Source organism: Cohnella soli (assembly GCF_042655525.1).
Taxonomy (GTDB): domain Bacteria; phylum Bacillota; class Bacilli; order Paenibacillales; family Paenibacillaceae; genus Cohnella; species Cohnella soli.
In genome coordinates, this window is record NZ_JBHSMI010000028.1 from 785,893 (window position 1) to 843,563 (window position 57,671).

The 57,671-nt window shown below is 54.1% G+C and carries 42 protein-coding genes, 1 pseudogene and 1 riboswitch (1 of these 44 running past the window's edge); of the genes and pseudogenes, 24 read left to right on the forward strand and 19 right to left on the reverse strand.

Annotation, left to right across the window (positions count from 1 at the left end; translation table 11 throughout):
• Together ACFPOF_RS19320 and ACFPOF_RS19325 are read left to right on the forward strand one after the other, a co-directional pair.
• On the forward strand, nucleotides 1-1,743 hold the 3' portion of the coding sequence (locus ACFPOF_RS19320; RefSeq protein ID WP_378135599.1) for a sensor domain-containing phosphodiesterase. It extends 1,062 nt beyond the left edge of the window; 1,743 of the gene's 2,805 nt are visible here — the last part of the coding sequence; its start codon lies off the left edge, out of view; its stop codon occupies nucleotides 1,741-1,743.
• An 18-nt stretch (nucleotides 1,744-1,761) separates the two neighbouring features.
• Nucleotides 1,762-3,444 (forward strand): thiamine pyrophosphate-binding protein, encoded by a 1,683-nt coding sequence (locus tag ACFPOF_RS19325; RefSeq protein ID WP_378135601.1) that lies wholly within the window; start codon nucleotides 1,762-1,764, stop codon nucleotides 3,442-3,444.
• A 335-nt stretch (nucleotides 3,445-3,779) separates the two neighbouring features.
• On the opposite strand, the gene ACFPOF_RS19330 is transcribed toward ACFPOF_RS19325, so the two are convergent.
• Nucleotides 3,780-4,367 carry a hypothetical protein gene (locus ACFPOF_RS19330; RefSeq protein ID WP_378135603.1) on the reverse strand — a complete coding sequence of 196 codons (588 nt, stop codon included), beginning with the start codon at nucleotides 4,365-4,367 and terminating at the stop codon, nucleotides 3,780-3,782.
• Between the two features lie 315 nt (nucleotides 4,368-4,682).
• Here ACFPOF_RS19330 and ACFPOF_RS19335 point away from each other — a divergent pair, with 315 nt between their 5' ends.
• Complete coding sequence (locus tag ACFPOF_RS19335; protein ID WP_378135604.1) at nucleotides 4,683-5,600, forward strand: Rpn family recombination-promoting nuclease/putative transposase; 918 nt, start codon at nucleotides 4,683-4,685, stop codon at nucleotides 5,598-5,600.
• 132 nt (nucleotides 5,601-5,732) lie between these two features.
• Here ACFPOF_RS19335 and ACFPOF_RS19340 read toward each other — a convergent pair whose 3' ends face one another.
• Nucleotides 5,733-6,668, reverse strand: a complete 936-nt coding sequence (locus tag ACFPOF_RS19340; RefSeq protein ID WP_378135606.1) for an AraC family transcriptional regulator — start codon at nucleotides 6,666-6,668, stop codon at nucleotides 5,733-5,735.
• Nucleotides 6,669-6,846: 178 nt separating this feature from the next.
• On the opposite strand from ACFPOF_RS19340, the gene ACFPOF_RS19345 reads away from it, so the two are divergent.
• From ACFPOF_RS19345 to ACFPOF_RS19355, 3 genes are all read left to right on the forward strand, one after another.
• On the forward strand, nucleotides 6,847-7,581 hold the full coding sequence (locus tag ACFPOF_RS19345; protein ID WP_378135608.1) for a ThuA domain-containing protein: 735 nt from the start codon (nucleotides 6,847-6,849) through the stop codon (nucleotides 7,579-7,581).
• Nucleotides 7,578-8,615, forward strand: coding sequence for a Gfo/Idh/MocA family protein (locus tag ACFPOF_RS19350; RefSeq protein ID WP_378135610.1), 1,038 nt, complete (start codon nucleotides 7,578-7,580; stop codon nucleotides 8,613-8,615). Before ACFPOF_RS19345 ends, ACFPOF_RS19350 begins: the two co-directional genes overlap by 4 nt.
• Before the next feature lie 263 nt (nucleotides 8,616-8,878).
• Complete coding sequence (locus ACFPOF_RS19355; RefSeq protein ID WP_378135612.1) at nucleotides 8,879-11,182, forward strand: invasin domain 3-containing protein; 2,304 nt, start codon at nucleotides 8,879-8,881, stop codon at nucleotides 11,180-11,182.
• 92 nt (nucleotides 11,183-11,274) lie between these two features.
• Here the strand turns inward: ACFPOF_RS19355 and ACFPOF_RS19360 are convergent, their stop codons facing one another.
• Nucleotides 11,275-15,624: an AAA family ATPase gene (locus ACFPOF_RS19360; protein ID WP_378135614.1), complete on the reverse strand. Its 4,350-nt coding sequence runs from the start codon at nucleotides 15,622-15,624 to the stop codon at nucleotides 11,275-11,277.
• Nucleotides 15,625-15,723: 99 nt separating this feature from the next.
• Here ACFPOF_RS19360 and ACFPOF_RS19365 point away from each other — a divergent pair, with 99 nt between their 5' ends.
• The 8 genes and pseudogenes from ACFPOF_RS19365 to ACFPOF_RS19400 all read left to right on the forward strand — a co-directional run bounded on the left by ACFPOF_RS19365 (nucleotide 15,724) and on the right by ACFPOF_RS19400 (nucleotide 24,199).
• Nucleotides 15,724-15,891, forward strand: a complete 168-nt coding sequence (locus ACFPOF_RS19365) for a hypothetical protein (RefSeq protein ID WP_378135616.1) — start codon at nucleotides 15,724-15,726, stop codon at nucleotides 15,889-15,891.
• Between the two features lie 87 nt (nucleotides 15,892-15,978).
• On the forward strand, nucleotides 15,979-21,054 hold the full coding sequence (locus ACFPOF_RS19370; protein ID WP_378135618.1) for an invasin domain 3-containing protein: 5,076 nt from the start codon (nucleotides 15,979-15,981) through the stop codon (nucleotides 21,052-21,054).
• Between the two features lie 133 nt (nucleotides 21,055-21,187).
• Nucleotides 21,188-21,556, forward strand: a complete 369-nt coding sequence (locus ACFPOF_RS19375; protein WP_378135620.1) for a hypothetical protein — start codon at nucleotides 21,188-21,190, stop codon at nucleotides 21,554-21,556.
• A gap of 68 nt (nucleotides 21,557-21,624) precedes the next feature.
• A complete protein-coding gene (locus tag ACFPOF_RS19380) occupies nucleotides 21,625-22,191 on the forward strand; it encodes an NUDIX domain-containing protein (protein ID WP_378135622.1) in 567 nt (188 codons plus the stop codon).
• Nucleotides 22,192-22,342: 151 nt separating this feature from the next.
• A pseudogene (locus tag ACFPOF_RS19385) lies at nucleotides 22,343-22,450 on the forward strand (winged helix-turn-helix domain-containing protein); the annotation flags it as partial.
• Between the two features lie 41 nt (nucleotides 22,451-22,491).
• A complete protein-coding gene (locus ACFPOF_RS19390) occupies nucleotides 22,492-22,698 on the forward strand; it encodes a DUF2306 domain-containing protein (protein ID WP_378136058.1) in 207 nt (68 codons plus the stop codon).
• 29 nt (nucleotides 22,699-22,727) lie between these two features.
• Entirely contained in the window at nucleotides 22,728-23,582 is an 855-nt protein-coding gene (locus ACFPOF_RS19395; protein ID WP_378135624.1) for a hypothetical protein, read from the forward strand.
• The gene (locus ACFPOF_RS19400; RefSeq protein ID WP_378135626.1) at nucleotides 23,579-24,199 is read left to right on the forward strand and encodes a hypothetical protein; all 621 of its coding nucleotides are present in this window, start codon (nucleotides 23,579-23,581) and stop codon (nucleotides 24,197-24,199) included. Before ACFPOF_RS19395 ends, ACFPOF_RS19400 begins: the two co-directional genes overlap by 4 nt.
• 61 nt (nucleotides 24,200-24,260) lie before the next feature.
• Here the strand turns inward: ACFPOF_RS19400 and ACFPOF_RS19405 are convergent, their stop codons facing one another.
• Nucleotides 24,261-25,067 (reverse strand): helix-turn-helix domain-containing protein, encoded by an 807-nt coding sequence (locus tag ACFPOF_RS19405; RefSeq protein WP_378135628.1) that lies wholly within the window; start codon nucleotides 25,065-25,067, stop codon nucleotides 24,261-24,263.
• A 140-nt stretch (nucleotides 25,068-25,207) separates the two neighbouring features.
• Between ACFPOF_RS19405 and ACFPOF_RS19410 the strand changes: the two genes are divergently transcribed.
• Nucleotides 25,208-26,017, forward strand: coding sequence for a phytanoyl-CoA dioxygenase family protein (locus ACFPOF_RS19410; protein WP_378135630.1), 810 nt, complete (start codon nucleotides 25,208-25,210; stop codon nucleotides 26,015-26,017).
• A gap of 131 nt (nucleotides 26,018-26,148) precedes the next feature.
• On the opposite strand, the gene ACFPOF_RS19415 is transcribed toward ACFPOF_RS19410, so the two are convergent.
• Entirely contained in the window at nucleotides 26,149-26,877 is a 729-nt protein-coding gene (locus ACFPOF_RS19415; protein ID WP_378135632.1) for an RNA polymerase sigma factor, read from the reverse strand.
• Nucleotides 26,878-27,114: 237 nt separating this feature from the next.
• On the opposite strand from ACFPOF_RS19415, the gene clpP reads away from it, so the two are divergent.
• Nucleotides 27,115-27,705, forward strand: a complete 591-nt coding sequence (clpP, locus tag ACFPOF_RS19420; RefSeq protein WP_378135634.1) for an ATP-dependent Clp endopeptidase proteolytic subunit ClpP — start codon at nucleotides 27,115-27,117, stop codon at nucleotides 27,703-27,705.
• A gap of 421 nt (nucleotides 27,706-28,126) precedes the next feature.
• Here clpP and ACFPOF_RS19425 read toward each other — a convergent pair whose 3' ends face one another.
• Nucleotides 28,127-31,228 carry a hybrid sensor histidine kinase/response regulator gene (locus tag ACFPOF_RS19425; protein ID WP_378135636.1) on the reverse strand — a complete coding sequence of 1,034 codons (3,102 nt, stop codon included), beginning with the start codon at nucleotides 31,226-31,228 and terminating at the stop codon, nucleotides 28,127-28,129.
• A 148-nt stretch (nucleotides 31,229-31,376) separates the two neighbouring features.
• On the opposite strand from ACFPOF_RS19425, the gene ACFPOF_RS19430 reads away from it, so the two are divergent.
• Together ACFPOF_RS19430 and ACFPOF_RS19435 are read left to right on the forward strand one after the other, a co-directional pair.
• Entirely contained in the window at nucleotides 31,377-32,441 is a 1,065-nt protein-coding gene (locus ACFPOF_RS19430) for a LacI family DNA-binding transcriptional regulator (protein WP_378135638.1), read from the forward strand.
• On the forward strand, nucleotides 32,438-33,352 hold the full coding sequence (locus ACFPOF_RS19435; protein ID WP_378135640.1) for a DMT family transporter: 915 nt from the start codon (nucleotides 32,438-32,440) through the stop codon (nucleotides 33,350-33,352). Before ACFPOF_RS19430 ends, ACFPOF_RS19435 begins: the two co-directional genes overlap by 4 nt.
• A 15-nt stretch (nucleotides 33,353-33,367) precedes the next feature.
• On the opposite strand, the gene ACFPOF_RS19440 is transcribed toward ACFPOF_RS19435, so the two are convergent.
• Nucleotides 33,368-34,294, reverse strand: coding sequence for a helix-turn-helix transcriptional regulator (locus ACFPOF_RS19440; protein WP_378135642.1), 927 nt, complete (start codon nucleotides 34,292-34,294; stop codon nucleotides 33,368-33,370).
• Between the two features lie 169 nt (nucleotides 34,295-34,463).
• Between ACFPOF_RS19440 and melA the strand changes: the two genes are divergently transcribed.
• A complete protein-coding gene (gene melA, locus ACFPOF_RS19445; protein WP_378135644.1) occupies nucleotides 34,464-35,765 on the forward strand; it encodes an alpha-glucosidase/alpha-galactosidase in 1,302 nt (433 codons plus the stop codon).
• Between the two features lie 162 nt (nucleotides 35,766-35,927).
• Nucleotides 35,928-35,971, forward strand: a riboswitch (PreQ1 riboswitch).
• A 153-nt stretch (nucleotides 35,972-36,124) separates the two neighbouring features.
• Nucleotides 36,125-36,616: a preQ(1) synthase gene (gene queF, locus ACFPOF_RS19450; RefSeq protein ID WP_378135646.1), complete on the forward strand. Its 492-nt coding sequence runs from the start codon at nucleotides 36,125-36,127 to the stop codon at nucleotides 36,614-36,616.
• Here the strand turns inward: queF and ACFPOF_RS19455 are convergent.
• The 5 genes from ACFPOF_RS19455 to ACFPOF_RS19475 all read right to left on the reverse strand — a co-directional run bounded on the left by ACFPOF_RS19455 (nucleotide 36,543) and on the right by ACFPOF_RS19475 (nucleotide 42,275).
• A complete protein-coding gene (locus tag ACFPOF_RS19455) occupies nucleotides 36,543-38,606 on the reverse strand; it encodes a sensor histidine kinase (RefSeq protein WP_378135648.1) in 2,064 nt (687 codons plus the stop codon). The two genes, queF and ACFPOF_RS19455, sit on opposite strands and share 74 nt — an antisense overlap.
• Nucleotides 38,603-39,112, reverse strand: coding sequence for a response regulator (locus ACFPOF_RS19460; RefSeq protein ID WP_378135650.1), 510 nt, complete (start codon nucleotides 39,110-39,112; stop codon nucleotides 38,603-38,605). Before ACFPOF_RS19460 ends, ACFPOF_RS19455 begins: the two co-directional genes overlap by 4 nt.
• A gap of 185 nt (nucleotides 39,113-39,297) precedes the next feature.
• Nucleotides 39,298-40,545, reverse strand: coding sequence for a WD40/YVTN/BNR-like repeat-containing protein (locus tag ACFPOF_RS19465; protein ID WP_378135652.1), 1,248 nt, complete (start codon nucleotides 40,543-40,545; stop codon nucleotides 39,298-39,300).
• A gap of 94 nt (nucleotides 40,546-40,639) precedes the next feature.
• Complete coding sequence (locus ACFPOF_RS19470; RefSeq protein WP_378135654.1) at nucleotides 40,640-41,659, reverse strand: YpdA family putative bacillithiol disulfide reductase; 1,020 nt, start codon at nucleotides 41,657-41,659, stop codon at nucleotides 40,640-40,642.
• A 46-nt stretch (nucleotides 41,660-41,705) separates the two neighbouring features.
• A complete protein-coding gene (locus tag ACFPOF_RS19475) occupies nucleotides 41,706-42,275 on the reverse strand; it encodes a PadR family transcriptional regulator (RefSeq protein WP_378135656.1) in 570 nt (189 codons plus the stop codon).
• 123 nt (nucleotides 42,276-42,398) lie between these two features.
• On the opposite strand from ACFPOF_RS19475, the gene ACFPOF_RS19480 reads away from it, so the two are divergent.
• Nucleotides 42,399-43,889 (forward strand): DHA2 family efflux MFS transporter permease subunit, encoded by a 1,491-nt coding sequence (locus ACFPOF_RS19480; protein ID WP_378135658.1) that lies wholly within the window; start codon nucleotides 42,399-42,401, stop codon nucleotides 43,887-43,889.
• A gap of 31 nt (nucleotides 43,890-43,920) precedes the next feature.
• On the opposite strand, the gene ACFPOF_RS19485 is transcribed toward ACFPOF_RS19480, so the two are convergent.
• From ACFPOF_RS19485 to ACFPOF_RS19505, 5 genes are all read right to left on the reverse strand, one after another.
• Nucleotides 43,921-44,178 carry a hypothetical protein gene (locus ACFPOF_RS19485; protein WP_378135660.1) on the reverse strand — a complete coding sequence of 86 codons (258 nt, stop codon included), beginning with the start codon at nucleotides 44,176-44,178 and terminating at the stop codon, nucleotides 43,921-43,923.
• A 227-nt stretch (nucleotides 44,179-44,405) separates the two neighbouring features.
• The gene (locus tag ACFPOF_RS19490) at nucleotides 44,406-47,669 is read right to left on the reverse strand and encodes a CBM35 domain-containing protein (RefSeq protein ID WP_378135662.1); all 3,264 of its coding nucleotides are present in this window, start codon (nucleotides 47,667-47,669) and stop codon (nucleotides 44,406-44,408) included.
• A 107-nt stretch (nucleotides 47,670-47,776) separates the two neighbouring features.
• Nucleotides 47,777-48,580 carry a carbohydrate ABC transporter permease gene (locus ACFPOF_RS19495; protein ID WP_378135664.1) on the reverse strand — a complete coding sequence of 268 codons (804 nt, stop codon included), beginning with the start codon at nucleotides 48,578-48,580 and terminating at the stop codon, nucleotides 47,777-47,779.
• A complete protein-coding gene (locus tag ACFPOF_RS19500; protein ID WP_378135667.1) occupies nucleotides 48,577-49,455 on the reverse strand; it encodes a carbohydrate ABC transporter permease in 879 nt (292 codons plus the stop codon). The genes ACFPOF_RS19495 and ACFPOF_RS19500 overlap by 4 nt, the downstream gene beginning before the upstream one ends.
• Nucleotides 49,455-50,798, reverse strand: a complete 1,344-nt coding sequence (locus ACFPOF_RS19505) for an ABC transporter substrate-binding protein (RefSeq protein ID WP_378135669.1) — start codon at nucleotides 50,796-50,798, stop codon at nucleotides 49,455-49,457. The genes ACFPOF_RS19500 and ACFPOF_RS19505 overlap by 1 nt, the downstream gene beginning before the upstream one ends.
• A gap of 182 nt (nucleotides 50,799-50,980) precedes the next feature.
• Between ACFPOF_RS19505 and ACFPOF_RS19510 the strand changes: the two genes are divergently transcribed.
• Both ACFPOF_RS19510 and ACFPOF_RS19515 read left to right on the forward strand, forming a co-directional pair.
• Nucleotides 50,981-52,900: a cache domain-containing sensor histidine kinase gene (locus ACFPOF_RS19510; protein ID WP_378135671.1), complete on the forward strand. Its 1,920-nt coding sequence runs from the start codon at nucleotides 50,981-50,983 to the stop codon at nucleotides 52,898-52,900.
• On the forward strand, nucleotides 52,897-54,543 hold the full coding sequence (locus ACFPOF_RS19515; protein WP_378135673.1) for a response regulator: 1,647 nt from the start codon (nucleotides 52,897-52,899) through the stop codon (nucleotides 54,541-54,543). Before ACFPOF_RS19510 ends, ACFPOF_RS19515 begins: the two co-directional genes overlap by 4 nt.
• 408 nt (nucleotides 54,544-54,951) lie before the next feature.
• Here the strand turns inward: ACFPOF_RS19515 and ACFPOF_RS19520 are convergent, their stop codons facing one another.
• Nucleotides 54,952-55,692, reverse strand: a complete 741-nt coding sequence (locus ACFPOF_RS19520) for a ThuA domain-containing protein (RefSeq protein ID WP_378135675.1) — start codon at nucleotides 55,690-55,692, stop codon at nucleotides 54,952-54,954.
• A gap of 15 nt (nucleotides 55,693-55,707) precedes the next feature.
• Nucleotides 55,708-56,739 carry a Gfo/Idh/MocA family protein gene (locus ACFPOF_RS19525; RefSeq protein WP_378135677.1) on the reverse strand — a complete coding sequence of 344 codons (1,032 nt, stop codon included), beginning with the start codon at nucleotides 56,737-56,739 and terminating at the stop codon, nucleotides 55,708-55,710.
• A gap of 228 nt (nucleotides 56,740-56,967) precedes the next feature.
• On the opposite strand from ACFPOF_RS19525, the gene ACFPOF_RS19530 reads away from it, so the two are divergent.
• Nucleotides 56,968-57,648 (forward strand): queuosine precursor transporter, encoded by a 681-nt coding sequence (locus ACFPOF_RS19530; RefSeq protein ID WP_378135679.1) that lies wholly within the window; start codon nucleotides 56,968-56,970, stop codon nucleotides 57,646-57,648.
• Nucleotides 57,649-57,671: the final 23 nt, after the last annotated feature.

The following is a 57,671-nucleotide window of genomic DNA, read 5'->3' on the forward strand; positions in this document are numbered from 1 at the left end:
GAGGAGAGAACCTCGGAGATTACCGAGAAGAATCAGGAGCTTGAGCGAGTTGTAGCCGAGCTGCAGCAGCTTAGCCGGGAGAAGGAGCTCATTCTGAATTCCGCCGGAGAAGGGATATTCGGTCTGGATCTGGAGCGGAAAATTACGTTCTGCAATCCGGCCGGCACTTCCATGTTGGGGTACGAAAGGAGAGGCGAACTGATCGGACAGCCGTCCAGTATTATTTTCAATGGACGAAATGGTGACGGAACGGCGCATATCCCGCAAGCTGCGGATTGGAGCAGGGACGAGTACGATCAGGATAACCGGTTCTACAGACGCGACAATTCCAGCTTCCCGGTGGAATTCGTCATCTCTGCGATTCGGGAAGGGGACGAGATCGTAGGGGAAGTCGTAACGTTCAAAGATATTACGCAAAGAAAGCAGATGGAAGAAGAAATCAAGTACCACGCGTATTTCGACAGCGTGACCGATCTGCCCAACCGCGTGCTTCTGAAGGACAGGCTGAATCAAGGGATCGCTTTCGCGCAGAGAAACGGGGAGAAACTCGCCGTTCTCTACTTGGACTTGGATCGATTCAAGTTTATTAACGACTCCCTCGGACACAGCTTCGGCGACGATCTGCTGCGCGAGGTCGCGAAGCGACTCAGCCAATGCGTTCCGAAGGGGGCGACCGTATCGCGGCAAGGAGGGGACGAATTCACCATTTTCCTGCCGAATATCAAGGATAAGAATGAAGTACTACAAGTTGTTCAGCTTGTCGTGAATTCGTTTACGGAATCTTTTCAGCTGATGGATAATGAGATTTTTATTAAAGCGAGCGTCGGCATCAGCTTGTACCCCGACAACGGCGACACGACGGAGAAGCTGATCAAGAACGCGGATACTGCGATGTACAAATCGAAAGAAATTTCCGGCAACAGCTATCATTTCTTCAGCGAAGGCATGGATACGCGGACATTCGAGAGCGTGAAGCTGGAGAATGAGCTTTACAAGTCGCTTGCTTTGGAAGAGCTTACGCTCTTCTATCAGCCTCAAATCAACTATACGACTAAACGAATTGTAGGCGTCGAAGCGTTGCTCAGGTGGAATCATCAAAAACGGGGAATGATCGCGCCGGATCAGTTCATTCCGATCGCCGAGGAGACTGCGCTTATCGTTCCTATAGGCGAGTGGGTTCTGAGAGAGGCATGTAAACAACTCAAGAAGTGGCAAGATCAGGGATACCCTCCGTTCAGCATGTCGGTTAATCTGTCCGCTCGGCAGTTCGAGCAGAATAACTTGTTCGAGATGGTCAAAAATGTGTTGGCCGAAGTGGGGCTATCCCCTGAATATTTGCATCTGGAACTCACTGAAAATCTGATCATTAAGAACAGAGAATTGACGCTGAAGACGATGAAGGAGTTGAAAGGGCTAGGCATTAAAATCGCCATCGACGATTTTGGAACCGGTTACTCCTCACTAGGCTACTTGAAGAGCTTACCGATCGACACGTTGAAAATCGACAAGTCTTTCCTGCAGGATATTACGAAAGAGGACAACGGCGAGGCGATTACGAACACGATTATTACGCTCGCCCACAACCTGAATCTCAATGTCATTGCCGAAGGCGTGGAAACGAGACAGCATGTCGAGTTTCTAAACGCGCGCAATTGTTATCTGATGCAAGGCTATTACTTTAGCCGGCCAATGAAAGCGGAAGATGTAACGGAGAAATTTCTTATTAACGGCGGATGGATATAGAAAAAAGGGGGGCGTCACATGAGGGCGGCACGTGCGGTACTGGAATTTCTGAAAGGCAGCGGCGTCAAGCGTATTTTCGGCATTCCTGCAGGGTCGGTAAACGCCTTTTTCGACGAACTGTACGATTTGCCGGAGATTGATGCGGTCGTAACGAAACACGAAGGAGCAGCCTCTTACATGGCGGCTGCTTATGCGAAATATTCCGGGCGAATGAGCGTGAGTATCGGCTGCAGCGGACCGGGGGGGACGAACCTGGTGACGGGGGCGGCCAACGCGATGCGCGAGCATCTGCCGATTTTGTTCTTAACCGGCGCCGTTCCCGTGAACACGATGGGCTTAAACGCATCTCAGGAGCTGGACCTCGCTCCGGTGTTTCGTCCCGTTACGAAATACAGCGTTATCGTCAAGGATGCGAAGGAACTGCTCCATGAAGTCGTCAAGGCATGCCAAATTGCCATATCCGGAGTGCCGGGTCCCGTACATGTGGCTATTCCGATCGATGTGCAGCATGCTGACGTCGGCCATCCGGACATTCCGTTGTTGCCGGACAGAAAGCCGCTGATTCCTGACCTGGAGACGATTCAATCTGCGGCCAAGGCGTTGGCGGATAAGAAGAACGGCTGCATTCTCGTCGGACAGGGGGTTAGAGGCGCGGTTGATTCCTTGCTCGAGCTTGCGGAACTTCTGAATTGGCCGATCGTGACGACACCGCAGGCCAAAGGGTATATTCCGGAAAGCCACCCGCTCTTGGCCGGTGTATTCGGATTCGCCGGACACGAGACCGCATCGGCGCTTATCTCCGATGGTGATGGACAAGCGTTGTTGATCGTTGGATCAAGCCTCGGCGAAACGGCCACGAACAATTACAATCCGGGATTAACGAAAGGTCGGTTCACGATCCAGCTTGATTTCGACCAGACCGTATTCAACCGGAAGTATGAGATCGACTTTCCCGTTCTGGGCGATATTCAATTAAGCCTTCTGATGCTGATTGAGGAATTGAGAGTGTTGGGAGTGACGAGGGACGCCACGGCATTTGCAGGCTGGAAGAGGGAACTCGCAGCTACCTCCTCCGCTTCCTCCTCCGCTGCCTCCGCAGCCGGCTCTGGCGATGGAGAGTACAATACGCAGAACGTTTTGTTGAGCCTTCAACGGCAACTGCCAGCCGATACCCGATATACGGTCGATATCGGGGAGTTTATGTCTTACGTGATTCATTACATGAATGTTCTCGATTATGATTCCTATAGCATTAACGTCCACTTCGGGGCGATGGGCAGCGGGATCGGAGCCGCGATTGGCTCCAAGCTGGCGGAACCCGAACGCCCCGTCGTATGCATAACGGGGGACGGCTGCTTCTTCATGCACGGCATGGAAATTTTGACGGCGAAGGAAAAAGGGCTGCCGATTCTGTTTGTCATTATCAACAATGCCCGGCTGGGAATGGTGTATCACGGGCATTCCCTGCAATTCAAGAGGACGCATCCGACCTTCGAGCAGGAGGCCGTCGACATCTCCGGGATGGCCGCGGCCATGGGCATTCCGAGCTTCAAAGTCAGCGGATTGGATGATATTAACCGTGATACGATCCGCCGGCTGACAAGCGCACCCGGACCGGCGATTCTCGAAGTCATGCTGAAGGACAACAATGCGCCTCCGATGGGAGATCGCGTGAAATTCCTTTCCTCATTCGGGAAATAACATCCGGGTGGCACCGGTGATTCCTGATGCCCGGGTGACGCTGGTGGTTCCCGGAATTTCTCGTTTTCCTGCAAATCTGCAGTTTTTTTCATCCCTATCCGGCCCCTCGCGCCCAAAGCCTGCAAAAGTGCAGGTTTACTCGTACAAAGGGCCATTTCTTTACGTTTCTCCGTTGTATTCCTGCACATTCGCAGATATTTTCACCGTTGCAGCCGAATCGAGTCGCAAAGCCTGCACATTTGCAGGAATGCTATCTTTGGGCCTGACGAACCAGCATCCGTGTGACACTACTACCCGATTCGTTACAACTGCAAATTTCTGATTTTGCAAGCGATTTACAGGTGAGAGCAGGAAGTCCGGGTGACTTTCAATACAGCCGCTATCGTTTGTCCTTTGAAGGCATCCGGCACGGCTTCGCCGGCAGGATGGGCGAAATAACATTCCCCCGAGTCAGCTTCGTAACGATATCCTAATGCAACCAATGCCTCCACCAGTTCCGGCGGAACTTTGCCGGAACCGGTCTGCTCGGCATAATAGCCGGTCGGCGCAATTCGCACGTCGATGTCGCCTGATCCGGTATGAATTTCAAATAAGTCCCGTTCACCCCGGATCATCCATCTCCCCTTGGAGTGAATCGACAGACGCGCCCCGTCCAATGCGGATAAGGCATCCAGGTTAACGCCCAGCAGCGCATTGATCGCCCGGCGAGCTTCTGCCCCGGAAGATCTGCCGCCGCTCGTCTTCAGAAACGCATCAAGTGCGGGTCGCGGCGTTGTCGGTAGGTCGGAAATCGACTCCAGATCGACACCGTATGCTTCTCGAATAATTTGTATCAACGTAGCGCCGCTTAGTTCCTCTTCGCAAGTCTCCATCAGCCTGTCCATCATTCCCGCCTTGGTCAGGACAATATTTTCACTTCCCATTCGCGTAAGCCCCCAGTTCTGGTAAAGTGCTCCTAATCATTATACGACTTCGCATATTTTCCGACTACCCGGGATTGTGTCACCATGACGCTAAGCTTATCCCGTGCTTATCGTAGGTGATCGCCCTGGTGATCATGGTTGCGAGGGTTTACAAACACATCCATTTTAAGGTATTATCGTGACATCAAAGATAACATGTCGCGAAGCACGCGCACACTTCATTTTCCCTGTGCAGGGGGACGAAGCGGCGCGTGCTTTTTTGCGTTTCTGGCGACTGTAGAGCAGGGGCGCTATGTTATAATGGGAGGCAAAGGAATGGAACTTAACAGGTGGGCAACTGAACGTATGCCTGTAGAGAGGCTGAATCCGAAAAACGACTTCTTGTTCGGGCGACTGTTCGGGGAGGAAGCAGGCAAGCAGTTGCTTATTAGCTTGCTGAACGCTGTGCTGCGGCGCGGGGGAAAGCAGGCGATTACGGACGTAACCGTTGTCGATGATACGCGACTGGGACGAGAATTGATCGAAGACAAGGAAGTTGTGCTCGATATTTTATGCAAAGTCGACGGAGAGGAACAGGTCAATGTCGAAATGCAGGTGCGCCGATTCGCGCGGATGGACTATCGCAGTCTGTATTACTTGGCGAGCATGATGACCGGACAGATTAACCGCGGGCAGCCGTATGCTTTTCTGAAGCGGACGATTGGGATTAACATCCTGGATCATGAATATTTGCCGCTGAGTAAATACCACAACACGTTCCATTTGTACGAAGATGAAGAGCGGGACTATTTATTGACAGACATTCTGGAGCTCCATTTTATTGAATGCCCGAAATTCCAGCAGGTTGTGTTTGACATACATGATCCGTTGCATCGTTGGCTAAGGTTTCTAGATCATCGCACGACATCCGAACAAATGGAGGAGTTAATGAAGATGGATGAGACGATCAGAGAAGCGGAGGCGCGGCTAAGCTACTTGGCAAGCGACGAGGAAACGCGAAGATTGTATGCGATTCGGGAGAGAGCGCTGCACGATCGGGCGAGTTGGCTGGAGGATGCGAAAGCGGAAGGCAGGGAAGAAGGCAAAGCGGAAGGCAGAGAAGAAGGCAAGATAGAAGCCCTAAAATCGACAGCGCTGAGAATGCTTCAGAAGGGCGTTGCTGTTACCATCATTTGCGAAGTTACCGGGCTTGATGAGAAGCAGATTGAATCATTGGACTGCAACTCCAGATAAACTTGATAAACTCCAGATAGTATTGCAGATCACCGAGCGAGAAAATGTGAACAACATGGGATATCACTTCGCCGAGCGCGAGGTTTCTCATCTTGCGGCACTTCAGTCGAGGGGCCGAACGGCCCCAGCAAATCACTCCCTCCTGACCGGCTCCCTGAGCCGGTCTTTGTATTGCTTCGGGGAGCAGCCGTTCTGGCGCCGGAACAAATCGTAGAAGTGGCCGAGATTAGAGACGCCGACCGATTCGGCCACTTCGGCGATGCTGGAGTCGCTTGTCAGCAGCAACTGCTCGGCTTTTTTGATTCGTTTGTAGACGACGAAGTCAGTGAACGTCATGCCGAACGCTTTTTTGAACGTTTTGATGAAATGCGTGTAGCTCATATTCACTTTCGGGCAGATGTCGGATATGGCCAGCTTCTCGCTTAAATTCGCTTCGACGTAGTCGACCGCCGGCATCAGACGAGCGATCAGCAAGTTGTCGTTGTAGTTGAGCAGCTTCCTTGAATCATTTCTGAGCAGCAGCAGCAAAATATTTTTGATCCGCGACGAGACGGCGAGCTCGTAACCGATTTGCGAATCATTCATTTCCTCGAAAATTTCGCGGATAAGCTCGGCGGTCCTGCGATTGGCTTCTTCATTTTCGCGGTAGATATAGTTCAGAGAACTTAGCGGGCGGACGACTTCCGAGAAGTGCTGCATACTGCCGAGCGTGCTGACATCCCAGTATTTGTCCAGGTTGATCTGGAACACGATGTAGCTTAACGCACCATTTCTCGTCTGTGCCGTCAGATGTGGTTCGGAAGAGCCGAAGACGGCGACATCTCCGTCGCGGAGGGCAAATTGTTCCTCTCGAAGGAAACACGTTAGTTCCCCCTCGATAATGTATAGAAACTCGACTTCTTCGTGGTAGTGCCAGCCGAAGTCGGTATATTTTTGCAAACGCCATTCCTGTTCCTTTTTTCGGCGAACTTCGTCTGCGGCCCATTCTTTAGACTCGAGTTGCCATATCCGCATCGCGAGAAAAGGATTCTGGTAGACAACTTGCTCGTGGCGCATATCAGGGAACATCGCATGCCTCCGGGATAACGTCATTCGCGACAGGATCGCGTAACGATATCTTAACATAACTGTTCGTCAGGATGTATACGATGACAGAATACCGTAAGTTTTCGATCGAATCGGCTATCGATTGGAAACGTTGTCTCGCATACAATGGGGAGGAAACCAACTTAAAGGAGCGTTATCGATGGAACGTACGATCAACGTAACGATTTGGAACGAACACAGACACGAGAAAACGAATGCGAAAGTCGCTTCCGTATATCCGGAAGGAATGCATAAAGCAATCGCCGACGGGCTGAACGTGACGGGCACAGTACGGACGGCAACTCTCGATGAGCCGGAGCACGGATTGACCGAAGAGGTATTGAACGGCACCGACGTTCTCATCTGGTGGGGTCATATGGCACATGGCGAAGTGAGTGACGACATTGTGGAGCGGGTTCAACAGCGCGTGCTGAGAGGCATGGGGTTGATCGTGTTGCATTCGGGCCACTTCTCGAAAATATTCAAAAAACTGATGGGAACCTCTTGCGATCTGAAATGGCGCGAAGCGGACGAGAAAGAGCGCATTTGGATCGTGAACCCGGGTCACCCGATCGCGGACGGCCTTGGCGAGTATATCGAACTGCCGCAAGAGGAAATGTACGGCGAGCATTTCGATATTCCGCAACCGGACGAGCTCGTCATGGTGAGCTGGTTTGAAGGCGGCGAAGTATTCCGGAGCGGCTGCTGCTATACGCGCGGCATGGGCAAAATTTTCTACTTCCGTCCAGGCCACGAGACTTATCCGACGTACTTCAATCCTGAAGTGCGCAAAGTCATCGACAATGCGGTAAAATGGGCGGCTCCGGTCGATCGCGAATATCCGCGTTACGGCAACGCGCAACCACTTGAGACGATAAAGGGGAACCAAGCATGACGCTTAAAGTAGGGGTTATCGGAACCGGCGGCATCTTCAAACACGCGCATTTGCCGGGATGGCTGTCGAGCAGCGAAGTGGAGATCGTTGCGTTCTGTGACGCATTTAAGGTTTCTGCCGAAGCGGCGGCGAAAGATTTTCCGGATGCGAAAGTGTACGACGATTATAAGGATCTTCTTGACGATCCGTCGATCGATATTGTCGGCATCAGCACACCGAACTTGTACCATTCCGAGATTGCAATTGCGGCGCTACGCAAAGGCAAGCACGTTTTCTGCGAGAAGCCGGACGCGGTAAATCCGGTCGAGGCGCAGAAGATGGCGGACGCGGCGGCCGAATCCGGCAAGCTGCTCATGACGATGCGCAACAACCGGTTTACGCCGGAGGCGCAGTACATCAAACGTGCGATCGGCGAAGGCCGCATGGGCGATCTGTATATGGGGCGCTGCGGATGGATTCGTCGCCGGGGCATTCCGGGACGCGGCGGATGGTTCACGACGAAGGAATTGTCCGGCGGCGGACCGTTGATCGATCTTGGCGTTCATATGATCGACATGGCAATGTGGCTGGCCGGCAATCCGAAACCGGTCACGGTCAGCGGCTCGACGTATCGCAAGTTCGCGGATCGTCCGGATACATCCGGAGCGGTGCCGGCCGGCACGTTTGACGTCGAAGATTTGGCTGCGGGTTTCATTCGCTTCGATAACGGCGCATCGCTTCAAATCGAATTCAGTTGGGCGTCCAACGTCGAGGAAGAGAAGAAATTCCTCGAGTGGAGAGGCACGGAAGGCGGCTTCAGCCTCGTGAACGACAAGCTGAGCATTTTCGGCGAAGACAAAGGCGTGTTGTTCGATCAGCAGCCCCAGTTCTCTGCCGCTGCTCTCCCGCAGCATACGGCGAACATTCAGCATTTCATCGCATGCGTACTCGGCCGCGAGACGTCGACGATTACGCCGGAGCATGGCGTCGACATGATCAAAATTTTGTGCGCGATCTATGAATCCGCCGAGCTTGGCCGGGAAATCCAGCTGTAGGCCGGCAGGTGCGCCGATACTGGCAATCCAAGGCTCAATAAGCAGACAAGGAATGCAAAAAGCCCGCAAACCGCGAGAGATCGCGGTTTGCGGGCTTTTTTGCCGATTCCAGCACAGATATCGCCATGCAAGATACTCCTTTGGAGGTATGGAGAAACCGATAGGTTTACTCTATTTTAGTAACAGCGATAACCATTGCTATTAATGACATTATCGGCTTCGGGAGTAAGAGGAAATATGTGCGACAAGTCGGAGGGAACGGAATGAGAGGTTTGAAGAAAAGCAGGACGGGATTGGCAATTGTTCTCGCTCTGGCGATGTTTCTTGGTACGTTGCAGACAGGGAATACGTCATCTGCTGCGGGGGCCGCTTCCGCATTGGATAGTACGATGGTAGCCGCGACACTGTCGCTGACGGCGGATGGTACGAGCCAAACGGAGATCACAGTAAGTGTCAACGACGAGCAAGGTGATCCGTTGACGAGCGGCGGGGATTCGGTGACCATTTCGAAGACGGGGGGAGGAACACTCGGTGCGGTGACGGATAATAACGACGGTACGTATACGGCGATGTTAACTTCGCCGACTACAGTAGGAAGCGCGACGTTAACAGCGACCGTAAACGGCGAGGATATTCCTTCTATGGTAGAGGTTTGGTTTGTGCCGGGAGCTGCTTCGGCGGTGAAAAGCACGATCACAGCAGGTTCAACGTCCTTGAAGGCGAATGGAACGAGTCGTACGACGATTACGGTCCGGCTGAAGGATGCTCAGGGCAACTCATTGACCGTAGGCGGAGACACGGTAGAGATATTGCAGTCGACGCCGGAGGGAACGTTAAGCTCGGTGACGGACAACGGAAACGGAACCTATAAGGCGGAGTTGACCGCGCCTACGACGGTAGGCAGCACAACGCTGAGCGCCAAAGTCAACGGAATGCTTCTTGCAGTACCGGTTACTGTGGCGTTCACGCCGGGTAATCCGGACGCTGACTTGTCCACCGTGACCGCAGACAAGACGATTGTTGATGCGGACGGCAACGATAAAGCGACGATTTCCGTTGCGTTGGTCGACAGCTTCGGTCGCGTCTTGTCCGGGAAGCGGGTGCGCATCGGCGCCGAATCCGGCGATTCCGTCATCGTTGCGGTTAACGACATCACAGATTCGGATGGCATCGCAAGGTTCAAAGTAAGTAACACAACGGCCGAGACGGTGACCTATTACGCGATGGAACAATCGAGTGAATCAACAATGGAAGAGACAGTCGATGTGACGTTCAGAAGCGTCCCAACGTCGCCGCCTGTTACGCCGCCGGCCTCGTCAGACGAGGGAGAGAAGCTCCTTACCTCAATCAACGGCAAAGAGTTTCAAGGCTTGGCGAAACGGAAAAATGGAGCTGACGGAACGAAGATAATCGAGATTGTTTTGGATGCCGATTCAACGAGTGTCGCGCTTGGCGCGTTGCCGGCGACCGGACGCTCCGACTACTCGGTAGGGATGGCAAGCGACGCCGAACGAGTCGTGCTTCGTGTCCCGCTTGCGATACTGAGGCGAATCAAGGAAAAAACGGACTCAATTACATTGTTGACCGCGCTTGGTCAATACCGGTTGCCTCTATCTGCACTAGAGAGCGAACATCCGAACGATGGACATACAGGCGAGGTTGATATCGAGATTGGCACGGCGGACAAGAAGCAGTTACGAGAGTTGCACGATGCCTGGCTTACCGGCGATGTGGTGCTGGCAGGAGATCCGGTTTACTTTGGTGTGAGCGTAAAGGATAGCAGTGGCCGAGATGTCGAAAGAAACGGACTTGGCGACGATGCGGAACGGATTATGTATTTGCCTGCGGATTCTGCGAAGTCTGCGACAACTGTCGTCCTCTGGGATTCGAAGCTTGGGCCGCGTCCGCTCCCAACATTGTTCAAGAAGGTAGACGGGCGCAGCGCAGCTGTCATTCAAGGCCGTTGGGACGGCTTGTACGCACCGGTCCAGGCAACGGTTCATTTCTCGGACATCGAGCACCACTGGGCCGCTCGCGAGATTACCGATCTGGCAAGCCGATTGATCGTATACGGCGTTCCGACGGACCGGTTCGCTCCAGACGTTAACGTGACCAGAGGAGAGCTCGCCGCACTGATCGCGCGGGCATTGGCGTTGCCGACAGGCAAACCTGCGCCAACGTTCTCCGACGTCGGGGAATCCAGTTGGTACAAAGACGCTGTCGCAGCGGTTCAAGCGGCCGGCATCATGAATGGCTTTGCCGACGGTACCTTTGCGCCGAATCGCATCGTGACGCGTCAGGAAGCGGTCGTGACGATCGTTCGGGCATTCAGGTACGTGAAAGGGGAAGCTCTTCGAAGCGGCACGAGTTCGCCTACCGAGCTGTCGGCTTATAAAGATGGCAGCCAAGTAGCCGCTTGGGCGATCGAAGCAGCAAATACGGCGATTCGCGAAGGGGTGCTGATCGGCAACAAGAAACAATTGCTGCTGAGTAAACCGCTCACCCGAGCAGAGACGGTCATGCTCCTACGAAGAATGCTGATTAAAGCGGGATTGATAAACGAATAATACAACGAAAAAGGGACAGCCGATGGCTTGTCCCTTCTTCGTTGCGCGCATGTGCTCGGCAGTGCACCGACGAAGGAGTCGGAGGTTCTGCGCTATTCGATCAGTTGCAGTTCCTTGGCTTGAGCGATCGCTTTCGTGCGGCGGTTAACCTTTAATTTTGCGAAAATATTTTTGACATGCACTTTCACGGTTCCGATGGCGATGATGAGACGATCCGCGATTTCCTTATTGGACAGTCCCGCGGCAAGCAAAGCTAGCACTTCCAGCTCCCTGTCCGTCAGCGGCTCGTCCATCTCGGCGAGGGCCGTCGCAGCTTCTTCTAAGTAGGCCGAGTCAGACGAAGCCGGGGAAGGCTCGGAAGCATTTTGCAGGACGCGTAGAAGAAGTCCTTGCGAAGCGAGTTCTAGCAGTACCGCGACTCTCTCGGAGGAGAATATGCCTCTTGCTGACTTATTTTCCAAGTAAAGCACGCCGAGCATCGTGCCGTGTACGGCAACGGGGATACACAGAGCAGATTGGGGGCGATTGGCCGCCACATACGGATTGTGAATAAGCCAGCTATCTTCCTCTCCGGAGTAAAGAATCTCTTCGCCTGTCCGGAAAACATAGCGGATGAGTCCTTCCGGCAGCAATACTCCATCGGTCGACCCGGCCGCGGGAACAGCGCCGCGATTCTCGGTATCCGCATAAGCCTGAACGTGCAGCACTTCGCCGTTTCCCGTCAGTATCGCGCCTTTGCTCGCCCCGGCATACTTCATCATCGTGCCCATGATTTCCGCTAGCACTGTATCCATGTTCATCCGATTCGTCATCGCCCGCATCGAGCGTAATATCTCGGCGAGATCCATGCTGTCCGATGAAATCGGCGCATTTCCATGCACTGGTTCGGAATCCATGCCACTTGCTTTGTCATTCGAAGGTGCATTCTCCGACATTCCCCCGTCTTGTTCTGTCGATTGTCGCAGTTGAGCTTTCAATCGCTTTACTTTAATGGGGATTTCCCAACTCGCGTAAGCTACGATGGCCGACTGCAAATAATGGGCGGCTGTGTTCCTCTGGCCGCAAGCCAAATAGTGTTTAGCCGCAAGTTCGTTGGCTAGGGCGAGAGTCCGCGTGTCGTCGTGCTCCCGCGCTTCCCGAATCGCTTTATCGTACTTCTCTTCCGCTACTCCTTGTTCTCCTTTCGAGAGAGCGAGCTCCGCTTCGATCAGACATAGCCGGGCCTGGAAATTCGCGGGGCTCCATGCCGCCCACCGCCGGTAACGGCGCAAGTTCCGAGAGAGCCTCTTCCGTTCATGCGGGCCTCCCTTTCCGCGCGCGGCGATAGCAGCCAGAGCGAGCGATTCGTAAAATGAACATTCGGGCCAATGCGGAAGATGAGTCGAGTACGTCTCGTAATCCGAAGCTTGATGCGCCCAACGAGCCGCCTCTTCGTCGTTGCCGAGCAAGTAATGCAGCTGCGTTTTGTAAGTGCAAAATTGGAATAACGTCGTATCGGACGTTTCTTCGTTCCGAACGTGCGTCAGGAACGCCTCTTCGTCGAAGCCTTCGCCGCTGAACGATTCCTGCGTTTTCGTTCGTCCTCTTAGGGCGGCAATCACCTGCAAGTACAAGAAAAAGTTCAATTTCACGAACTCGTCGTTCGTCGTCTCCAGCACGGACATGTAATCGGCGATTGTTCTCTCCAGCTCGCTCAGCTTCGCTCTCGTATACAAGGAGTTGACGTGCGCGCCCATGGCGTAGCTGGCAAAGACGTAATCTCCGGCCTCCAAGCCGGAACGAAGCGCTTTTTGCAAATAGACGTCCCCGTCTCGGGCATCGCCTGCGAATTGGCACAGCACTCCCCCGAACATGGTGTGGGTTTTGCTGACGACGGCGTTCACATGATCGCGCTCGGACATTTCCAAGCCGACTTTGCCCAGAGCGTAGCCTTTTTCGAATTTGCCCATAGCCAAGCCTAGAAGCATGCCGTATGACGTATAGAAAGCCGCGGATACCTGCGAATTTCCATGCTTCAACGAAAGTTGTATCGCCCTGCAGACAAGCAGGAAAAACACGTTCTTATCCGTGAAAAAGGTAGAGGGAACGATTGCGAAAATCAAGTTCATCGCAGCGATGCGCTCTTCGTCCGACATAGGGGGCAGATGCTCGAGCCGGTCATAACGGCTTCTCAGCAGTCGCTCGGCGCGAATGCCTTCCAGGAATAGCGTCACATTTCCCGGGTTGGGCTCGATGTGAACGCGGAGCTCTTTCAGGCTTTCCAGTCCAAGAGCGGTTCCTTCCAAATATTTGCCTTGATTGATGTGCTGCATGATGCGAATAAGTTGTACCCGGCCGCGTTCCAAAGGATTGCGGGCAAGGGAAAGCAAGGTGGATATTTCCTTAAGGGATTGGGCGATATTGCCGCACAAATATTCGCATTCCGCTTTGTTCGCGAGCAACTCGAAGCGCAAAGAAAACTCCCGTTGCCCTCGTTCCTCTCCGAGCAGTTCCAGCCCTTTAGCGAAGAAGCCTAAAGCAATGTCGGCGGCGGAGGCGGCTTTGGCCTGATTTCCCGCTTCGAGGTTCATGTGAACGAGACGCAGCGAGTAGCGTTCGTCCGTAATACGTGCAGCGCCTTGATTCAGATGGCTGACGATATCGTAGACGGAGTATTCACGACCGTCCGCGGCTTCCTCCATGCGTAGACCGATACGATGGTGCAAGGAGATTCTATTCTCTGGCTCGATTCGTCCATAGATCATTTTCTGTATATGGTCGTGGGCGAACCGGTACTGATTTGTCTCATCGGGAACGATCAGACCTTCCGCCTCCATGGCGGCCCAAGCGGCTTCCGCTCGTTCCGCTTTCGATACCTTTTCAATCAGGAGGGGAGAAAACACGCTCCCGACGCTGGAAGCCGCCTCCAGCAATTCACGAGCGTTGTCGGAGAGACGGGTTAACCGGCGCTCGATTAATTCCTGCACGGCATAGTTCTCGTCAAGTTTCAGCCATTGACCGAAATTCCATTGCCAGCCGCGTTTGTCCGGATCGTAATCGAGCACGCGATCGTCCCGCAGACGAAGCAGAATTTGTTTGTAATGAAAAGGATTTCCGCCGGCCTGATGACGCAGCGATTCCGTCAACGACCATGCCGTGTCGGCATCCGTGCCGAGCGTCGCCATGGCGATTCGATGAAGAGGTTCGGAGTCCAGCGGCAGCAGATGAAGATGGCGGACAATCGCCTGATCCGTCACGCTGCCGTCCCCTTCGTAACCCGGCAAGATGGAGTTGTTCATCTCGGACGCCCGATAGGCGCAGATGATCATCAAATATTGGCATTCGGGGTCGCGCAGAAGCGCATCGATGAGTTGGATAGTAGACGGATTCGCCCAATGCAGATCATCTATGAACAGCACGAGCGGCCGGTCTTTGGACGCCAGCGCCTGCACGAATTTGCGGAATACGTAAGTAAATCGTTTCTGCGATTCGTTCGCGGGAAGTTCTTGCGCCGGGGGCAAGTCGCCAAGCAACATGCCGGCTTCGGGAATGATCGAAGCAATAACGTCCGCGTTCGCGCCCAGCGCTTCCCGCAGCTTCGTTCTTACCTGTGCGGTTCGTTCAGCCCGTTCTCCGAGCAGATGGCGTAGAAGTCCGCGGAACGCCTGAATGATCGGCAAGTACGGGCTATCCTTCGACAACTGTTCGAACTTACCGGAAATATAGTAGCAGCTTCCTGCATGACGGCCGTCACGGAACAACGCTTCGACTAGGCTTGTTTTGCCGATACCGGCTTCTCCGGAGACATAGGCCATTTCTGTCGCGCCAAAGCGAACGGAATAGAAAATTTGCGTCAGCGTCTCCATTTCGGTTTCGCGGCCGTGGAAAACCGGTTCAGGCACAAACGTATCGCGAGTCCGGCCGATTTTATCCAGGTCGGCGATCAGAGAGCCCGCGTTCTGGTAGCGATTGTCCGGATTTTTCTCCAGCAGCTTCATGACAATGGATGCCATACCGTCCGGCAACCGGGCCGTTCCATCTGCAAGCGGGAGCGGATTTTGCGCCAAGTGTGCATATACCCATTCGAGGGGTGTTTCGGCTTGAAAAGGAAGGCGTCCGCTTAGCATTTCGTAGAACACGACGCCTAGCGAATACAGATCGCTGCGCTTGTCCGCCTGTCGCTGCATTCTTCCCGTGTTCTCGGGTGCGCAATAAGGAAGGCTCAGCTCCGGTGAGGAAGCTGTTGCGGCGTCGCGTACAAGGAAAAGCTCCTGACCGTCCGAACGTACGCCAATCCCCTCCGGTCGCAGGTCGAGGAGTGCCGAACTTTGTCGATGCGCGTGCTCGACGGATGCAGCGAGGGACCGGGCAAGCGGAATAAAGTTTTCCGGGTTCATGCCTCCGCGCTGTGTCATCATTGTTCGCAAAGTGATTACATTATCGGCGGAAGTTGTTGCATTCATAGAAGATACTCCTTTGGAGGTATGGAGAAAAAGATAGATTTACCTTATTTTATTTACGGTAGTAGCGGCATTGGACTTCGAAAGAATAGGAGAATCTTCATGGATAACGCTATAGGAGGTTTTTTTGCGATATTGATTCTTGGTGCCATCATATACGGAAAAATTTGGTGGGACGGGCCGGGATTGAACTGGCGGTTCACCAAATGGTATTTTGCTATTTTTTTGGTGGCGGCGATCGCTGTCGGAGTTGGAACGTACTTCGTGTAGGAAGCACACCGTCATTCTATCAATGCCACGTTCTGTCGCGGCAGTCAAGAGGCGAGAAGATCAATTAGCATGAATGGGGGCTCAATGATGATAAGTTTGAAAAAAATTAGAAGCGGGTTGACGGTGTTGTTGGCGCTGATGGTCATTATGGCGGCAATGCCGTTAGGCGGGGGAGTCGCGCAGGCGTCGGGAGCGTCGGTTAAGGATCAGGAGCAGGCAAATGGTTCGGGAAACGTCTTTGCCAACCAGACGTATCCCAGAAATCAAACGTTCACTCCATCGTATGCGGGAACGTTAGATCGGATTGAACTGAATTTGGCCGGTGCATATGGAGCGATCGGCGCTTTGCATGTAGAGTTGTACGCATTAAGCAATCCTTCCGTGATAGTTGCTTCCGCACAGATGAACGGGGCTGATACTGGATGGGTCGCGATCGATTTTTCGTCGTCTGCGCCTTATTTGAAAAGAAACAACACCTATCGGATGAAAGTATACACCGATGGAGCTTCGCCTAACGGGGTCGGATGGTATACCCTGGGCGGAGATCCATATCCGAGAGGGAGTTCTGACGCGGCCGGGTATGACCAATCATTCCGAACGTATATGATTCCGGACTATTCGTTGTCGCCATTGGAGAGCGCGATTACGGCGGCAGCCCCATCAATCGTAGCCGACGGATCGAGCCAGACGACGATAACGGTTACAGCGAAGGACGCCCAAGGAACGGCGCTGACGACAGGCGGAGAGACAGTTGTGATTACTTCGACGGCCGGCACGGTCGGTGCCGTGACGGATAACGGGAACGGTACGTATTCGGCGACGTTGACTTCGCCAACAACAGCCGGAACTGCGACGGTGGGCGCTAGCATCGGCGGCGTTGCGATGTCGGCGACGACTTCGGTCCAATTCATGCCGGGACCGCCTTCGGCGGCCAACAGTACGATTGCTACGTCAGCCTCATCTTTGACGGCGGATGGAGCAAGCCAGGCGACGATCACCGTAAAGCTAAAGGACGGGAACGGAAATGCTTTAACGAGCGGCCTCTCGGCAGTAACCATTTCGTCGACGGCGGGGACCGTTGGCCCGGTAACGGATAACAACAATGGCACATACACGGCGATGTTGACGTCGTCGACTGCAGTCGGCACCGCAACGGTGGGCGCTGCAGTCGGCGGGGTGCCACTGACATCGACGGCTTCCGTGCAGTTCGTGCCGGGGACTCCGTCAGCGTCGCAGAGTACGATTGCTGCGCTGGATTCATCGCTTGAGGCGAACGGAACAAGCTCGACGACGATAACGGTTAGCTTGAAGGATGCGAACGGCAATGCATTAACGAGCGGCGGTGCTGCCGTGACGATCGGGTCGACTTCGGGATCGGTCGGTACGGTGACGGATAACGGCAACGGCACATACAAGGCGACGTTGACGTCGCCGACTACAGCCGGCACAGCAACGGTGAGCGCCAAAGTCGGCGGAATCGCGCTGGCGTCAACGACATCTGTTCAGTTCGTGCCGGGCGCGGCAACAGCGTCACAAAGCACGATTGCTGCGTTGGACACGTCGCTGGTGGCGAACGGCACTAGCTCGACGACGATAACGGTCAGCTTGAAGGATGCGAACGGCAATGCATTAACGAGCGGCGGTTCTGCCGTGACGATCGCGTCGACTTCGGGATCGGTCGGTACGGTGACGGATAACGGCAACGGCACATACAAGGCGACGTTGACGTCGCCGACTACAGCCGGCACAGCAACGGTGAGCGCCAAAGTCGGCGGAATCGCGCTGGCGACGACGACATCTGTGCAGTTCGTGCCGGGCGCGGCAACAGCGTCACAAAGCACGATTGCTGCGTTGGACACGTCACTGGTGGCGAACGGAACAAGCTCGACGACGATAACGGTCAGCTTGATGGATGCGAACGGCAATGCATTAACGAGCGGCGGTGCTGCCGTGACGATCGCGTCGACGTCAGGATCGGTCGGTACAGTGACGGATAACGGCAACGGCACATACAAGGCGACGTTGACGTCGCCGACTATAGCTGGCACCGCAACGGTGAGCGCCAAAGTCGGCGGAACTGCGCTGGCATCAACGACATCTGTGGAGTTTGTGCCGGGGGCACCGTCAGCGTCACAAAGCACGATTGTTGCGTTGGACACGTCGCTAGTAGCGAACGGAAACAGCTCGACGACGATAACGGTTAGCTTGAAGGATGCAAACGGCAATGCATTAACGAGCGGTGGCGCTTCCGTGACGATCGCGTCGACAATCGGAACGGTCGGTACAGTGACGGATAACGTCAACGGCACATACAAGGCGACGTTGACGTCGCCGACTACAGCTGGCACTGCAACGGTGAGCGCCAAAGTCGGCGGAATTGCGCTGACATCGACGACATCTGTGCAGTTCGTGCCGGGCGCGCCTTCGACGTCAAACAGCACGATAGCAGTCGATGATACATCATTAACGGCAGACGGAACGAGTCAAACAACGATCACCGTAAAAATAATAGATGCAAACGGCAATGCATTAACAAGCGGCGGTGCTGCTGTAACGATCTCTTCGACGACGGGATCGGTCGGTACAGTGACGGATAACGGCAACGGCACATACAAGGCGACGTTGACGTCTCCGACTACAGTCGGCACCGCAACGGTGAGCGCCAAAATCGGCGGAACTGCGCTGGCGTCGCCGACAACGGTGGAGTTTGTGCCGGGCGCGCCTTCGGCGGCCAATAGCACGATAGCGGTCGATGATACATTCTTGACGGCGGATGGAACAAGCCAAACAACGATTACCGTAAAGTTAATAGATGCAAACGGCAATGCATTAACGACCGGCGGTGCTGCTGTAACGATCTCTTCGACGACGGGATCGGTCGGTACAGTGACGGATAACGGCAACGGCACATACAAGGCGACGTTGACGTCGCCGACTACAGCCGGCATCGCAACGGTGAGCGCCAAGGTCGGTGGAACCGAGCTGGAGTCGACAACCTCTGTGCAGTTTGTACCGGGCGCGCCTTCGGCGGCAACCAGCACGATAGAAATTGATGATTCATCCTTAACGGCAGACGGAACAAGCCAAACAACGATCACCGTAAAGTTAAAAGATGCAAACGGCAATGCATTAACGATCGGAGGAGCCACCGTGACGATTGCGTCGACGGTGGGAATAGTCAGCGCGGTAACGGACAGCGGCAACGGCACGTATATTGCTACATTGACTTCGCCGACTACAGCCGGCATCGCAACGGTGAGCGCTAAAGTTGGCGGAACAGCGCTGCCGACGCCGACATCTGTAGAGTTTGTACCGGGCGCGCCTTCTGAGGCAACCAGTACGATAGCAGTTGAAGATACATCCTTGACGGCAGACGGAACAAGTCAATCAACGATCACCGTAAAACTAAAAGATGCAAACGGCAACGCATTAACAAGCGGTGGTGCTGCCGTGACGATCACGTCGACGGCGGGATCGGTCGGTACAGTGACGGATAACGGCAACGGCACATACAAGGCAACGTTGACGTCTCCGACAACAGTTGGCACCGCAACCGTGAGCGCCACAATAGGCAGCGATAGGATCACGGACACGGCGACAATTGCTTTCGTTGTTGGAGAAGTCAGCGCATCGCGTTCGACGGTGGCCGTAGATAAAACGACCGTCTACGCGGACGGGAGCACAAAAGCTGTCATTCACGTCAAGCTTGTGGACGAGTGGGAGCATCCGTTGGCGGGCAAACGAATCATTCTCCACGCCGACCAAGGACATTCCGTCATCGTTGCCGTGAACGGCGTAACGAACGCGCACGGCGAAGCGGAATTCACGGTTACCGATGCTACAGCAGAGAAGGTCATCTATTCCGCAGAGGACGAGGAATCCGGCATCGTGGCGGCGCAAACCGTATTCGTCACGTTCCAAGCGCTTCCGATCCCGGCGGCCCCGGAAAGTGCTGCCGCCAAAACATGGATTAACGGTAAAGAAGCCGCAGGTGTCTCCAAAAAACGAACCGAGAAAGACGGATCGTCGACGATCGACATTTTACTGAATGCAGATGCAGTTGCGCGTGCGCTCGAATCCATGCCCCCGAACGTGAAAGGCGAGTTTACGGTGTCCGTGTCGAGCGATGCAGATCGAACGGAGCTTCGCATTCCGGTGTCTCTGATTCGCCAGATCAAGGCCAAAGCATCCGTACTCATTTTGGCGACTGATCTCGGACAATATCGTCTTCCTTTGAAGGAGATCGGAGATGAGGCAAGCGATGGGGGACTCAAGATCGCGGTCGGTAAAGCGGTTGGCGAACTGACTTCCGGGTTGACGGAAGCTTCGAGCAAAACCGGCTTCCGGTTGGCCGGAGCCCCGATCGTATTTAACGTCTGGTTAGATAAGGACGAGGAAGTCTCCCGTTTCAATGGCTACGTGGAAAGGGTCATCTACTTGCCATCAATCGGTGACGGTCAAGCGACGACGGTTATTGTCTGGGATCCGAAGCTCGGAGCACGGCCAGTGCCTACGAAGTTCACAGTTATCGACGGACATCGTTCGGCGGTCGTGCGAAGCATGACGAACAGCGTGTACGTTCCTGTTGCGGTTACACCAACATTCTCGGACATTCGCAGCCACTGGGCGCGGACGGATATCGTGGAATTGGCCGGCAGAATGATCGTAAACGGCACCGACGCACAGCGCTTTTCTCCCGATACGGCAATTACCCGGGCAGAGCTGGCAGCACTGGTGGCAAGAGCTTTGGGGCTTCCAGCCATTCAAAATACTTCAGGGTTTAGCGACGTGGCGAAAGATAGCTGGTACAGCGGCGCAGTTAATGCCGTACAGGCGAGCGGGATTATGGGAGGTCTTAAGGACGGGATATTCGGGCCTAGTCGCATCGTGACAAGGCAAGAAGCGATCGTGACCATTGTTCGAGCGTTGCAGTTTGTTGAAGGAGGATCGTCCAGCACGACCGGCGAGCCAGTAGACTTGTCCGCCTATGTGGACGGCAACCAGGTTGCCGATTGGGCGAAAGAAGCGGTCAGAGCGGCGATCGGAAACGGGTTGTTGAAAGGAGACGGAAATCGGCTCCTCCCGGATAAACCGCTCACTCGCGCAGAGACGGCCGCACTGCTTGGGCGAATGCTGATCAAAGCGGGATTGATAAGCGAATAATAGAACGAGAAGGGGACGGGCCGTGGCTTGTCCCTTTCTCTTTTTGCTTCGGCTTATCCAATAATCGGATTGCTTGTTGTCCTGATTCGGCGTATAAATGAAAGGTAGACAGAACATGATCGGGGGAATGAACATGCCGGAGAGAAACGCTAGACAGGCCAGAGGATCGGAGTCGGAGCAGACGAAACGATCTTCTTCGCATACCGGCCACGCACACCCGGCGCACACCTTGGCTGCTTTGGGCGTGACGCCGTCTCCGTCTCAGATGCTCAGCATTCAGGCGCATGTCGGCAACCAAGCGGCGCTTGGTATGGCGAGCACCGCTTTGCCTCATTTTGACAAGATAAAGGCCTCGTTCGAAAATCCGGAAACTCGGTCACATCATGGCGACGACAAGGCTGCTGTAAGCGCCCTGGCATACGCTCAAGGGGCAGACATTCATATGAAGCCGGGTCAAGAGAAGCATCTTCCGCACGAGTCGTGGCATTCTGTCCAACAGTAGCAAGACGAGGAAGACGGAATGCAGCTTAACAGAAAAAGATAGACAACTAGACGATAGAAACGGAGTGGATGACGGTGGAAGTCAATTATTGTTCGTCGTGCGGCGCTAAAATGGAAACGAGAGAAATCGACGGTACACCTAGAAGGGCTTGTACAGAGTGCAGCTTCGTGCATTGGGGTTCGTATAGCGTCGGAGTCGGCGCTCTCGTCGTGAAGGAAGGCAAAGTGCTGCTCGTTCGCAGAGCGCAGGAGCCGGGCAAAGGGTACTGGACGAATCCAGGCGGATATGCCGAACAGCTCGAACAGATCGAAGAGACGGTGCGGCGGGAAGTGCTGGAGGAATGCGGCGTCGATGCGGTCGTTCGCGGTGTCGTCGCTTTGCGGGATTTGCCTCGGGCAGTACATAACGTGTACATTGCATTCTCTATGGATTACGCAGGAGGAGAGCCGACGCCGGACAATGTCGAGGTCGACGCGGCTGGATTTTACAGTCTGGAGGATATGCAGCAGATGAACGTAGCTCCGTTCACGAAGTGGCTCGTGGACGTCGCATTAAACGCAGCGGGCGGCCCCGGCCTGCGCATAGATCAGGAGCCAATCGTTTCCCTCCCCGGCTGCGGTTTGTTCCGCGGCTGATTATTGCAATTATTTGACCTAACATACGCCCCCTTGGCCTGTCATCGGTAAACCTACGGGTGATCCGTTGGCAGAGCCAGGGGGTGTTTTTTATCTTTTTTTAGAAATTGTTCGAACGGATATGAGGGCTTGAAGCCGTGGTGATACCGCGACGGTAACGGTGTTCATCGGCAAGCTACGGGAGAAGGTCGAAGCGGCCCCCGCCAAGCCGCAATACAGCGAGACGATACGGGGCGCCGGTTATCGGTTTAATTCGTAGACAGGGAGCGTCATTCGCATGATTCCTGCCCACGTGCGCATATCCTCTTCGCTTTCGTCGCGATGGTCGCCGGATTTCTACAATTTCTCAAACGATTCCGCCAGCATCGTCCCCGCGTTCACTGCGTTGTCGGAAGAATCTATGTCGGCAGCATATGGATCAGCGGATTTTTTCCCAATTGTATCGCGCGACTTGGTCGAGAAAATTATTCCTGTGAATGCGCGACTATCCGCTCGTTTCCTCGTTAAATAGGATGAGGAATGGGAGGGATTGGTACTTGAGGGCGAAGATTGTATACGCGATCGTATTCGTGCTTATCGTGGGGAGCTGGGCGGGAAACATTGCCATTGATCGTCAATACCGACTGCCCGAGGGTGGTTTCTTGAATCATCATATCGAGATGGATTACGCGCGCGGAGCTTCATTCGAGCTGCTCTACGTTGCGAATTCGGATGATAAGAAAAAGCCGGTCAGCGCCAGGATAGATGAGTTGCCAGGGGTGCTTTTCTATCCGGCACAAGTGCATAGTCGGCTTAGCCATCAGACGATTTACTTGCTCCGGGGTTACGTGGAAAACATCGAAGCGGGAGAGGGGACGTCTGAGCAGGCGCCGTTCGAGATAAACGCTGTCAACGTCGGCTTCAGCGACGGCACTCAAGCGCATCTGAACATCGGATTGATCGTAGCTTACAGGGAACCGTGGATCACCGAAGAGCCGCCGTTTTCCGGCAGTTCGACGAGTTCGAGCAGCGACCATACCGGCAAAGCGACAACCCGGATGACGAAAGCGGCCAAGTTGACGGACGTGTCTTCCCGCTGGTTGGACGAATTGGGAAGCGAATTCCGATTCGGCATAGATGACGGAACTGCGTCTCTGAAAGGAACCGAATCTATCGCTGGTTCGTTGCCGCTGGAGCTTCGGCCGAACGATGTTTTATCGACGCATTACGAATTTTTGATTCCCCATGGGACTGCTCACGCGCTCGATGTCTATAATGTGCTCCTCAAGCAACGATTTGAAGAACCGGACGGAAGGAAAAGCACGCAATTTATTTTCGCGAATTTCTTGCCTTACCCGACGGAAGCCGATATGAAGGCTTACGTGAGAGCGAAGAGGAGGCAAGCCGAATGAGGAAAGCTTACTCCCGGATCGCATGGGGACTCGTCCTTGCGATGCTCGATTTTCGTATGGGCGGCTTCGATCTGCTTCCCGACGCGCTCGGGTATGTGTTCGTGTTGGTTGGATTGTCCCAGCTTAAGGAAGGGAAACGGTATTTCGGTATCGCCAGATGGGCGGTTGTCGGACTGTTGACGCTATCCATGCTCCAGTTCTTTGGTCTGGAGGCGACGTTCTCGCTGACGAACGGAGAAAGACCCGATCTGCCGACGTTGTTGCTGGCGGGATTATCGACGGCGCTAGAACTGACAATGTTTTACGGAATTTGCCGAGGAATCCGCTCTTCCGCGGTTAAACGACGGAGGCTTTCGCTTGCCATCTCTGCGAAGAACGGCTGGGCGATTTTGTTTGCGATCGGCGCGGCGTCGCTATTTGCGTTGCCTTTTCAGCTCAATAGCGCCCCGGAAAACGGACCTGTATATATGCTGGTGTTGACCGTCGGTTATTTTTTGTGCAGTATCTGGGTCATTGTTCTTACGCGAAGGGCAGGCAGGGAACTGGCGGGGCCGCCGAATGGAGACGGGAATCCATCGGATGAGGGCATAGGAGAGAAGCTGGACGTTATCGTATAGTGGCGAGGATTGGCGTTCAGTTATTGAGAGGGACGCGTTTGCCGTAGCAATCGCGTCCTAACTAATGTGGCGAAGAGCGCCGCTGCTTGTAAGCTCGCGGGCTGACGCCATACGCTTGGCGGAACAGCGCGGCGAAATGGTTGTAATTGCGAAAGCCGACATCATATGAGGCTTCGGTAGCTGATCTGCCCATGCGTTCCATGAGCAGAGCGGCCTGCCGGAGCCTCATGCCGTTATAGCGTTCCACGATGGACTCGCCTGTCTCCTGCTTAAACAGATGCGACAACCGCGAGGCGGACAAGCCGATTTCCCTGGCTATGTCGGAGACCCGTATTTCTTCGTGCAGGGATTGGGACAGCAGCCTTATCGCGTGCTCGATTCGTGGATCGATCTTTCTCTCCAGGCGGCTGGCGAGGAGCAGGACAACATCGCGAATCGCGTTCTCGCATAGCGCTCGCCAGAAGCTGCCTCGGTCGCGGGAGTCCTGGATCAACTGCTGCAGATCTCGTCTAACACGTTCGCGAAGCTCACCTTCGGGAAGCGTATGAACGAGCGCTTCTTCATCGGGCAAATAGTCGGTTTCCGGTAGTCTGCGAAAGTGCGCCCACAGGAAGTCCCAGCGTCCCCCGGGGGTAGTTCCGTATTCGTGGGGCACGCCTGACTTGAGCAGACAGACGGAGCCTTCCGCAATGGTTTGTTCGCCGGAAGGTGTCCGAATAAAACCACGGCCTTGTAGCGTAAAGAAAATCAGCCAATCGCTCATGCCATTCGGACGTTTGTAGCCGTAGCTCTCGTCCTCGTCATAGTGTCCGCCGAAAATTTCAGCATCCGCCGGTGTGCCCGGCTCGATGTCCGATCGATGCTGCATCGTGTTCTCGTCGCCCCCTTCCTTGCATAGTTGATAGCAGAATACCAGTACTTTTTAGCAGCAATGATACTTCTCATAACATACCGAAAGTCGTATTCTAGCGTCAAGAAGAAAATATGAACTTGTGAAGGGGAATGACGATGGGAGCAACGGCCAGAGTGCTGTCGAATGAACAACTCAGTCAATTTGAAAATGAAGGGTATTTGGTCGTCAAAGGATTGTTTTCGGAGGAAGATGTGCGGACGATCGAAGAGGTTTTCGAGGAGATCGGCCGTGCTCCCGTTCCCGGATATTTCGAACCTGATCTTAGCGAGACTTTGGACGATCCGCTGAAGCGTTATCCGCGCGTCATGCACCCCCATCGCTTCAACGAGACCGCGAAGCGCTACATGCTTCACGAGCCGGTGATGAACGTACTTGCCGACCTGTACGGCGAAGATGCGTTGGCCGCACAGAGTATGTTCTACTATAAGCCGCCGGGCTCACGCGGTCAGGCACTGCATCAGGACAACTTCTATTTGAAAGTCGAGCCAGGCAACTGCATCGCCGCCTGGACGGCGATCGACACGGCGGACGAAGAGAACGGCGGGCTGCTCGTCGTGCCGAAGACAGGCGATTACGAGATTGTTTGTCCGGATCTCGCCAACTCGCAGGAATCGTTCACGACGCACTACGTGAAACCGCCGAAAGAAGAGAAAGCAATGCCGGTCGTTATGGACAAAGGCGATGTGCTGTTCTTTAACGGCAACTTGATCCACGGCTCCTACCGGAACAAGACGAAGGATCGTTTCCGCAGGGCGTTCATCTGTCATTACGCCAATTCGTCGGCCACGCAAATCGGTGAATTTTACCGCCCGTTGTACCGCCAAGACGGAACGACGGTAGACTTGGAGGCCAATCCGGACGGCGGACCATGCGGCATCGAGTTCGAGAACGTATATCCGCACTAAGGCGTCGCGAGCATTAACTCGGCCAGCGGCCCCCGCTTCGAGCGGGAGTTAGCACGGCACGCAAAGTCCCTCAAATGAGCCACATGGCCGTTTGGGGGACTTTGCGTGTCGTAGGATACATGATAATTGGCTTAGGCGGCGAATGCGGTGGGCGACTTCGCAGACATCTGAGAAGTGCGATGCTTGCTACGCCCGAGAGCGTTCGAGGCGAGCTTGACTCTATTGTTCTGAAGCCATCCGATTGCCATCGAAGGCTCAAGTGCGTCATTGTGAACGAGCGCGACCAATCCATCAATATCCCCGACCCGGTAAGCCGAAGCCAGCGCCCGCAGCAACGCTTTCGCTTCTTCTCTGTTCTCTGCTGTGCCCCTTTCGAGCGCCTTTCGCACTTGCGGAAGCGATCCGCGCGCACGATGAAGCGCGGCCTTGACGGCGCCTTCCGTCGTCCGAAGCCGATCCGCGGTTTCAGCGCCGGAAAATCCGAACACGTCCCGCAGCAGGAATACCGCCAATTGAAGCGGGGGCAGCGCAACAAGCAGCGCTTCGAAGGCGGCTTCGATCGCGCTGCCGCTATCGTCCGGCATTGTCGCCATTTCGGATCGTCCGCGGGCGCTCATAATCCGGCTCAGAATGGCGCTTCTTCGCGTACGGTCGATCCATATATTTTTTGCGATCCGCAGCATGTAGGCTTCTTGATTAACATGGCGGCTGCCGAGCGGCGACCCCATCGTCTTCGCCCACGTTTCCTGCGCCAAGTCCTCAGCTTCCCACGTCGATCGCGTCAACGACAAGCAATAGCGGTTTAACGAAGCCCCAAGCCGCTCAACGTCGGCGCTCTCCCACACGGTCTGTACGGTCATCGGTCAGATCTCCTTATCGGGCTTATTGAACTCGCACTTATTGGGTCTTATCCTCATGACGTAAACGAATGATGAGGCCCGAAAGATACGCGATTCGAAATTAATGATTTGTTATTAGTGTATTCTTTTTCGCCGACGGCGTAAATTCGCATTGTTCGCCCAGACCGTATCTTCGGAATGCGTTCGTTCGTTTACGTGTCGCAAGTGAAAATCGACCGAAGAAAGAGGTTATGCCGAATGAGCAATTACGTACCGTACGTTGTCGAGCAATCCAGCCGGGGAGAAAGATCATACGACATCTATTCGCGACTGTTGAAGGACCGCATTGTGTTTCTCGGGTCGGCGATCGACGATCAGGTGGCGAACAGCATTATCGCTCAATTGTTGTTCCTCGCGGCGGAGGACCCGGAGAAAGAGATCAGCATGTATATCAATTCGCCCGGCGGTTCGATCTCGGCGGGTTTTGGAATCTACGACACGATGCAGTTCATCAAACCGCCGGTGCATACGATTTGCATGGGGTTTGCGGCGTCTTTCGGCGCATTTCTTCTGCAAGCAGGGGAGAAAGGGAAACGGTTTGCTCTGCCGAACAGCGAGATCATGATCCACCAACCGTCCGGTGGGGCGCAAGGTCAGGCGAGCGATATCGCGATCAGCGCGAAACGAATTTTACAAATGCGGGAGAAAATCGTCCGTATCACGTCTGAGCGGACGGGGCAGCCGGTTGAACGGGTGGAAAAAGATCTCGATCGCGATTATTTCATGGACGCAGAGGAAGCGTTGCAGTACGGGATTATCGATCAGGTGATAGCGTTTCCCCAGAAGTGAACGCCGAGCTCGAATTTATGAGCCGATAATGATCTCATTCGAGACGTCCAGTCTAGCCAAAAAAGTTGAGCCCCCATGTCGAACGGCGCGACATAAGGGCTCAGCTTATGGTTTAAGGCTCTGTCGAAGCGGGCTTCCGGCTTGTAAGCGGGAAAAACCCACTTACAAGCCGACGCTGGCGCAAATCCGGCGAAATAAGCGGGAAAAACCCGCTTACAAGCTGCCGCTGGCGCAAATCCGGCAAAATAAGCGGGAAAAACCCGCTTACAAGCCGCTGCTGGCGCAAATCCGGAAAAATAAGCGGGAAAAACCCGCTTACAAGTCGCCGTCGGCGCAGCCCTGCTTACAGGCCGCTACAAGCGCAGCCACCAACGGTGTGTAAATTCCGTTTCGTGCAGAGAATGTGCCTCGCATGCAAGGGTCAATGCCGATGCATCCGCTCGATCAGCAACGCGATGGATGAAAGCACGATGCCAAGAGCTGCTTCCAACCGCGAGAGCGGATTGTCAGGCGTTGCCGGATCAGCCGGCCTGCCGGCCTGAATCCAATCCTGAACGAGTGCAGCTGCGTCCATCAGATCTATCGCGCGAATATTGGCAGCGACTCCTTTGAGCGTGTGCGCAAGCAGCGAGGCTTGCTTCGAATCGCCGCGCTCGAGAGCGGCGCGAATCTCATCCGCTGCCCCCGCATGTTTGGCGGTGAACAACTTCAATATTTGCAAGTAGGCGTCTTCCCCGATATGCCGAAGCGTCTCATCAATTCGCAAGCCGGGCAACGCGGTTTCTTCTTCTTGTTTGCCGACCGCGACAAGATCGTTCGCCTGCTCGGTGCTCGCGGCTGTTCGGTGTCTTTTCTTCCGTACCGTTCTCTCCAACAAAGCAAACAACTGGGCGGGATCGAACGGCTTCGAGACGTATGCATCCATGCCTGACTGCAGCACTTGCTCCTTCACGCCTTTCATGGCATCGGCGGTCATTGCGACGATCGGAATGTCGCGCCCTCGCTCTAACTGCCGAATCTCGACAGCGGCTTCGTAACCGTCCATAATCGGCATTTGCAAATCCATCAGGATGACGTCATAATCATGGCTCTTCACGAGTGCGATAGCGTCAAGACCGTTGCATGCGACTTCGATCGAACCGACCTTTTCTTTCAAAATTTCAACGGCGACCTGCTGATTGATTTCGTTATCTTCGACAAGCAAAATGCGCGCTTGCTTCAGAGATTTGTAGTGCGAGGCCGGAACCGATTCGTTCGCCTGATTCGATTGCGCGGCGTATCTGTGCCTGAACAGCTCGCTCAGCTCATTGTGAAGCTGTGAATGGCTGATTGGATAATAAAGAAGTTTGTCGACGGGCAGCAAAGACGAGTTCGACTGCAGCGCCGGCTCGCGATAAGCGCTAAAAAGTATGAGCTTAAATTTGGCACGAGACTGCATCGATGCCACGCCGTCGAGGAACTGCGTCGTCCCGGTTCCCGATGAGCGCCAGCAAGCGACGATGAGATCGTAACGGTTGCCTGTAAGCAGCATGCCAAGCGCTTCGCTTTCCGAACGGGTGCTTTCTACGCGGAAGCGGAATTGCTCGAATTGCTCTCGGATAACGGCTTCCATATCCGAATCTTCGCAGACAAGGAGCAGTTTCATTGGCGCGCCGATCGCATCGCCTGAAGTTGGCACTTCCGTTAGTTCGCGTTCCACGTTTGCCGTCACCGCATTCTCCTGCTTGCCCGTGTGTCCGAATGCGACCGTGAATGTGAATCGGCTTCCCGCCCCAAGTCGGCTTTCCACACGAATTGCACCGCCCATAAGTTCGACGAGGCTTCGGCTAATCGCCAGTCCTAGTCCAGTGCCCCCGTATTTGCGCGTCGTGGACATATCCGCTTGCGTAAATTCGCGGAATAGATGGCGCTGCTGATCTTCGGAAATACCGATCCCCGTATCGCTGACGCTAAACTGCAAAACGATAATATTACCGGCTTCGGCGTTTTCCGATTCGGTACCGTTTATTCGGTCAATGATCGCACTAATGTCAACGCGTCCTTCGCTTGTGAATTTGACCGCGTTGTTTGCTAAATTGGACAAAATTTGGCTCAGACGAAGCGGGTCGCCGACGAGCATCTGAGGAACGCCTCGACCGACTTTGACGCGAAGGGACAGTTCTTTCTCGTTAGCCGTATAGCTGATTAGGTTGGAAACATTGCCAAGAACTTCGTACAAGTCGAACGGAATATGCTCGAGCGTCACTTTACGCGCTTCTATTTTCGACAGGTCGAGCACGTTATTGATGAGTGCGAGCAGCACCCGCGCCGAATAAATCGTCTTGTCGACGTAATCGTTCTGAGCGGCGGTAAGCCCGGATTGGCGGAGCAAGTAGCCTAGGCCGATGACAGCGTTTAGAGGGGTACGAATTTCATGGCTCATGTTGGCGAGAAATTCGCTCTTCGTGCGGCTGGCCGCCTCCGCCGCTTCTTTCGCTTCCGCTAGCTGCGCGTTTTTGCCTGCCAGTTCCGTCGTTCGTTCCTTTACGAGATCTTCGAGATGTTCCTGGTAGAGACGGAGCGACTCTTCCTGTTTCTTAAGCGGGGTGATATCATGACCCATAGCCATAACTTCTACAATTTCTCCATGCGATCCGATAATTGGAGACAGCGTGTATAAATAAGTTTCCCGTTCGCCAGTCATGGACAGCCTGTCCGCCTCGAACGAGCGGGAACGTTTGGTTGAAAGCGTCTCGTAGAAGGCGGTGCGCGCGATTTCCCTCGTGTGCTCGAGAGACATCAACATACTTGCTTGCACTCCGATTAATTGTTCGGGGGTTTTGCCGTGCATGGCGGATAATCGCTCATTCGTGTGCGTGAGTTTACCATCCAGGTCGATACAGAAAATCATGCCCGGAGAGTTCTCCACGAGATTACGGTAACGTCGTTCGCTTTCCTTCAGCTTTCTGTCGATCTCGTGTCTCTTAAATTCATAGGAGAGCAGCGAATAGAAGAGCGGAATAGCCAAGGCGTGGAACAACAAGTAAGTGAGGGCGTATTTCTGGAAAAAAAGTTCCTGTGTTTCGGGAGGCGCGACGAGAGCCCAAGCTAGCGTCTCGGCGCCGAGAAGGAGTCCGATCAGCCAAATGAATTTCTCCAGTTTGCGCGAATTCCGTTGCTTGAAGCGATAAGCGATATAGGTGATCGCCCCGCCCGTTAGAATGGCTCCTAGCGGAAACAAGAGGTTGCCGCCGAGCGTTGAGCGATATAGGGCGACGATCGCCGTCGTGATCATCAACGAGAGAGGACCGCCGAACAAACCGGAGAACAGGATGCTGAGGAGCCGTACGTCCATATGCAAGCCATTGGCATGGACGACCGGTTTCTGCATAATAATGAGACCGACTGCCGAGAACGTTAATCCGTACACGATTGCTTGCGTTGTCGGTGGGAGCTTCTGAAGAGCGGGCGTTGCATGCCGGACCAGGTAGACCACTGTAACGAGAATTGCGCTGAATTGGGCAAAATAGATTAATAGTTCCACGGTCGCACCTCAATCGGAGTAACATCTCGCCTTTTGTACTATATATCGGGAAAGTTTAGCAGTAAATAAATATTGACCAGCAATTATGTCCGTGAAATAATGTGCGCGTGTACATCATGTCGAAATAAGAAGCTGCGAACAGGGAGTTATGACGTTGACGAACCGGAAAGAAGTCGCCAAGCTGGCCGGCGTATCGGAAGCGACCGTGTCTCGGGTGCTAAACGGAATCGGGCCGATGAAAGAATCGACAAAATTAAAAGTGCTAGATGCGGCCAAACAATTGAACTATGAATTGAATGCAGTCGCGTCGAGTTTCGCCAGAGGACGAAGCGGCAATCTGGGAGTCGTGCTGCCCCATGTGCCGAAAGTCCACCTCTTCTCGACCTACTACTTCTCCGAGCTGCTGGGCGGCATCGGCGAGGCGGTCAGACAGAAAGGGTATGGTTTGCTGCTGTTATTTCGCGACCCGACTACGGTGTTCGATTACGTGTCTTTGTATCGGACACAACGAGTGGATGCATGTATTGTGCTTGGGGCTAGCGGCATCGCTTCGGAAACCGAGAGCATTCGTCGGCTCGCGGAGGAAGCTTTACCGTTCTGCGTTATGGATCAAAGCTTCAACCACAGAGGTGTCGGCAGTGTCGCCGCGGATCATGTGAGGGGCGGGTATACCGCAGTCAAACACTTGCTGGACCAAGGCTGCAAGCACATCGGTTTCCTGAATGGCTCGCCGCAATATTCGAATAGCTCGGATCGCAGAGCGGGATATGAGAAAGCGCTGAGCGAAGCGGGAATCGCCATAGACGAATCGATCGTATACGAGGGCAATTATAGCCGGACGAGCGGAAAGCGTGCGGCGGATGCAGTCTATCGCGACCTGCATCGGCTGGATGGCATTTTCGTTGCAAATGACAGAATGGCGATCGGGTTAATTCAAGAACTGCGAGAGAGAGGCTGCGACGTACCTGGGCGGTTGAAACTTGTCGCATATGATGATTCCGATGCGGCGAGCTTGACTGAACCCCCGCTGACGACCATCAAAGTCCCGTTCTTCGACATGGGCAAGTTGGCTGCCGAGCAATTGCTCATACGGATAACAAGCAAGGAACAAGGCGAGAAATCGCCGATCAACGAGAAGCTGCAGACGGAATTGAAAGTTCGCAAATCAAGCGGGCATCTTAACGCAGCAGGGGGAGAAAGTCGGACATCATGAACAGAAAGTGGATCTATTATGCAGGTTTGATCTCGGTTGCAGCGATCTGGGGCGCGAATTTCGGCGTATCCCGTTCTGCGATGGAGACGTTCGACCCGATTTTGTTTTCCTTTTTGCGGTTCGGGCTAGCCGTACCGTTTTTCTTCCTTATTCTGAAGCTGCGGGAAGGCAGCGTAGGCATCCCGTGGCGGGTTGCGCTGCAATTTGCACTGATTGGGATCGTCGGCATTACCGGACTCGAGATTGCGGTTATGTATTCGATCAAGTACACGACGCTGGCGAATGCTTCGCTGTTAAACGTGGCGCCATGGCCGATTTTTACCGCACTGTTTGCCCCTTTGTTTGTGAAGGAGAAGATGACAATGAGGCTGATTGTAGGCGGCGCAGCGGCTATGATCGGCGTCACGTTCATCATTCTCGGAGGAGAAAACGGACTCGACTGGTCGTCTAAGCATATGGTCGGCAATTTGCTAGCGTTCGGAGTGAGTGTCGTGGGAGCGGTGTATAACCTGGCGTGTATGCCGCTCATGAATCGCTATTCGTCTCTTCGGATCAGCGCCTGGACGATCCTGTTCGGCAGCTTGTTTATGTTCCCATTCACGCTCGGAAGCTGGAGCAAGGTCGAGTGGGGCGGCTTAGGCGCCGGGCATTACACGGCAATCGCCTATAACGTTCTGATCAGCACCGTGTTTGCTTTCGTCGTATGGAACGCCTCTATGTACAAAGTGGGTGCGGCACGGGCGAATTTCTTCCGTTACGTCGTTCCGGCGGCTGCAGTCGTCGCCGGAATGCTCTTCTTCGACGAACGCATCGCGGGCTGGCAGATCGGCGGTGCGGCGTTTATGGCGGCAGGTCTTGTCTGGATCAGCCTTGAGCGCAAGCCAGACGAACCTTCCAGGCTGGCGGCGTGAAAGGACGGTCATCTATCAAATGATTCGATCATCGAATCGCATCCCCGCTTCTGCTGCAGGGGACGAGCGCTCCGGACCGTTCCGGAGCGCTTTTCTATATTCGGTTGGCGACCGACCGGTCCTCTTGCGGAACTTCTTCGAGAAATAGAGGGCATCGCCGATGCCGACGGAGGAAGCAATCTGCTCTACGGTCATCGCAGTCTCGTCGAGCAGCCGCTCGGCTTTCGTCATCCGCACGTTCATCAGATATTGCATAGGTGACAAGCCTGTCGCTTGTTTGAAGAGCTTGCACAGATGCGTGCGATGGTAGCCGAGCATAGCGGACATCTGCTCGATCGAGATTGGCCGTGCGTACTGCAGAGACAAGTATTGGATCGCCTGTTTGACGACGTAATTGCTTGCTTTGTCGGTTGCGGCGTCATCGAAGCCCAAGGCGAGACGGCGCTTGGCGAGTCCGAATTGCTGAAGCAGAAGCCTCGCCCATCCGCCGGCTTCGAGATTGGCGAGCTCCGGAGCGGCGTCTTGCCGGAAGCAATCGCGGAGTTGCGCATAATAGCCGCTTGTTTTCGTATTGAGCGTACTGACGATGACCGCTTCTTCCGGCGACGTACCGATTGCGGTCAGCAGCGCATCCATACCGTGACCGACAAGGGCGACCCAGACATAAGACCACGGTTGATGCTCGTCCGCCTGATAGAAGAATAGCTCGCCGGGGAAAATCACGAAAGTGTCGCCTGCCCGGCACGAATAACTTCTGCCCCGGATCGAGAACGTGCCGCGTCCCGACAGGACGGTATGAAGCAAGTAGTAGTCGTGAATGGTCGGGCCCATCTTATGCAAAGAGAGCGGCCGGCCCTCCCCGCTGAATAATACGGTCAGTTCTTCGCCTACGGAGGGAGACGGATTAATCGCGCTTAGAAAATATTCGTGCCCGTCGTTCATCAGGCTCACCTGCCTTTGTTTTGACGATTCATGATGCAGCTTGATCTCTCTACTTTACCAAATAAACGACAAATGTCCATATAGATGCGCGAACGTTCCATAGGCATAACCCATCGTTTGCAGTAGATTAAGGGGAGTGACTCATTCTCATTCCACGGAGGTTTTTTCATTGCCTAAAATTACTTTTATCGGCGCCGGAAGTACGGTTTTTGCGAAAAACGTGCTTGGGGACGTCATGCACACTCCAGCGCTTCAAGGATTCGAAATAGCGATTTTCGATATCGACCCGGTTCGTCTGAAAGATTCCGAGAATATTCTAAATAGCATCAAAAGAACATCCGGAAGCACATGTGTCGTTAAATCGTATTCCGACCGTAAGGAAGCGCTGCGCGGCGCGAAATACGTCGTCAATGCCATTCAAGTCGGCGGTTACGATCCATGTACGATCACCGACTTCGAAGTCCCGAAGAAATACGGTCTGCGCCAGACGATTGCCGATACGATCGGCATCGGCGGCATTTTCCGCAACTTGCGCACGATTCCGGTTATGCTCGACTTCGCTGCTGATATTCGCGAAGTGTGCCCGGACGCGCTGTTCTTGAACTATACGAACCCGATGGCTGTGCTGACGAATGTCATGAACACGTACGGCAACGTCAACACGGTCGGCTTGTGCCACAGCGTGCAAGTGTGCATGCCGGAACTGTTCAAGAGCCTCGGTCTCGACCAAGAAGGCGTCAAAACGAAAATCGCGGGCATCAACCATATGGCTTGGCTGCTCGAAGTGTCCAAAGACGGCGTGGACCTTTATCCGGAGATCAAGAAACGCGCGGCCGAGAAGCAAAAAGAGAAGCATTGGGATATGGTGCGCTACGAAGTGATGTCCAAGTTCGGCTATTACAATACGGAGTCGTCCGAGCATACGTCGGAATACCACCCGTACTTCATCAAACGCAACTATCCGGAGCTGATCGAGCGCTTCAACATTCCGCTTGACGAATATCCGCGCCGTTGCATCGAGCAGATCGAGAATTGGAAGAAGCTGCGCGAAGAGCTCGTGAACAGCCCTAATCTGGAGCACCAGCGTTCGCACGAGTATGCTTCGTACATTCTCGAAGCCATCGAGACGAACGTGCCGTTCAAAATCGGCGGCAACGTCATGAACACGGGCGGCCTGATCTCGAACTTGCCGCGCGAAGCTTGCGTTGAAGTGCCTTGTCTCGTCGATCGCTCCGGGGTAACGCCGACTTATGTGGGCAATTTGCCGCCACAGCTCGCTGCGCTTAACCGCACGAACATCAACACCCAACTACTGACGATCGAAGCTGCGATTACAGGTAAGAAAGAGCACATTTACCATGCTGCGATGCTCGACCCTCACACGGCTGCAGAGTTGTCGATGGATGATATCGTATCGATGTGCGACGATTTGATCGAGGCGCACGGAGATTGGCTGCCGAAGTTCGTATAATCGCATTCTCTGATCTCGAAGCCCCCGCCTCAGTTGGTGGGGGCTTCATTGCTTTGTTTCGTTCCGTCAACACAAGTACAAAGCACCTTTTGTTATAAGCAAAAGAAAGGTACAATAGAAATGAAGTTACAATTAAGAAGAAAATCCGACCGCTCGGGCGGTTCGGGAGAGGTTCGCGAACTCCCTCTATAAAAAACTAAGAAAAACGAACACACGCCTGTACGATAGGCCTGGTCTAGCCGCGGTGGCGGCGAGCCGGGTTCCTTTCTTCGGCGACGTGCCGTTTTTTTCACGTTCTTTAGCAGGCACTGGGCGTTCCATGGAATCTCTCTCTTCTCACGACGAAGGGAGATTTTTTTATGCGTGCACAAGATGAAATGAAAGACATTACGTTGCTGGGGAGCCAAGGGACGCGTTACGCGTACGAGTACGATCCGACCGTGCTGGAGGCGTTCGACAACAAGCATCAGGGGCGGGACTATTTCGTGAAGTTCAATTGTCCTGAGTTCACGAGTCTTTGCCCGATGACCGGTCAGCCGGACTTCGCCACTATCTATATCTCCTATATTCCGGACGTAAGGATGGTCGAGAGCAAGTCGCTTAAGCTGTATTTGTTCAGCTTCCGCAATCATGGCGATTTCCACGAGGATTGCATGAACATCATCATGAACGATTTGATCGCGCTCATGGAGCCGCGTTATATCGAGGTGTGGGGCAAGTTTACCCCGCGCGGGGGGATTTCTATCGATCCTTATTGCAATTGGGGCAGACCCGGGACTAAGTACGAGGCAATGGCCGAACATCGTCTGTTGAACCATGATCTGTATCCCGAGAAAGTCGACAATCGCTAAGGCCGGCAGGCTGTCCCCGCAGAGGCAAAGTAATCGCCAATTCGCAGCCGAACGGGGAACCGTTCTCGTCTTCGGAAGACCCGACGGTGAACGTGCCGCCGAGAAGCCGGATGCGCTCCGCCATTGTCGATAATCCGAAGCCGGGGTTCGCTTGTCCATATGGAGCGCCATCGTTCCACAACCGAATCTCGAGCTTCTCTCCGTCGTCCGACGATTGCAAGGAATATTTGAACCAGCTGCACCGGCCATGACGAATGCCATTCGTGAGACCTTCCTGCAAAGCATGATAGACGACTTGTTCGGTCAGGCGGCCGAGATCACGCGGGATGTCTATATACGCTTCGATTGCGACTTCCATTGTTTCGACCGTTTCCCTGATTAATTCTCGCAAAGTCGTTTCGAAATTCTCCTGCGGCGCGTCGGATTTGAGCATGCGGACGGTTCGTCGAATATCGTCCAAGCCTTTGCGCACAAGGCCGCTCACCATATCCAGCTTGCCATGTGGCATGGCGCCTTCCTTGGCGGCCAATTTCTTGCTTGCTTCGAGCTGCACGATAGCCGCGGTCAGCGTATGGCCGACGACGTCGTGCATCTCGTGCGCGATCCGGTTTCTTTCTTCCAGGACGGACATTTCCGCCATCGTTTCCGCTTTGTCGCGCAACGTGTCGGACAGCGTCTGGTTCGCCTGCTCCAACTCCACCGTACGAGTTGCGACAAGCTGCTCCAGATTGCGGTGGAATTGCTCCAGTTCGGCGTTTTTCGACTGGAGCTCTTTGGCGTTCTGCTCGGACTCGCGGTACACTTTGCGGACGCGGTAAATAAGGATCATGGCATTGCACACCATAAACAAGAATAGGCCGTTGGCGAGCAAGTGACCGATAACCGTAAGCAAGTAGGGGGCGTCTTTCAGCCATTTATCCATAGAGGAGAACGAGTTGGAAATAATGTGGCCGAGACCGCAGACAACCTGGATGATAAACCCCCGGCGCAGCCATTTTTTCTCGACAGGCGGCTGCGATCCGGCAGGATATTTAAGCATCGCGAAAATGACGACGCCGATGGCAGCCAAAGCAAGCCACGGGAAACCTGCGGTTAGCATTTTCCAATACAGCGTCGGGCTTATTATTCCGGCAACGAGGCAAGCGAATGCGTATATAAGAAGCGTATTTTTCGTAATGCGAACGGGAAGCCGTTTGACGGAGCCAAGCGCTTCGGCGTACAGTCCGGTGAATGCCCATACGCCGATCGGTAGCAGAAGGTCCCGCCAGTAGTACCATTCGTGGACGTCGACGAACCATTGCAGAGACGTACACAAGAGCAGAAGTCCGAAGCCGGAAGTGAACGCGAGCGTCGAGAACCAGAAGAACAGCATTTCTTTTCTTCTCAAATACAAGATAATACCGGCCAAAGTCGCGATCATATAAATGATAGCGTAAACGTATTTAACGGCATCGTTGCGAAGGAAAGAAGCGAGCATTTGGTCCGGATTCCCGGCGAGAATCCACGCATTGGCGAAGAAAGGCAGTCTGTCCCATTCGATGCGAAGAGCCAGTGTCTTGCCTTCGTCTTCCGGATCGATGCGAATCGGGTGGCGGGTCATGAGAAATTGATTAAAGACCGGTTGGTTATCCATGTTGAAGCTGTATACGGAACGGCCGTCCAGCTCGACTTCGAACCGGTTCATGCCTCCGACGAATAAATAGGGGTTCCGCCAAGGGATGGCCGGCAGTGTTCTTTTGACCCACAATGTCCCCTTATAGCTCTCCAACTTGCGCCATTCCGTCTCATCGAACGTTTGCCATTGATTCTCCCCTTCGCCGGGGGGCTTCGGACCGTAATGAACGAGCCAATTTTTCGAAAGCGACGCTACGGGAGAATCGGGGTTTCCCAATCCGACGTCGCCTTTAATGTAAAAGGAAGGGACGAATAATGCGAGCACGGCGACGCATACGGTCAACCAGATGAGCAGGGAAGCGGCTTGTTTTCTCATGGGATCACGTTCTCCCTCAGAAGGCCGACTGCATATGCACGATCGTTGTCGTCGATCTTTCCGTAGATGGCGCCAGCGCCGACGCGGAAAGTCCCTTCGCTCATGTGGACGCCTGCCGCTATTAAGGAAGGAAGCATCGGATGACCCTGGATCGTCAGTCGAATCGCCCGCACGATTTCTTCGCCTCCGATATCCTTCAGCAGATAACCATCTGCTCCGGCGGCTACTGCTTCTATCAACGAACGATGTTCCATGAACGTCGTCAAAATAAGCACGAGTATACCGGGGGAAGTTTGTTTGATCGCCTGCAAGCTTTCGATACCGTTCAAGCGGGGCATGCGAATGTCCATCAACACGACGTCGGGATGCAGCGACGCCGCGAATTCGACCGCTTCTTGCCCGTCGGAGGCAAGCCCGGCCGTGCTCATGTCGTCTTCCAGATTAATGATCGTCTGTAGGCCATCTCTTAGCAAAGACTGATCATCTGCGATCAATACGCGTATCATGGACACCATCTCTTCGTTAGGATGCTTTCAGATTAACACACCGGAAGGTTGATCGGACGACTTATAGACGATGTCATGACCAAAATGACTAAAATCGTGACGCGGGTCACGCGAAAAAGCCCCTGCCGTCGCTCATGGCGAGGCAAGGGGCGGTTGTCAGGCGAGATACACGAATTGGACAGTCGTCAGCCCGGCTTCGCGAACGTATGGGCTTTGCTCCAATTGTTCCCGCCGTCCGAGGAGACGTAGAGCACGGAAGCAGAGGAAGGATCGTTCAGCACCCACCAGAGCTGCTTCGCGTCTGCTGCGGCGATGAGCTGCTGGCCGTAGCCAGGAAAAGCCGGCTTCAAGTTGATCCATGTTTTGCCGCCGTCTGTCGTCTTGCCCATCGTATTCGGCAGATCGCAGGCCGAGCATACGCCGCCCATAAAGGCGACATCTCGATTAACGACGTACAATGGTCCTGGAGCAGACCCCGTATTGCTCGGTACCTGTGTCTTGGCGTTCATCTCGTAGCCCGGGGCAGGTCCCGATCCGGCTTGATTGTTGGCAAGTACAGGCTGCCAATGTTTGCCGGCATCCTTCGTATGGAACAAGGAATAAGACGTCTGGCTCATGCCCGAATCGCCGATCAGCACGATCCATGCGTCGCCTTTGCCGCCGGAGCGAATAATCGCGTTCGTTGCCGGTACGGCTGTCTTCATCGTGTTTACCTGTTTCCAGTTCGCGCCTTCGTCAGTCGTGCGTAGGAAGTTGATTTGCCCGTCAGTCTGGGAGACGGCCCAACCTTCCTTAGAATCGTGGAAGTAGGTGTCCCCGACGACGTTGTCTGGAAGTTTGTAAGTATGCCACGAACGCCCTCCATCCTTTGTATGGGCATTGCCGCTGAAACCTTCCGCGGAAGAAACGAAATGAAGGAACGCCGAATTGGGCAAAGCTCCGGCTTCCGCCCATTTCTTGCCGCCGTCGGACGTATGCAGCAGCGTCTTGTTTTCGCCTTCGTTGTTGCCGAGGGCAGCCCAAGCTTCGCGCCCATTCAAGGCGAACAGTTCATTCGCGGTATAACGATCCGACCACTGCCGATTCCATGTTTTGCCGCCGTCATCGGTACGGGCAATCCAACCGTCTCCGCCCGCCCAGCCGGATTTGAAGTCGACAAGCCTTAGTGCAGTTACGCCGGCCATCTGCTCGGGAGCAGGAGCCGGTTCTGGCGATGCAGGCTCGGAAGCCGGTGCGGACTCCGGAGCCGAAGTGGGTTCAGAAGCGGTTGCAGGCGGCTGGGAGTCCGCGGATGCCGGGATACTTGCCGAGGCGGACGTCGTTTCGACCGCATTTTTCGTGTTCGCGCTTGTGCAGCCAGCCATTGCGAACGAGGTTAGCAAGACGGTCAACCATACTGCAAGCAAACGATTGCTTGAATTTCCGAGGGTCATTTCAATCCACACCTTTTTAATGGAATAGACGATTCGCGTGAAGATAAGGTTCCAGACTCATCGTTCGCTAATCGTCTATTTCATTGTGCCCATATTAGGTTATGGCATTTACTTCCGCGATGCGCTTGGCGATAAGTGTGCCATGGTGGCGGCCGCTCTCGATAAAAATTTCGTTGGCTTCGCGTCCTGCAGCGATAACGCCTGCGATGAACAGTCCGGGTACGTTCGTCTCCATCGTTGCGGGGTTAAACGAGGGAACCGTCGTATCGGCGTCAACGATTGCACCTGCGTCAGTCAACAGTGTCCGCTCCGGACGAAATCCGGTCATGGCGAGGACGAAGTCGTTGTCGATGGTGTACGGTTCGCTATTAGCTTCGTTCGGCTGTACGGTTACCGATTCGGCGTCGATCCGGACGATTCGCGAAGAGAAAATCATGCGGATTTTGCCCCTGTTGACATTGCCTTCGAACAGCGGGCGTACCCACGGTTTAATGCTTGGCGAGTAATCCTCTCCCCTATAGACGACGGTAATGTCTGCGCCCACGCGAAGAAGCTCCATCGCGGCATCGACTGCGGAGTTGTTGCCGCCGATAATCGCGATTTTCATGCCCGTGTAGGGATGTGCCTCTTGAAAGAAATGGCTGACTTTCGGCAACTGTTCGCCGGGAATGCCAAGCATGTTCGGATGATCGAAGTAGCCGGTGGCCACAATCACGTTCCGGGCTGTAACCGAGGCCGTACGGCCGAACCGATCGACCGTTTCCACGCGAAACGAGCCGCCTTCGATCGGTACGATCGCCGTCGCCGTTTCATAGGCGCGAATGCGCAGGTTGCTTCGAAGAGCGACATCACGGTAATACTGCAACGCTTCGCGTCGTGACGGCTTCTCGTTTACGGACGTAAACGGAATGCCGCCGATCTCGAGCAACTCGGCTGTGCTGAAAAATTGCAAATAAGTCGGATATTGATAAATGGAGTGGACGACCGCGTTTTTTTCGATTAGAAGCGGCTCGATGCCGACTTTCTGAAGCTCCAGCGCGGCAGACAATCCGCAAGGGCCGGCGCCGATGATGACGGCTTTTTCGGTTGTTGGGCGTAATTCTTCTTCTGTCATGTTGTTGTAGGCTCCAATGCATATGAAGTTAAAGGGAAGAACAGGATTAATCGTTCCCGGAGTTTTCGTTCGTGTTAGGAATCAAATCGAGCACCCAACGACACCATTCGATGTTCGTGCGGGAAGACATCATCGCCTTGTTCAGCAAAATATATGCACCGAATCGGTCCGAATGATAATTCGGCGATTCGCCGTCGGACAATCCTCCGTCGCGTTGGATACTGGCGATTTTCTCCTCGAATCGAATCAGTTTGGCCTCATAATGTTCCAGCCTGCGTTGAAACAACGGGCGGGCGATTACAGGGTCAACGGCGGATACGCAGTAGGCTTTCAGCATCAGCTCGTCCCGCATTACCGGGTCCGAGGCAGGCTCGGCGAGCCATTCTCGTAATGATGCGAGTCCTTTGGACGTGATGGAATACACCTTTTTATCCGGCTTATCGCTTTGGGAAACCGTTTCGAAAGACACTTGATTCTCTTTCTCCAGAGCGGAAAGCAAAGGATAGATCTGGCTATGCTTGGCAGGCCAGAAAGGTTGTATTCTGAGCATCAGGTCGTACCCGGATAGCGGAGAATGGGAGAGCAGGCTGAGTAAGCCGTACGAGAGCGTATTCAATGATGATCCTCCAGACAATAAGTAAACTTTGACATATAACCGATGTAGGTGTATGATGAATAATCGATTTCTATTATATGTAAATAAAGACATAGTTTCAATCGAAGGGTGCGGGAGAGACGAATGGGAGAAAGCAAACAACAAGAAATACGTTTTTTGCCGATTATGGTTGCTATTTTTATCGGGTCTTTTTTATGTATTTTGGCTTCATCAACGATCAACATTGCGTTGGAAATTTTGAAAAATCATTTCGATACGTCTCTTGACACGGTGACGTGGACGCTTACCGGTTTTATGCTTGCCATGGGAACGACGGCTCCGATCGTTGGTTATCTTGGAGAAAAGCTGAGCTACAAACGACTTTATCTTTATTCGCTGATTGGTTTCACGTTGACTTCGGCGTTGTGCGCGGCGGCTTGGGACGAATATTCGCTGATCGCGTTCCGCGTGCTGCAAGGGGCGTTCAGCGGTTTGATTATTCCTGCTACCATGTCCATTATCTATCAGATCATCCCTCGCGACAAGCAAGCGATGGCGGTCGCGTTATGGGGGCTCGCATCGATGATGGCCCCGGCGTTCGGCCCGACGCTGAGCGGGTGGCTGCTGGAGAATTACGATTGGCAATGGTTGTTCCTCATGAACATCCCTGTAGGCTTGATCGGCATCTGGTGCGTGGCGAAATACATACCGTATTATCGTCTTAGCGTACCGAAGAGCTTCGATTTGTTTGGCTTCCTAACTGTTATTCTAAGCAGTTCGTCGTTGTTGCTTGCGCTCGGGCAAGGTCACAAGTGGGGCTGGGATTCGGCGAAAATCATTTCGCTCCTTGTCGGCGGAAGTATAATGCTCGTCTTGTTCATCTGGAGAGAGCTGACGGCGAAAACTCCGCTGCTGAATCTTCGCGTCTTCCGCAATGGACGGTATACGCTGAACTTATTTATCGCGAATATTTTGACGATCAGCCTGTATTCCGGCACGTTCTTGACGCCGGTGTTCCTGCAAAGAATTCAGAATGTGTCGGCGATCGACACGGGCTTAATCCTGTTGCCTGCCTCGCTAGCGATGGCGCTCGTCATGCCGGTCGTCGGCAAGCTGTATAGCGTCGTCGGACCTCGGTTGCTCATGGCCGTCGGCATCGTACTGCTGACGGTTGGCACACTGACGCTGAGCTGGCTTAGCATTGACGTCTCCCATAGCTACATCCTGTTCTGGATGGTGGTCCGCAACTTGGGTATCGCGCTTGTCATGATGCCTTCGAGCAATGCGGGCATGGAGCTAGTGCCTCGTGAACTGACCGGTCACGCGTCGGCGATCATGAACTGGACGCGTAACGTCTTCGGCTCGTTCGCGATTGCAATCTTCACGACGCTGCTTGCCTCGCGTTCCGTGCATCATGGCACCGCGATGGCGATGGCCGGGGACAAGGATACAGGCCATATCGCTGCGATGGCATTCACCATGAGCGTGAACGACGTATACGTGATCGCGACGTTTATCGCCGTTGCTGCGCTGCCGCTTGCATTGTTCGTTCGGACGATTCGGGCCAAAAAAGTGAGCGAAGAGCAGGGGGCGGTGACGGGTGGCAAGCGCTCGGTGTCGGCTGTCGCGGAATAATTAGTTTTAACCAAAGAGGCCATCTCAAGAGCTATTTGGCGATTTCACGGGCAATAGCCGGGAGAAACCCGCTTGCAGCACCGTGCCGAGCCGAATCGAGCGAAATAAGCGGTAGAAACCCGCTTACAGCATGGTGCCGGGGCGAATCGAGCGAAATAAGCTGAAGAAACCCGCTTGCAGCACCGTGCCGAGGCGAATCGAGCGAAATAAGCTGGAGAAACCTTACAGTTCCGTAGCCGAGCGAATCGAGCGAAATAGGCGGTAGAAACCCGCTTACATACAGAGTCATGAGAAGGGCTGTCCCAAAAGTGTTCGCACGGCATGGGAACGTCCCTATTCACACGGCAAAAGAGCCTCAATTCCCACTGAAAAGTGGGGACTGAGGCTCTTTTTCTTGAGTAAATATAATTCTAAGTGGGGCTCGAAAAATCAAAAATTAACTTTTGAGACAGCTCCTTTTTCCGAAGCGATTCTCTTTTTGAGGCTACTTCTTTTCTAGGTTCGTTGCTTGCGACTCTACTTAATAACGATAGAGTCCAAATTCGGCGTAACTGCCGTGTTGTTATAGAACTTGATCGTGTTCGTGCCCGCATTCAACGTGATAGGAATGGTCGTCGTATACGTCGTGCTCCATGTCGTTCCTGTAAGCGGATAGGCCGTGCCGGTACCGCCGTTAACGCTGATGTAGTACGTCTTCGTGTTGTTGGATAAGTAGCGTACTTCCATCTGATACGTCCCCGCCGTCGGCACCGTTACGTTCGAGAATGTAACGGAATTCGTCGTGTTTCCGCCGATATTATTGACGGCATTGCCAGCCGAGCAGTAGGAGCAGGCGGCGATGCCGACCGTGCCGCTAAGCGTCGCCGATTCCGCTTCGTAAAGCGTTGACGTGGTCGGCGATACGGTAATGCTGTCCAGATTTGGCGCGCTTGCCGTGTCGTTATAGAACTTGATCGTATTCGTTCCCGCATTCAGCGTCACGGGGATCGTTGTCGTGTACGTTGTGCTCCACGATGTGCCGTTCAGCGGATAAGCGGCTCCCGTACCGCCGTTGACGCTGATGTAATACGTCTTCGTGCTGTTCGTTAAATAACGAACATCCATTTGATACGTGCCCGCCGTTGGCACCGTTACGTTAGAGAACGTCACGTAGTTCGACGTATTGCCGCCGATGTTGTTGACGGCATTACCGGACGAGCAGAAAGAGCAGGCGGCGATGCCGACCGTGCCATTTAATGTCGCCGACTCCGCTTCATACGTTCCCGGTCCCGGCCCCGTCGACGTTGAGCCAGTGATCAAATACTTCTGATCGTAAGCCGCAGTGAACGACAGGTTGCCGCCGCTTTCGGTCGGCGTAAACGCGCTTCCCGTCGGTGCACCGCTTGCGTCGAGCGGTTGGATGCTCGCCGTACCTGCGCTCCAAGGACTGCTGATCGTTACCGTTTGCGAAGTGTGCGTGGCGTTGGCGTTGCGAACTTGAACGTTCTGAACGGTACCGCCGGACAGCACGCTTGAAATTTCGATACCGCCTTTGGCAAGTAGCCGCTTGAAAGAGGCAGCTTGGCTCGTCGGCCAGCTAGGGAACAGCTTGATGACGCCGTCTTCGCTCTGCATCAGCATGGAGTTGACGCCTTCGATCCCCCCGGATGTTTCGATGCCGCCGCCGCCTTCGTAAGCGGTAATGTTGCTCGATCTCCACAGCTTAGTCGAAGTGGCGTTTGTCAGCGAAGCTTTGAATCGGGCGAACAGATCGGCTGCCGGCCAGCCGAGTCTGGCCGCGACCGGCCATACTTTAGGGAAGCCGTTATGGTTGCTGTAGCCCGTCTGCGCCCATGGATGCATATAGGTGAGCGTATTCATGGCGATCTGATGATAGGTTGTATCCGTGCTGCGATAAGATTCTCCGGGGAACACGGAGCCCTCGAGCTGCACAGGCTGACCGTCGACGTAAATGTAAGCTGGAGCCGCATCGTTCGGGCCCATCACTTCCATCAGCACGTAGACCGGCGTGTTGGCAACGCCGTCAACCGTGAAGTTCTGCGTCGGATAAGCGGCGATGTGATCGTACAAGTCTTGCCATGTAGGTACCATGGCGGAGTCCACGCCGAGCTTCTGGCTCGCGTCGATCAGGAACTTCATGTATCGCTTGATGAATCCGATATCGATCGCCGGATTGAGATCGTCGCCGCCTTCGTGCGCCGAGCTGTGCTGAATATCGTATTTGTAGTTGCTGCCGCCCAGATTCACCTTCGTCACGTAATCGAGGAAGAAGGCGCCGATGTTTTTGGCGATCGGGTACAGCGTGTTCTGCAAGTAGGTCGTGTCGCCCGTGTACTCGTAGTACCAGATGAGCGGCATGACGGCGAAGCTGCCGTTGGACTTCTGGTCTTGCAATTTGGTCCAGTCTTTCGTCGCGGCCGGAGAATTGACCGTTGGCGCCGATTTGACCAGATCGTACGGCGTTAAGCTGCGTTGGTACAAAATGCCTTTGTATCCGGCCGAAGCGGTCTTGTTCTGTTGATAAGGCGCTTCGGTGGCGATTAAGTTGATGTAGGGCAAAGCGGTGTCGGAGCGGTTGCTTGAAAATGCGCCGTAGTAGAGTGCTTCGGCATTATAGTTGAGGAAGTACCTACCGCCGAATGACGCGGTGTCGTTCGTGACCCAGTTGCCCCACATTGAAGGAGGCGTTGCAACGTTCGCTCTACTGGACGAGCCGAGCACGTAAAGCGCGCCGTAGTAGTACGTGTTCATGACGGAATCGTTCAGATCGACGAAAGACTTCATCCAGAAATCTTTCCACCATGCTATGTGATCGGTTTTCGCCGTGGAGATGCCCGTTCCCGTCAAGGCGTTTACTGCGTTGATTGCGTTCGTCTTGACGGTCGACAAGGAGAGAGTCGCACTGCCGGTACCGACGCCGCTTTTGATCGACGTGACGAGTGTTACGGGAGTTCCTGGGCTGAGCGTAAACGTCCCTTTCGCGTCCGATGTGCTGTTCGTCGTGCTGCTGAAAGTGCCGCCGATCAGCTTCGTTGCGATGGCCAGACGGGCTTTGTAGTCGCTGGACCCATTCAGGTTATTTTCCCGAGTCGCCCACAATACGCCGCTCGTCACGCCGGCCGTGTACGGATATGTGCTGGCGGCATCCTGAGTGACGTTGGAAATTTTGATCGAATTCGGCACCCATAAGTCGGCATTGATCGTAACCGCGCTGCTTCCGGCGGGGCTGGACAATTCCGTCACGAAGACGTCGTCCGTGTCAGAGATCCACGAAGTCATCGTGACTGTCGTGCTGCCGAATTGCATCGTCGTTACGACTTGGGCGTTCTGGATGTCTTGCTTCATACTGTAGACGGAAGCTGGATTCGTGCTTGCCGTCGGCGAATCGATCGTCAGTCCGCCACCCGTCAGAATGGAAGACTGCCAGGACGGCGCGTTAACGGTGTCCGTCGGGTTCTTGATTGCGTTGCCCCAAAAATCCGTTTTCGTAAAATAAAACTTCTGGCTGCTGACCGTGTCTCCCGCGACAGCTCCGATGCTTCCATTGCCAAGCAATTGCCCCGGCGTAAAACCATTGGTCTTGACTCCGCTGATCGGTGTCGTAACCGTCGGTGAAGCTGCAGAGAGCAGTGTTTGCAGTGCGGCCCAATCGTCCGTCTGCTCCGACGCGTACGCTTGGGGCAGCTTGCTGCCCGGCACGATCGGCGTCATAAGCGAAAGCGTCACTAACAAAACAAGTCCCCAAACCAATCCTTTCTTGCGTTGCCTTGCGTTCATCATTCAAACCTCCTCCTAAGAATGAAGTCGGCACGTCTCTTTCTTAGGGCGTGTCTGAACACTCGCTCAGGGGCATCTTTCTGGCTGCCTTCGGAGTATTCAGTCGCGCCCTAGCCCTTCACCGCACCCGACATCATTCCCGACACGAGATACCGCTGGCCGATGAAATAAGCAATGATAATCGGCAGCGTCGTGAGTATGATCGCAGCGCAGACAAGGTTCCAGCTCGAGACGTACATGCCGTAAAAACCGTAGACGGCTAGCGTCATCGGGTTATACGCAGTTTTGTTGAACACGTAAAGCGGCAAAATAAAGTCGTTCCACGCCGACATGAAGTTGACGAGCAGCGATGTGACCATCACCGGCAACAGCAGCGGGAATACGATACGGAAAAACAGCGTCAGACTGCCGCTCCCGTCGAGCACGGCGGACTCGTCGAGCTCGCGGGGGACAGATGAGATGAAGCCGTAGTACAAGAACACGGTGAACGGGACCATGAGCGCGGCATAGAGCAGAATAACGCCCTGGAACGTGTTCATGACGTTCAGCATCTGCATAACCTTGATCGTCGGAATCATATTGATCGGCGCGATCAGCCCGATAATAAAGAAGTAGTAAACTCCGCGCGAGGTACGGGAACGTCTGCGGGACAGGACATAGGAAGCGAGTGCGGACGTTAAGTTGGTCAGCAGCACCGACCCTACGGCGATAATCATGCTGTTACGGAAAGCCCGCATCAACTTGCCTTTCTCGATTACCGTCTCGTAGTTGCCCCATTGGAACGATTTGGGCCAGGCGAGGTTCATCAGATCCGCTTCCGTTTGCGTCTTCAACGAGTTGATGACGATCAGCAGCAGCGGTACGACGAACAGCAGCGCTAGCAGCCAGCCGACGACTTCTTTCGTCAGTTTCATCGTTCCACCTCCGTTCTGCGAGAAAGCATCGACAGCACCGACAAAGCGATGACCGTTGTCATCAGGAACAGAACAACTCCGATCGCTGTTGCGGAACCGTAACGTCCGGCGGAAAATTCCCTGAACACGGCGGTGTTCATTACTTCGGTGACATTACCGGGGCCGCCGCGCGTCAGCACGAAGATGAGGTCGAATACTTTAAATCCGTTAATCAGGTTGAGGATCAAGTTGATCGTGAAGGCGGGCATGATCAAAGGCATCGTGATTTGAAAAAACTTCGCCCGTCTGCTGGCGCCGTCAATCGAAGCGGCTTCATAGTAGGCTTTATCGATCATTTGCAAGCCGGCCAAATAGATGATCATGTTAAAGCCGACGAACTTCCACGTTTCCACTGAAATGACCGCGGGCATTGCGTAGAGCGTGTCGATCAGCCAGCCTTTCGTCCAAGACGAAAGGCCGACCGCAGACAGCGCATTGTTAAGCAGGCCGTGGTTCGCGTCAAATACAGACGCGAAGATCAGGCCGATAATGAGCGGCGAAAGCGAATACGGGATAAAGAAAATCGTCCGCAGCGCATTGCGCGACTTGAGCCCTTCATTCAACAGAATGGCCAGGCCGAGCCCGATGACGTTTTTCAGCAGCGTGGTCGCGAGTCCGAAGATGACCGTGTTCTTGAAGTAATGAACGAAACCGGATGTGTCATCGAACAACTGGCGATAATTGTCCAAACCAATGAAATTCATCCGGTCGTTAAAGCCGTTCCAGTCCGTCATCGAGTAGTAGAAGCTGAATAGGCTCGGAATAAAGAACAGCAGTGAATAGACGACAACGGCCGGTATCAGAAACGCGAGCGGATAAACCTTTTTCTCGTTCATTATTTAGCGAGTGCCATCGACTTGGCGCGATTGTCGTCAAGCTGTTTCAGCATCTTCTCCGGTGTCGTCGAGTTCAGCAGCAGGTCTTGCGACGCTTTGCCCCAAGTTGCGCCGTCGAAGAACGTTGTGGCGACTTCGAACGACATCGGCATGTCGCCGCCCGATTCCTGCTGCATGCTCTTCATGCCTTCCGTTTGCGGTTTTACCTCCAGACCTTTGATCGACGTCTCGCCAAGGTTGTCGTGGCCATTGTAGTAAGCCTTCACGTTATCGTCGCGCATGAGGAATTCCCAATATTTGCGAATCTCGTCCATATGTTTTGTTGTCTTGGATACGACTTGCACTTCGCCGCCGGCAGAAACGCCGAAGCCAGTGTTGTCGGCAAGCGGGATCGGGAACATTTTCCATGTATCCGCTTTCGAATCCGGGAATTTCTTGACGACTTCTTGCTGGTACGATGTGTAAACAAGGTTCATCGCGTATTTGCCCGTTGCGAGTGCTTCATACCCGTGATCCCAGTCGTTGGACAGGACGTTTTTGCCGAAGAAACCTTTCTTGTTCAAGTCGGAGAGTTGTTCCAGCGCTGTTTTGAACTCCGGTACGTCCGAATATTTGATTTCGCCGCTATTAAGCTGATCGAACAGTTTAGGATTTGTTTTGAGCGCCTTTGGCGTCACTTCCGTAACCCAGATCGGAGTATGCCAGCCGTCTTTGCCATTTTCATAGATTGGGGTTACGCCGTTGTCGAGCAGCGTTTGGCATACTTTGACGAAGTCGGCGTACGTTTTCGGCACTTGAAGGTTGTACTTGGCGAACATTTCCGGATTGTAGAGCATTCCCCAGCCGTCTACGGAGAAGAGGTTGAATCCGTACAGTTTGCCGTCGACCGTCGAACCGTTGATGGCCCAGTCTTTCATTTTGCCGACCCAGCTTTCGCCCGACAGATCCATTAAATATTTGTCCGGTTGATAGTTGCGCATAATGATGCCGGCATCCATCAGCATAATGTCCGGAGCTTCCTGAGTCGCGAGTTTTGTCTTCAAAATGTCGCGATACTGGTCATCGGGGTAAGCCTGAATGTCGACTTTGATGCCCGTTTCCTTTTCGAACTTGGCCGCGAGCTCCTTGTCGATGTCTTTGATTTGCGTTTGCATCGCCGCATAAGAGATCGTGACGTCGCTTTTGGCCGGTGGAGCGCTTGCCGAAGCGGTAGGTGCCGACGATCCCGACGGGGATGCGGCTGGCGAGCTTGTGTTATCGTTGTTGTTCCCTTTGCCGCATGCGCTTGCGACGAGCGCGAAAGTTGTCAAACAGATTGCTGCGGTGTATCCAAGTTTCTTCATTCCATTATCCCCCTGCGCTGAGTGAGTGGAGCATATTTCTGCTCGCCCCAACTATAAAGCGTTTTCAAAGTCGATTCGATGCACAAAACGATTCTCCTGAACTGGACATTTTTGATCGCGGTCCTGAGGCAGTTCGCTCGTGCTATAATCATAACAGACCACGCTCATAGAAGGATGATACGATGCTGCGAGAGCGCTTTCACTTTCAGTCGATCCGAACGAAGCTGTTCGTCACCTATTCTACGCTGATCATAGGTATCGTCGCTTTGCTGTCGGTCGCGTTCTATGCGTATGCAGCGAATATGCTGACCGATCGCGCGTCGGAAAACTTGTTCCGTTCCGCTTCCTATGCGTCGAACCAATTGGACGCCGAATTCGGATTTATGGACAGCACGGCGGTCAAAATGATCTTCTCCAAAAAAATCAAAGAGCTGTTTTTTACCGAGCTTGACCCGAACGATCAGGACGTCATTTTTCAAAATCAACGGCAACTGAACGAAATGGTCTATTCGATCATGGGGCCATCCGCGTTAGGTTGGCAGGTTAACTTGTTCGACATGAACGGACGTTTCTACGGCACGGGGAGTTATTCGAAGAGCGGCTTTTTTCCTGCTGATAAAATGAAAGGGCTTGCATGGGCACAGGAGACGATTGAGCTTGGAGGAGGCAAACATTTCTCGCTGCCGCACGAGGACGATTGGGAACCCGGCGGGCGGAAGGTCGTTTCCTTAAGTCGGTTGTTTATGCTCGATCTGGGCTCTAGTCAACAAGGCATTATTGAAATTCAGATGAACTACGACAAGCTCGCCCGCCTGATCGCGCCAGTGACAGTCGACCCGTCCGGAGGCCGCACGCCGGGGACACGAATTTACATTCTGAACGAACGGGGACAGTTCGTTTATCCGAGCGATCCGGGAGACGCTTCCGTCTCGGCTCAAGCTTATTGGAGCGCGGCTTCGAAGATGACGGGACCATACGGCTCTCTCGATTGCCGCGATCCGGAGCGTTCACGTTCGGACGTATGTGGGTATTCTCGTTCGGACACGACCGGATGGACGGTAATCGTCGCCCAGTCTCGCGCAGAACTGCTCGAGCCGGTGTTCGCTTTCCGTAACACAATGCTCGCTGGAGTGGTTGGGCTGCTCCTGCTCACGCTTCTTGTGTCTTTTTTCGCGGCAAAAGGATTGACGAACCCGATCAAAGTGATGCATGCTTCGATCCGCGCGCTCAGCATCGAGAATTTGCAGCCGACCTCCGTTCGCGAGACGAACAAGGGGCTTAACGAGCTGGAACTGCTCGATATTTCTTTCCGGCGAATGTGCGTGCGGCTAAAAGATTCCATCGAGGAGGCGCTCGCCTCCAGATCCAATGAAATGCAGGCCCGGATGGCCGCGTTGCAGGCTCAGATCAACCCGCACTTCCTGTACAACACGATTACGAACATTAGCGTGATGGCAGAAGAGCGGGGGCAGGACGATATCGTGCTTGTTTGCAAAAATTTAAGCCGAATGTTCCGCTACATTTTGTCGGGTAGCAGCGAACGAGCCACGCTTGGAGATGAATTCGATTACGCGGAAAATTATTTGTCGTTAATGCAGATTCGTTACGCCAGCTTGCTAGAGTATACAATCGATGTCGACGAGGCGCTCCGGGAAGTACATGTGCCAAAGCTGATTGTACAGCCGATCATCGAGAACTGCATCAAACACGGCATTCACGTGCAGCCGCCGTGGCATATCCGGTTGACGGGAAGGCGGCACGGGAATCGGTGGACGATCGAGATTCGCGATAACGGCACCGGATTTGCGGAAGGGAATCTGGATGTTCTGCGTTTGCGGCCGAACGGTTTCGGCGGCGGGGAAGAATGGGGGCAAGGGCAGGGGAAGGAGCAAGGACCGGGACAGGGACAGGGACGCTCCGACGGAGCAGGTATCGGCATGGGACTGGCCAACATCGCCGAACGATTGCGACTGCTGTACGGCGGTCAAGCCGTATTCGAGTTGTCCAATCCGCCGGAGGGCGGTGCTTGCGTCGTTATAGGAGGCGCAATCGCTTCGGTTGGAGCATGGACATCTGACCAGAAGGAGATGACAGGAGCATGAGCAGGGAGGTGCCTTATCGCGTCGTCGTTGCCGAAGATGAACCGCTTATTCTGAATAATATTTGCGCCAAAATAGAGCGAGAGAACCATCGTTTCAGCGTCGCAGGCAAAGCTTTGAACGGTCAGCAAGCTTGGGAAATGATCGAGAGGCTCAAACCGGACGCGTTGTTTACCGATATTCGTATGCCGATGATGGACGGACTCGAGTTGATCCGCCTTGCAACCGAACGCTATCCGTCGATGCAGATCGTCGTCATCAGCGGCTTCGACGATTTCGCGTACGCTCAGCAAGCGATCCGATACGGGGTTAAAGGATATTTGCTCAAGCCTGTCGAAGCGGAGGAAATGAATGCGCTCTTGCGTAAATTGGACGACGAGCGACAGTCGCGAAGCGACGGGCGGGAGAAAGAGCAGTTGGCGGAAGCGCTGCAGACCGGCCGGCAGGAGCCGGATAGCTTGCGGCAGTTCGAGAATCGTCTATTTCGGTTGTCGCTTGTTCATTTCGGACATTTGGCGGGGCCGTTTGCGTCCCCAGGGCTGGCTTCGTTCTATGAGCGGCTATGGGAGCGCGGGAGTCCGGCCGCGATGGGAAAATGGCCGTGGCCGCCATCCGGCGGGACGATTTTGGCGGTCGTGGCGCGGTCGTTCGGCCGTTTTCTTGTAACGGAGTGCGAATCGGCGGCGTTGACGGCAGGAGGCCGGGAGGACGGCGACTTGGCGTCGACGGGAAACGGGCTTGAGGAAGGCGTATTGGCGAATGAAGATTCGAGTGTCAAGCATTGGCTGGATGAGTTGAGTCGGGCGGTTGCTCCTTATCCTGCAACGGTTGCAGTTTGCCGGACCCCTGTGGCTTTCCAAGATTTGTACGAGCAAGCGCAAGCACTTGTTCGAACGATCGAACGCGGGGCCGTGCCAGGAACGGCCCAAATACTGTATCCGGGCGAGGAGGAGAGCGGCGGAACCGTCTCGTGGCTGCGGACAAGCGAGCAGCAGAAGATCGGCGTGTTGCTGCAGAGCGGCAAGAAGGCGAATTTTCGCAAGGAAATCGCCGACCTGTTCAAGCAGTGGGAAACGGAGCGTTGCCCGCAGAGAGTTGTTGAGAAGCGACTGATGCACTTGCTGCAATTGACGCATCAGCACTCGCTTCTGCTGAACGAAGCCGAGGTCAGCCACCTGGAATACGAGATGCTGTACAAGCTAGGCGAAGCTCGCTGTTTAAGCGACATCGCGGACGATGTGGTCAGTTTGCTGGACAGCGCCGCATTCGTCGAGGAAGACAGGGACCACCGGGATACGACGGAACTGGCTCGGCATATCGAGCACTATTTGGACGAGAATTTCGCCCGGACGATTACGCTAGCGGATATTTCCGACCAATTTTCATTCAGTCCGTCATACATTACGAAAATATTTAAGCAGCACCACGGCGTTGGCCCGTTGAAATATTTGATCTCACTACGCATCGAGGAGGCGAAACGGCTAATCGCTCGCCACCCTGAGCTCAGCTTTAAGGAAGTCGGCAGCGCCGTCGGCTACGAGGACCCGAACTATTTCAGCCGCATCTTCAAAAACACGACCGGCTGCAGTTTAACCGACTTCGGCCGGCAATGCCGGGGACAAGAACCGTCTGGCGGGGGTGAGTGACAGGTAGCATGGCGGTGGTGGGGCCAAATTAATGCGTCGCTCGAAGTAACTTGCCGGAGAGAGCATGGTCTGAGCGGGAATTAATGCGTCGCTCGAAGTAACTCGCCGGAGAGAGCATGGTCTGAGCGGGATTTAATGCGGCGCATGAAGTAACTCGCCGGAGAAAGCATGGTCTGAGCGGGATTTAATGCGTCGAACGATGTAACTTTCACGGTTGGCTTCTCCTGAACGATTAATCAAAGAGTAATCAGCGATTGGGGGTGCGAGCGGGGAATGAGCTCCGAGTTCCGGCACACAACAGCTATCTCTTTGCACCGGTTGCCCAGCAAGGTTTCCGAAAAAACAAAAAAGTGGCGGAACGAGGGAGTGAACTCCCTGTTCCGCCAAATTTACATATATAAAGCCGATTCAGCTTTTCTTCTGAGGCAGCGCCTCCAGAGGTTGAGCATTACCGAACACGGGGGCCGGCGTGCCGGCGACAGGAGCTGCCCAGCGCACGGAGTTGGAGATTACGCGGAGTACGTGCGGATTATAATAGGTTGGTAAAGATTCGTGACCCGGACGGAAGACGAAAACTTTGCCTTTGCCCCTCGTGTACGTAATTCCGCTTCGGAATACTTCGCCGCCTTGGAACCAACTGATCATAACGACTTCTTCGGGCGGAGGGACGTCGAAAAACTCCCCATACATTTCCTCTTCCGGCAATTCGAAATATTCCGGTACGCCGTCAACAATCGGATGGTTCGGCTGAACGATCCAGATGCGCTCCTTCTCATCGGCTTCCCGCCATTTGATTGCGCAAGATGTGCCCATCAACTTCTTGAAAATTTTCGATTGTGTCCCGGAATGCAGCACGATAAAACCCATGCCATCAAGAACGCGGCGATGGATTTTCTCCACGATGTCATCGCGGAACCCGTCAACGAGAATATGACTCCACCAGACAAGGACATCCGTGTTGTCCAGCACCTCGTCGGTCAGTCCGTGATCGGGCTGATCCTGCGTCGCCGTCCAGACGAAATATTGCTGCTCCTTCAAATACGCGGCGATAACCTTATGAATGCCATCCGGATAAATCCGGCGGGCCGGTTCATAATGGTTCTCGTGATGAAATTCGTTAAAAACAGTGACGCGGATCGGTTGGCTCATTTTATGAAACCTCGCTTATCGTATAGTTTGGATGCTTGCAGAAGCAGCGTCGATGGTAACGGGTACGCCTGTTACGGCGGATTCCGCCGCGGCGCACACGGTAAGCCAGCTTAGCAGGTTGTCGCCTGCGTTTGTCGCCGGCTCGCGATTTTCCCGAATTGCGCTAATCAATTCGTACAAGGAGCGGGATAATTCCGTGTACTTCATTGGTTCCATAGCGAGCTGTTCCTGGCGGCCGTCCTCCCAGGCAATCGAAGGAACGTCGTTCGTCAGCTCGATCGCGCCGAGACTGCCGATCAGTCTTACGTTCCCTGTCCACGTCGTATCCGGTCCGCGATTAACCCAACTGCCGGAGTAGACTGCGGATACGCCGTCTTCGAACTTCAACAACGCGTTCGCCGCTCCGCCGCTCGGAATCCAGCTCCAGCTTGGATTTACGCTTTCGGCAAAGACGGACACAGGTATCCGATCGAGCCAGTACCGCATTAAATCGAAGTGATGGATGCTCATTTCACGAAGGAACAAATCGCCATACTGGCTGCGCCAGCCGGAAGAGAAGTTGACGCTTGTATGATTGCGCGCGAAGCGCCACTCGATTTGCCCGATCGGCCCGACGACGCCGGAAGCGACGGCGGCTTTGACCGCGGCGATTTCAGGTCGCCAGCGATAATTCTGGTTAACCATAATCCGCCTGTCCGTCGTCCGTGCGAATTCGGCCAACTTGATCGCTTCCGCCAGTTCGCCGGCAATTGGTTTCTCCATCAGCACGTGCAGCCCTTGCTCGGCAGCTGCGACAGTCAACTCCAGATGCGTGTGCGGCGGCGTGACGAGCAGCACGATGTCCGCTTCCGTCTCCCGCATCGCCTGAAGCGGATCGTTATAGAACGTCACGTTCCGTCCTTGCAGGAGCGGTCTCGCTTCCTCCAAGTTGCGGGGGTCAACGTCGGCTACGGCAACCAGTTCGGCTTCCTCCACCTGCAGCACATACTCCAGCCAAATTTTTCCGAAGTTACCGGTTCCGATTTGAATAATCTTAAGCGCTTTCATCTTCACTCCCCTTATCCGTTCGTGACTGTCATTATAGACCGGTTGCCGCTCCGATTCGATGGACGATCCCGTCCGCCGCATCTGGACTTTTTTGACAAGTGGGACGTGGGCGGTCCACTATTTTCCTGGGACACTCCGCTAAGCTTTGTGCTATAATGAGGCGTTTGCTCCGGGACACGGAGCCGCGGTTCGCAAACTCCCGCGTTATCAAAACTAGGAGGAATTTTTTTGTTCAATTTGGGTTGGGGTGTTTTGTTTGTTCTGGTCAACTTTGGTTTGTTCCTGATCTGCTATCGGCTGTTCGGGAAGCAAGGCTTGTACGCATGGATCGCGGCGGCTGTCATTCTCGCGAACATCCAGGTTGTCAAGACGATCGGCATGTTCGGCTTCGTAATGACGTTAGGCAATACGATGTACGCGACAATCTACCTCACAACGGACTTGCTCAACGAGAAGTACGGGGAGAAGGAAGCGAAAAAGGCGGTCTGGTTCGGCTTTTTCTTCTTGCTCATGTCGACGGTCATCATGCAGATGGCGCTCGTATTTAAGCCGCAAGAGACGGATTTCGGTCAAGACGCGCTGCAGACGATATTCGGATTAGCGCCGCGTATCGCACTTGGCAGCTTGTGTGCCTACCTCGTCAGCCAATTTCTTGACGTTCGCATCTTCAGCAAGCTGAAAGTGAAATACCCGACGAGGAGCCAGTTGTGGATTCGTAATAATGGTAGTACCGGAGTCAGTCAATTGGTCGATACGCTTGTGTTCTGTTCAATCGCTTTCATAGGGGAATATACTTGGGATGTCTGGTGGGAAATCGCCGTTACGACTTACGTGCTCAAGTTCGTTATATCCGCCGCATCGACACCGGTTATTTATATCGCTCGCAACTTCAAGTTCGAGCGCGAATAGTATTTGGATGTCATACAAACAGC

What these genes read in the sequence shown, in the direction of transcription:
- ACFPOF_RS19325 (WP_378135601.1), top strand. Translation starts at nt 1,762, where the DNA reads ATGAGGGCGGCACGTGCGGTACTGGAATTTCTGAAAGGCAGCGGCGTC.
- ACFPOF_RS19330 (WP_378135603.1), bottom strand. Translation starts at nt 4,367, where the DNA reads ATGGGAAGTGAAAATATTGTCCTGACCAAGGCGGGAATGATGGACAGG.
- ACFPOF_RS19335 (WP_378135604.1), top strand. Translation starts at nt 4,683, where the DNA reads ATGGAACTTAACAGGTGGGCAACTGAACGTATGCCTGTAGAGAGGCTG.
- ACFPOF_RS19340 (WP_378135606.1), bottom strand. Translation starts at nt 6,668, where the DNA reads ATGTTCCCTGATATGCGCCACGAGCAAGTTGTCTACCAGAATCCTTTT.
- ACFPOF_RS19345 (WP_378135608.1), top strand. Translation starts at nt 6,847, where the DNA reads ATGGAACGTACGATCAACGTAACGATTTGGAACGAACACAGACACGAG.
- ACFPOF_RS19350 (WP_378135610.1), top strand. Translation starts at nt 7,578, where the DNA reads ATGACGCTTAAAGTAGGGGTTATCGGAACCGGCGGCATCTTCAAACAC.
- ACFPOF_RS19355 (WP_378135612.1), top strand. Translation starts at nt 8,879, where the DNA reads ATGAGAGGTTTGAAGAAAAGCAGGACGGGATTGGCAATTGTTCTCGCT.
- ACFPOF_RS19360 (WP_378135614.1), bottom strand. Translation starts at nt 15,624, where the DNA reads ATGAATGCAACAACTTCCGCCGATAATGTAATCACTTTGCGAACAATG.
- ACFPOF_RS19365 (WP_378135616.1), top strand. Translation starts at nt 15,724, where the DNA reads ATGGATAACGCTATAGGAGGTTTTTTTGCGATATTGATTCTTGGTGCC.
- ACFPOF_RS19370 (WP_378135618.1), top strand. Translation starts at nt 15,979, where the DNA reads ATGATAAGTTTGAAAAAAATTAGAAGCGGGTTGACGGTGTTGTTGGCG.
- ACFPOF_RS19375 (WP_378135620.1), top strand. Translation starts at nt 21,188, where the DNA reads ATGCCGGAGAGAAACGCTAGACAGGCCAGAGGATCGGAGTCGGAGCAG.
- ACFPOF_RS19380 (WP_378135622.1), top strand. Translation starts at nt 21,625, where the DNA reads ATGACGGTGGAAGTCAATTATTGTTCGTCGTGCGGCGCTAAAATGGAA.
- ACFPOF_RS19400 (WP_378135626.1), top strand. Translation starts at nt 23,579, where the DNA reads ATGAGGAAAGCTTACTCCCGGATCGCATGGGGACTCGTCCTTGCGATG.
- ACFPOF_RS19405 (WP_378135628.1), bottom strand. Translation starts at nt 25,067, where the DNA reads ATGCAGCATCGATCGGACATCGAGCCGGGCACACCGGCGGATGCTGAA.
- ACFPOF_RS19410 (WP_378135630.1), top strand. Translation starts at nt 25,208, where the DNA reads ATGGGAGCAACGGCCAGAGTGCTGTCGAATGAACAACTCAGTCAATTT.
- ACFPOF_RS19415 (WP_378135632.1), bottom strand. Translation starts at nt 26,877, where the DNA reads ATGACCGTACAGACCGTGTGGGAGAGCGCCGACGTTGAGCGGCTTGGG.
- clpP (WP_378135634.1), top strand. Translation starts at nt 27,115, where the DNA reads ATGAGCAATTACGTACCGTACGTTGTCGAGCAATCCAGCCGGGGAGAA.
- ACFPOF_RS19430 (WP_378135638.1), top strand. Translation starts at nt 31,377, where the DNA reads ATGACGTTGACGAACCGGAAAGAAGTCGCCAAGCTGGCCGGCGTATCG.
- ACFPOF_RS19435 (WP_378135640.1), top strand. Translation starts at nt 32,438, where the DNA reads ATGAACAGAAAGTGGATCTATTATGCAGGTTTGATCTCGGTTGCAGCG.
- ACFPOF_RS19440 (WP_378135642.1), bottom strand. Translation starts at nt 34,294, where the DNA reads ATGAACGACGGGCACGAATATTTTCTAAGCGCGATTAATCCGTCTCCC.
- queF (WP_378135646.1), top strand. Translation starts at nt 36,125, where the DNA reads ATGCGTGCACAAGATGAAATGAAAGACATTACGTTGCTGGGGAGCCAA.
- ACFPOF_RS19455 (WP_378135648.1), bottom strand. Translation starts at nt 38,606, where the DNA reads ATGAGAAAACAAGCCGCTTCCCTGCTCATCTGGTTGACCGTATGCGTC.
- ACFPOF_RS19460 (WP_378135650.1), bottom strand. Translation starts at nt 39,112, where the DNA reads ATGATACGCGTATTGATCGCAGATGATCAGTCTTTGCTAAGAGATGGC.
- ACFPOF_RS19465 (WP_378135652.1), bottom strand. Translation starts at nt 40,545, where the DNA reads ATGACCCTCGGAAATTCAAGCAATCGTTTGCTTGCAGTATGGTTGACC.
- ACFPOF_RS19470 (WP_378135654.1), bottom strand. Translation starts at nt 41,659, where the DNA reads ATGACAGAAGAAGAATTACGCCCAACAACCGAAAAAGCCGTCATCATC.
- ACFPOF_RS19480 (WP_378135658.1), top strand. Translation starts at nt 42,399, where the DNA reads ATGGGAGAAAGCAAACAACAAGAAATACGTTTTTTGCCGATTATGGTT.
- ACFPOF_RS19485 (WP_378135660.1), bottom strand. Translation starts at nt 44,178, where the DNA reads ATGACTCTGTATGTAAGCGGGTTTCTACCGCCTATTTCGCTCGATTCG.
- ACFPOF_RS19490 (WP_378135662.1), bottom strand. Translation starts at nt 47,669, where the DNA reads ATGATGAACGCAAGGCAACGCAAGAAAGGATTGGTTTGGGGACTTGTT.
- ACFPOF_RS19495 (WP_378135664.1), bottom strand. Translation starts at nt 48,580, where the DNA reads ATGAAACTGACGAAAGAAGTCGTCGGCTGGCTGCTAGCGCTGCTGTTC.
- ACFPOF_RS19500 (WP_378135667.1), bottom strand. Translation starts at nt 49,455, where the DNA reads ATGAACGAGAAAAAGGTTTATCCGCTCGCGTTTCTGATACCGGCCGTT.
- ACFPOF_RS19505 (WP_378135669.1), bottom strand. Translation starts at nt 50,798, where the DNA reads ATGAAGAAACTTGGATACACCGCAGCAATCTGTTTGACAACTTTCGCG.
- ACFPOF_RS19510 (WP_378135671.1), top strand. Translation starts at nt 50,981, where the DNA reads ATGCTGCGAGAGCGCTTTCACTTTCAGTCGATCCGAACGAAGCTGTTC.
- ACFPOF_RS19515 (WP_378135673.1), top strand. Translation starts at nt 52,897, where the DNA reads ATGAGCAGGGAGGTGCCTTATCGCGTCGTCGTTGCCGAAGATGAACCG.
- ACFPOF_RS19520 (WP_378135675.1), bottom strand. Translation starts at nt 55,692, where the DNA reads ATGAGCCAACCGATCCGCGTCACTGTTTTTAACGAATTTCATCACGAG.
- ACFPOF_RS19525 (WP_378135677.1), bottom strand. Translation starts at nt 56,739, where the DNA reads ATGAAAGCGCTTAAGATTATTCAAATCGGAACCGGTAACTTCGGAAAA.